The sequence below is a fragment of the Zunongwangia endophytica genome (assembly GCF_030409505.1).
In the GTDB taxonomy this organism is placed as follows: Bacteria; Bacteroidota; Bacteroidia; order Flavobacteriales; family Flavobacteriaceae; genus Zunongwangia; species Zunongwangia endophytica.
This window is the reverse complement of the sequence record NZ_JAUFPZ010000002.1, coordinates 2,307,231-2,364,901: the sequence shown is the minus strand read 5'-3', so window position 1 is coordinate 2,364,901 and position 57,671 is coordinate 2,307,231. Positions and strand designations below refer to the sequence as shown.

Below are 57,671 nucleotides of genomic sequence, written 5' to 3'. Positions count from 1 at the left end.
AAGAAGAATTGGATGTTTTGGTTAAGGCAATTAAGAATTTTAAAGGATAAAATTCATTTCTCTGGAAAATTCTTTTCAAAGAAACTAATAATTAAGAATAGGCAATTCTAGACGAAAAAGTTTAGTAAATATGAGCAATCTCAGCACTAAATATCACCAAGATTTCTATTCTTTAATCTCTACCCCATTCCAAAATGCTACATAATTTTCAATAGGTTTTGCAGCGTGGCTGGCTTGTGGGTAATACCAGGCGGCATCTTCGTTTTTTTCGCCTTCCACTTCTATTGTGAGGTACGAAGCTAATCCTTTCCAGGGACAACGTGTTTGCTTATTGCTTTCTTTAAAGAAATCTTTTTTAAGACTTTCCATTGGGAAATAGTAATTGTTTTCTACCGTTTTAGTTTCGTCGCTTTCTGCTATAACCGTATTCTTCCAAATAGCTTTCATAATGGTAATTCTTTAAAATTTATCTGGTTTCTTGATTTATAGGAAGTGTTGCATCTCCTTCAGATTTAAACAAATAGTAACTTCTAAAGTTATTTTCCGTCTCTTGCTCGCTGTAGGTTTTAACTAGCTCCCATCCTAAACTATCCATATAATTCAGCGCATGTACAATCGAATTGAATGTTCTTTTATTCCCGTCTTCATCCCTGATATAAGAATTTTTAAATATTGCCTGCTCCTGGCCATAGTCAATCTGGATGTCGATATATTTCGATAAAAATTTCCCAGACGGAATAATCAAACAGTACTTTACGGGAATATCTGTACTATCTTGATAAGTACGATCCATGGTTTCTGTAGGATCGCTTTGGGAAGTAGCTACCTGTGTAAAGAAGAATAATAAAAGGAAAATAGTTGAAAATTTCATGTTTTTATTTTAGTTCATTTTCGATAAATACCTGAGGTGTTTTATTAGGAAGATCCATTAAAATTCCGAAGCGATTATTATCCAATTTCGCTAAAACAACTTTAGATTTTCCGTTAGTATAAGCAAAACCGGTCCAAGCGCTATTAAAGGCATTTTCTGAATGATCTATAGTTATTTTGGTTGAAAAAGAATAGACTTCTTCGCCTAGTAAAATACTGTTTTCTTCAGAATTTAGGTTGAAGTTAGGTATAGCGGCTTCGCTAGATCGAAATTCGATAGTTTTAGCGGTTTTTTTAATGTCGTAAGACAAATTGCCTTTCAGCTTAACAAGTTTAAAATATTCATTTTGGTTAAAAGCGGCATTACTTTTTATTCTTGTCTTTTCTGTTAAGTATTTCAGCATTAAACTATTGCTATCAACAAATGTGAGTTCTTTTTCTGAATCAATATTTATAGCAGATTTTTTAACCGATTCAATCTCAGAAAAATTGACTTTTCCCTGCGGAATGAAATTCTGTAACCCAATATCATCTGAAGTTTCAGCATTGTGCTGCACCGGAATAAAGGCGAAACTTAAAAGAATTGCCGAGAAAAGTAAAAGCAACTTTTTCATAAGAAATAGATTTGATTATCCATAATTTATAATAATTCGTTGTTTTCGTCATTCCGGACTTGATCCGGAATCTCATACTATAATGAAAACTACCTATCGTGATTAGACCCTGAATCGAGTTCAGGGTGACCACCTTTCTTTATGATTTAATGCGAACATTCATAAATAGATTGTCTCGTTACAGGTCTAAAGATCTTTCTTTCTAAAGATATAATTTTTATAGCATTTTTCCGAATCACTAAATTCGTCGGTCACCTCTAATCCCGCTTCTTTTGCCAGCCAGTTTACAATATCATCATCGTATTTTTGTGAAATTTCTGTATGGATAGTTTCCCAAGCAGCAAAATTGATATCTAATCCCAGTTTATCGATTTTTACCTGCTGTTCTTTTTTACTCACAAGGTAACTGCTTGCGGTTCCTGTTTCAGGATTGTACGTTTCCCAATGCTTAAAATCTTCCGTATTAAAATCGGCTTCCAGTTCTTTATTCATTCGAGTTAGAAGGTTCTTGTTAAAGGCTTCAGTAATACCGTTAGGATCATTGTAAGCGTCTAGTATTATTTGCGGATCTTTCTTTTGATCGAATCCCATAAAAAGCATGTCTTCTTCGCTCATGGCATTGCAAATATTTTTGAGGAAATCGATCGCTTTAGCGTGCATTAGATTTCCTATGTTAGAACCTAAAACTAGTATTACTTTTTTCCGCGAATTGTAATCGGCAAGTTTTTCTAAAGTTTTAAAATAAGTTCCTTGCTGTGTTTTGATATTTACACCGGGAATTTCAGTCTTTAAAGAATTTTCCAATTCATCTAAAACATGCTGACTAATATCGACCGGTAGATAATTGAAATCGTAGTTTTTATCGACTAAATGTTTCAGTAAAACCTTTGTTTTTTTACCGTCTCCGGCGCCAAGTTCAATTAGATCAAATCCTTTTTTGCTGTTAAAGGAATCGGCAATGCTAGCAGTATGCTGCTGAATAATCCCAAGTTCACAGTTAGTTAAATAATACTCAGGCATTGCCATTATTTGCTGAAAAAGTTTGTCCCCTTTTTCATCGTAGATGTACTTTGAAAGTAGATACTTCGGAAAGCTGGTTAGGCCTTTAGCGACATCTTCTTCAAAAGCAGTTTCATATTTAGCGGTAGTTGGTGTGGCTTTCATAATAGTAGTTAATCGTTATTTGGCAAGACGAATTCCGGTGAATTGCCAACGTAAAGGTGCGTGAAAAAAGTTGCGATAGGTTGCTCTGGTGTGATTGTCTGAGGTTGCTACAGAGCCGCCTCGAAGCACTTTTTGGTTTACCATAAATTTGCCATTGTATTCTCCCAGGGCGCCCGGAGCCTTAGTATAACTAGGATAAGGTGAATAGGCACTTTCTGTCCATTCCCAGCGAGAACCCCAATCAAATTTGGTATTTGCAATTTCCCATTCTTGCTCGGTAGGTAGTCGTAAGCCTTTCCATTGCGCGTAAGCAAACGCTTCGTAATAAGAAATATGGCTTAATGGAGCATCCTCAACTAACTTCTGCAATCCCTGTAAGGTGAATTGGTGCCAATCGCCGTCGATTTGATGCCAATATGATGGCGATGTAATTTTATTGGTATTTATCCAATCCCAGGCTTCTGCATGCCATAATAAGACATCTTCATATCCGCCGGCTTCTATAAACTCTATAAATTCTTTATTAGTAACCAGCTTGTTTGAAATTTGATAATCGCCCAGGTAAACAGTATGTCTGCCAAGTTCATTATCATAACAAAAATCTGCGCTATTATAGCCAATCTCGTAATTCCCCTTTTCTACTGAAATCCATTCCTGCGGAAAATCCTGAATCGGATTTTCTACAAATTGATTATTGTATTTCGGGAAAAGTGGATTGTTTCCCAGAATGTATTTTATATCGGTATAAAGTAGTTCCTGATGTTGTTTTTCGTGATGACAACCGATCTCGATTACTTCAAGAACGTCGCTTTTGAGATCTTCAGTTTCTATAAATTCCTGTAAAGCTTTAGAAACGTAGTTTCGATATTTATAAACCCAGGCTACTGTAGGACGCGAAAGATTACCGCGGTCGGTACGTATCACTTTTTCACCTACACTTTCGTAATAACTATTAAAGACATAAGCTGAATGAATATCAAAAAGCTCATAGTCGTCTTTATGCGGTTTAAGAACAAATTCTTCAAAAAACCATGTGGTGTGTCCAAGATGCCATTTAGGTGGAGAAACATCTACTATGGGTTGTACTACGTAATCTTCAGTTTCTAAAAAGGAACAAATAAGTTCAGATTGTGCTCTGGTGTTTTTAAAAAGTTCTAATAAGTTAGACTGTGTAAGCATAAAAGAGAAATACGGTTAGTGCGTATCTCTCAAATTTACAATTTTTTAGAAGCTAGCGCTTTTCACCAGCGTTAATCCAAAGTTAAAAAAGGAAAAGTGCTAGAAAGCCGATGTATTGTGTTAATTAGAATATAACCTATAATTGCAGCGGAATGGTATATTTTATAGAAACAGGCTTTCCTGCTTTTTTACCCGGAGTCATTTTAGGCAATTCAGCGAGCATTATTTGTACAGCAGATTTAATTTTAGGCTCTTCGGTTTCGATCTTGTCGATCTTAGCAACACCGTCTTCATCTATATGCATCTTTATGGTCGCTTTACCACGAATAAAATCTCCAGAATCTTTACGCGGATATTTATAAGTGGTTTTTACATGATCTAAGAATTTGCTATTAAAGCAATTGTCTTTGTTTTCTTCATTCTCACAACCAGGCCATACTGGTGCAACCTCTGTCACGGTAACAGTATTACCTTCGGTTTTTACATTTTCTTGTGCGTAGCTCATTAAGCTTACTAACAAACAACCAATAAATAGTATTTTTTTCATAAAAACTGAAGGTAATAAGTTAAAATATAGTTCTTTTAGAATTTATAAGAGACCGTAAATTCTCTTGCATCTACCTCGCCCTGTAACTTTCCAGGTTCCATTTTAGGCATTTTTTTAATCATTTTTTTCGCTGCTTCGTTTACTAAAGGTTCATTCCCTTCGATATTCAAAACATTTACTTTGCCTTTTTCATCAACTTCAAATTTGATGGTTACTTTTCCTCGAACATACTCTCCGGCATCGTTTTGTGGATATTCGTAATTTTCTTTTACGTGCTGACTAAGCTTCTGATTAAAACAAGCCTTTACATCTTCACTATCTTCACAACCCGGCCAAACCGGAGAGGTTTGTTGAGCAGCGACTGTTCCTAAAGTTCCGAATACAAAACTTGCGATAAGCAATAACCTTTTCATGATATTAAAAATTTTAAATTAGAATTAGTTTACACCGCAACTTTACCTTTTATCGGTGGATGCGGATCGTAACCCTCTAATTTAAAATCTTCAAACTTAAAATCAAAAATATCTTTAATTTCTGGATTGATCTTCATTTTAGGTAAATCTCTTGACGCTCTACTTAATTGCAAATTCACCTGATCCATGTGATTGCTGTAAATGTGAACGTCTCCAAAAGTATGAATAAAATCTCCAGCCTCGTAACCACAAACCTGAGCCATCATCATCGTAAATAACGCATAGGAAGCAATATTAAACGGAACGCCTAAAAATACATCGGCACTACGTTGGTAAAGTTGACAACTCAATTTTCCATCTGCGACGTAAAACTGAAAAAATGCATGGCAGGGTGGAAGCGCTGCTTTGCCATTGGCTACATTTTCTGAAAAGGAAACCGAAGTATCTGGCATTACTGAAGGATTCCATGCAGAAACCAACATTCTACGGCTATTAGGATTAGTCTTTAAAGTTTCAATAATTTCTGAAATTTGATCGATTTCTTCACCGTTCCAATTTCTCCATTGGTGGCCGTAAATCGGTCCCAAATCGCCATTTTCATCTGCCCATTCGTTCCAAATACGTACTCCATTTTCTTTTAGATATTCAATATTTGTGTCTCCTTTTAGAAACCAAAGCAGCTCGTAAATTATCGATTTTAGATGTACTTTTTTTGTGGTTACCATTGGGAAACCTTCACTAAGGTCAAAACGCATTTGGTAACCAAAAACACTTTTTGTGCCGGTCCCGGTGCGATCACCTTTTTCTGCACCGTTATCTAGAATGTGTTGTAGTAAGTCTTGATATTGCTTCATAATATGGGATCCTCTCTTCAGAAAAATTTTATGCTAAAATAAAGAATTTGGATTACAGTGCTGCTTGTTTAGTTTTCTTCTTTTAATCTTCTTCAAATTAGAAGAGGAAAATTAGATAATTTATTTCAACTAAAATATTAGTTTATTATATTGCTGAACAAATCATCAATCATGTCTTATCAAAAAATCTCTTTATTAGTTTTCATCTTAACGCTACTCTTAAGCTGCAATGCTTATCATCCTTTGGCTAAGTATAATTATGTTAATGGGGCTAAGCTTATAAATAAAGAAGCAGAAATTTCCGTTCAATATTTTGGTGATACACACATACGATCTCCATACGAAATTGATAGAAAGTCGCTTGCCGAACTTATAAGGAAATATCCGATTCTACATAAGAAAAATCTTCTTGCTTTCTCAAAGACAACTGTCAATCCAGAGTATAAGGGCTATTTATTTCTTACTAAAAAATATGCGGAATTAGAGCATTTGGATCTTCCTGTAATAGATACGCTGTCCCAATCTGTGTTGTTTGGAACTAAGAATAATAAGAGAGGAATTTATTTACTCTTAACCGCTGTCAATAAAAATACTAGTATTCAGGGTATTATTAAGGATGGTGAAAAGATTGTAGAAAGTGTTCAATTTAAAATAGACAGTAGTAATGCCTTAACCTATTCTAAAGTATTTGAAAACGTAAGAAATGATATTAATTATTTGAAATCAAGTAAAAAAATAATTGAAGCGCCTGTGGCTGATAGTCTGGAAGGAGAATGGATGCAATATCAATACTTAACAACAATTAATTCGTTCATGCAGAACAACGAAAAGTATGATAGTCTTATAGATCAATTTGAAAGCAAGAGAATGTCAAATCAAGTAAATACGCTAAAAGCAATTCACAAGTCTAAGATAGATCACGATAAAGAAGCTCTGGACAAAATTTCAAAAGAGGCAGAGAAGACTAGAGTGGTGATGGTTAATGAGAATCACTGGTATCCAAAACATCGAATATTTACAATCAGCTTACTCCAGCGATTAAAAAATCAGGGGTACAATTATCTCGCTCTCGAATCTTTAAGCAGTGCATTTCAGGCGTCGAAGATTAATCAGTCACGGCCTTATCCCACCTTGAGTTCTGGGTATTATATTCAGGAAGCTTACTTTGCTCATCTTATCCGTAAAGCTGTGAGCTTGGGTTATAAAATTATTTCTTATGAAAATACCGATAACGCTATAAATAGAGAGGTAGGGCAGGCACAAAATCTTTTCAATTACATAAAACAAGATTCTAAGGCTAAGATTTTAGTGCATGCTGGTATCGATCATATTCTGGAAGAACCCACTAAGAATGGCAAGTGGATGGCTACTGTTTTTAAAGAAATTTCAGGCATTGATCCATTAACCATAAATCAGGTTGAAATGATTGAAGAAGCATCGGATGAAATTATTTTGATGCCTTTTGACCAACTGGTAAAAGATACACAGAAAGTAACCGATTATTATGTAGTCAATAATCTAAAAACGAATTTAAAGAATATTTATAGCGAGAGTGATTTTAAAATCTTTACTCTTAACCTAAATGCATACCGTCATTTAAATCTTCCTTTACTTATCAAAATTTACAATAAGAATGAGTTCGATATTTATAAAAAGAATGCTGTACCCGTACTTAATTTAAAGATGGGAAACTATGAAAAGTTAGAAATAGAACTCCCAGTGAATAACTATAGTGTCCTAATTATGGACAAAAATGGAGAAACTTCGGAGTTGATGAATCTTTAAACCTTATAAAATTGAAATAGAAAGATTTACAAGCTTTTTGAAAATCAATAAAACTTATTTTAAATCTCACTTCTACCCAATAATCATTCCTGCTATTGTTGCTGAAAGTAATGAAGCCAGAGTTCCACCGATAACCGCTTTGATTCCAAATTCAGACAGGTTTTTACGTTGTCCCGGTGCTAATGAGCCAATTCCGCCAAGCTGAATACCAATCGAAGCAAAGTTTGCAAATCCGCATAGCATATAAGTCGCCATGATGATTGATTTTTGATAAGTAAAACTTAAACCTGAAGCTGCATTTTTTAGTTCAGCCAATTGAATATATCCTACAAATTCACTTGCCGCCAATTTGATTCCCAAAAGTTGTCCCATTAACATCATGTCTTCCTTCGCAACACCAATAAGCCACATCAAAGGAGCGAATATGGTTCCCAATACGGCTTCAATAGAAAAGGTTTGATATGGCGTGTTTTCAGCTAAAAAGCCATTTAGGTGTGTAAGTTCGCCAACTTTAGCAAAACCATAGTTGATCATTGCAATTAAGCCTACAAAAACTAATAGCATTGCACCAACGTTAGCAGCTAGTTTTAAACCTTCGGTAGTTCCAATAGCAATCGCATCCAATACATTAGAGCCTATTTTTTCTGAAGAAACTTCGACATCTGTATTTACTTCTTCCTGCTGTGGATAAAGAACCTTCGATATCACAATCGCTCCTGGAGCTGCCATTACTGAAGCTGCTAGTAAATGCTTTGCAAATTCTAGTCTCGCAACGGGATCGTCACCACCAAGGAAGCCAATGTATGCGGCAAGAACACCACCTGCAACAGTAGCCATACCACCAATCATAACAAGTAAGATTTCAGATCGCGTCATACGTTCTAAATAGGCCTTAATCATTAATGGTGCTTCTGTTTGCCCTAGGAAAATATTTCCTGCTACATTTAAACTTTCTGCTCCCGAAATGCCCAGAAGCTTGGTGAGCACCATTGCAAAACCTCTAACAACAATTTGTATTATTCCGTAGTAAAAAAGAATAGAAGTTAATGCCGAGAAGAAAATAATGGTGGGTAATACTTGGAATAAAAAGATGTAACCAAAGCTAGAAGTATCCATAAGTCCGCCTAACAGAAATTCACTCCCTGCAGCGGTAAATTCTAGAATTTTCACGAAAATTTTACCTACAAATTCAAAAGTTGATTGTACCCAACCAATCTTTAAAACACCATAAGCTAATAGCAATTGCATTGCCATGCCAATACCAACGGTTTTCCAGTTTATGGCTCTTCGATTGCTACTGAATAAGAACGCCAGTAAAATCAGCGAAAATATACCTAAAACTCCGCGTAAAATTCCTGTTGTTGTGATTCCCTGGTTAGCGATAATTTCTTTTGAAGTTTCCGCAGGAATTATATCATCGATTTCTTGCTGATATTCTACAAGATTTATCGATTTTTTTCCACTTTTAAGAGTCATGGAAGAGTCTGATAATTTACCAACTCTATAATTCACCATGTTCTTTTTGGGTTTGGTGTAGAAGAATACCAAAATATCATTTTGGTACATATAATCACCTCGAGAAATAGTATCTTCTTCTTTGGTGAAATTGAATCTTCCGTTATTTATGGTGAGAATGCTGCCCTTTTGAAAAATGTCGTTAGAAAGGCTATCTACGTTCGTTTCGATCTTCCAGCTTTTCGTAATACTTTGAGCCTGCAGTGCCGGTAAACTCAAAATCGTTAAAAAAAGAAGGCATAATAATCTCTTCATATTTAAAGTGGGGTGTTATTGTCTCTTTGAGATTTCGTCTCTTAAGCTGGCGGCTTTCTCGTAATCTTCGTTTTGTACAGCCTGCGATAATAAACTTTCCAATTCGCTTAAAGATAACTTTTTATAATTATTATCTTCTTTTGAAATTTCTATGTCGTCTGATAATAATTCTTCGGAAATGATCTCTTCGCGATCTTCCTCTTGTTCTCTTTGATGTTGTTGCTCTTCACCCTGAAGAAAAATACCAGCTTTTTCCAGAATGTTCTTATAAGTAAAAATAGGAGCATCAAATCTTAAAGCCAACGCAATGGCATCGCTTGTACGAGCGTCGATAATCTCTTCGATCTTATCGCGCTCACAAATTAAGCTTGAATAAAAAACACCATCCACCAGTTTGTGAATAATGACCTGTTTTACGTTAATGTCGAAACGATCAGAAAAGTTTTTAAAGAGATCGTGGGTTAAAGGTCGTGGAGGTCTAATTTCTTTTTCCAGAGCGATAGCTATCGACTGGGCTTCGAACGCTCCAATTACTATAGGTAATTTTCTATCCCCACCAACTTCATTTAATATAAGAGCATACGCTCCATTCTGGGTTTGACTGTATGATATTCCTTTGATATTCAGACGCACTAAACTCATATTCCATAAATTAAAAAAGGCTGTCTAAATAGGGCATTTTACCGGATTTAGACAGCCCTTTAAAGGGGCACAAGTTATAAAATTTATGCGTTTTTCGCTTTAAATTCTTTCAATTTTTCATTTAGCTTAGGAACTATTTCAAAAGCATCCCCAACAACTCCATAATCTGCAGCTTTAAAGAAAGGTGCTTCTGGATCGTTGTTAATCACAACTTTAGTTTTAGCAGCATTAATTCCCGCTAGATGTTGTATTGCTCCAGAAATTCCTACCGCGATGTAAAGATTGGAGGCTACAGGTTTTCCTGTTTGTCCCACGTGTTCACTATGTGGTCTCCATCCCATGTCGCTAACAGGTTTAGAGCAGGCAGTAGCTGCACCAAGAATGTCGGCCATTTCTTCGATCATTCCCCAATTCTCAGGACCTTTAAGTCCGCGACCACCAGAAACCACTACTTCAGCATCAGCGATAGTAACTTTATCTTTTGCTTTATCAACCGACTCAACTGTTACTTTAAAATCTTCTTCTGAAAGTTGAGGTTCGAAAGCTTCGCTAGAAGCTGATGCTTCATTTTCCTTAAGTCCGAATGCATTTTTGGATAAGCCTAAGACTTTTACATCGGTAGTAATTTCAGTAAACTTAAATGCTTTGTTTGTAAAAGCTGTTCTTTTTACTTGAAATGGTGACGTACTTTCTGGTAACGCTGTAACATTAGAAACGTATCCAGCTTCTAAATTAACTGCCACTAGAGGAGCAATATATTTTCCATTAGCAGATTGGCTAAATACCACGACTTTAGATTCTTCTTTTTGCGCCGCTTGCTTTATAGCATCGGCATAGGCGTTTGCATTAAAGTTATTTAATTGATCGTTGCTAACACTCAATACTTTATCTACACCAAATTTGCCTAATTCGCTGGTGTCTTCTGTATTAAAAGAGATTGCAGTTAAGCTGGTACCCATAGCATCGGCAATACCTTTTGCGTAGGAAGCAACTTCTAGCGCTCCTTTCTTAAATTTTCCGTCTTCTGATTCTGTATATACTAAAACTGACATTTTTCTAATTTTGAAATGATTAAAAATCTCCTTGAAAATCGGTTAAATTGAAGTCTAAATAACTTTAGCTTCGTTATGTAGAAGATCAATTAATTCGTCTAGATTTTCGGCATCTATCATTTTAACCGATCCTTTTGGAGCAGGCTTTTCAAACTTTACTGCTTTAGTTGCTGTTTCAGCTCCGGCTGGCTCCATAACATTTAGAGGTTTTTTACGCGCTTGCATGATTCCTCTCATATTAGGGATTTTCAGGTCACTTTCTTCAACAAGACCTTTTTGTCCACCAATCACTAGTGGTAAACTTGCAGTTAGCGTTTCTTTACCACCGTCTATTTCACGAGTTGCTGTGGCTTTATCGCCTTCAACTTCAAGCGCAATACAAGTATTTACAAAGTTAGCTTTAAGTATGCCGGCTAACATTCCAGGTACCATTCCGCCATTATAATCTATAGATTCTCTTCCGCAGATAATAAGATCGTAATTTCCTTCACCTGCAACTTTAGCTAATTCTTTAGCTACCTGAAATCCATCAGTCGGCGTGGTATCAATTCTAATAGCTGTATCTGCTCCAATAGCCAATGCTTTACGCAGTGTAGGTTCGGTTTCTGCACCGCCAACATTTATAACATCTACACTCGCACCTTGTTTTTCTTTAAACCACATGGCGCGCGTTAGACCAAACTCATCATTAGGATTTATAACAAACTGAACTCCGTTAGTGTCAAATTTACTGTCACCTTCGGTAAAGTTAATTTTTGAGGTTGTATCAGGTACATGACTAATACACACTAATATTTTCATATTTTTAGTTCTTTTTATTAAACGTATTGATTACGAAGTTACATAAATAAATTCAGGAATACTATGCATGCATAATAAAAATTTCCCAAAAATTAAGGTTGAATTTACGTAAAGCTCAAAATAACTTGTGTTAGTTGAGGTTTTACTAATAAATTATAGATTTTATTAGCGATAATAAGGATGATTGAAATTGACGAAAATTAACTTTATCGGAATTCTAAATTTTTAATGGTTTATGTGGTAAAAACTTTATTGAATTACTATTTTTGTTTTCGTAAAGTCATAAATATTAATATTAAGAAATATAATGAAGACAACTCAATTTAGGGAAGCCGTTCAACAGGCTATGAGCGAAGAAATGCGCAAAGATGAGTCCATTTATTTGATGGGTGAAGAAGTAGCCGAATATAACGGTGCATATAAGGCTTCTAAAGGGATGTTGGAAGAGTTTGGACCAGATCGAGTAATCGATACTCCAATTTCTGAACTTGGATTTTCTGGGATAGGTATTGGTAGTGCCATGAATGGTAACCGTCCTATTATAGAATTCATGACCTTTAACTTTTCCCTGGTTGGAATCGATCAAATTATAAATAACGCAGCTAAAATTCGCCAGATGAGTGGTGGGCAATTTAACTGTCCTATCGTATTTAGAGGGCCAACAGCTTCTGCTGGTCAGCTTGGTGCAACGCACTCTCAGGCTTTTGAAAGCTGGTATGCTAACTGTCCTGGTTTAAAAGTGATTGTTCCTTCCAATCCTTACGATGCAAAAGGTCTTTTAAAAGCAGCAATTAGAGATGACGATCCAGTTATCTTTATGGAAAGTGAGCAAATGTACGGTGATAAAGGTGAAGTGCCAGAAGAAGAGTATGTAATCGAGATTGGAAAAGCTGATATTAAGCGTGAAGGATCTGATGTAACGATCGTTTCTTTTGGGAAAATTATCAAAGAAGCTTACAAAGCAGCAGACGAATTAGAGAAAGAAGGTATCTCTGCGGAAGTGATCGATCTTAGAACTATTCGTCCTATGGATCATGCTACCATTATCGAATCTGTAAAGAAAACAAACAGACTTGTAATTCTTGAAGAAGCTTGGCCATTTGGAAATATTTCTACTGAAATTACATACCAGGTACAAGAACAAGCTTTCGATTTTCTTGATGCACCAATCATTAAAATAAACACAGCCGATACACCGGCACCATATTCTCCAGTTCTTCTTAAGGAATGGTTGCCAAATAGTGAAGATGTTGTTAAAGCTGTAAAAAAGGTAATGTACAAGTAATTCATATAAACTATCTTTGACCCCTCATCCCTCATAGATGAGGGGTTTTTTGTTTTTATATATGAAGTACTTTCTTTTATCTACCCTATTTATTTTTAGTTGTTTACAGGTCTTTTCTCAAACAGAGATTAGTGGTGTTGTTAAAGACGAAGATGGGGCGGGAATACCTTTTGCCAACGTAATATTCACAGGCTCCAGCGAGGGTACTACTACAGATGAAGATGGTAATTTCTCCTTATCATCTCAAAAAACATATACTTCAGTAAGCTTTTCTTTTTTGGGATATCAGTCCAAAGACGTTAGTCTTCAAAATAAATCTAATAAAGATCTAAAAGTAACTTTATACGCTTCTTCAGAATCACTTTCCGAAGTTAAAATTTATAAAGGAGAAACTTCTAAAAAGAATAATCCTGCTATAGATATTTTGCGGAAAATTTGGGCAAATCGTAGAGGAAACGGAGTCAAGAAATTTGATCAATATGCTTATCGTAGATACGAAAAACTCGAATTCGATTTAAATACTATTGATAGTTCGCTTATAGAAAGCCGAATCTTCAATGGGATGGAATTTATTTTCGAAGATCTTGATACCAATAGAATTACCGGGAAAACCTATTTGCCAATATTTTTAAATGAATCGGTAAGTAGAGTATATGGCGATAATGAAACCGGGCAAGAATTAACCGAATTAAAAGGAAATAAAAACTCAGGATTTAGCGATAACCAAATGCTAATTTCTACCGTTCGTGATATTTACGATGAGATCGATGTTTACGACAACTACTTAAAATTCTTCGATAAGAATTTTGTGAGTCCGCTTTCTAAGACAGGAATTAATGTTTACAACTATGTGCTTGCAGATACGGCTTATGTAGATGGAAAGTACTGCTATAATATTGTTTATTACCCTAGACGGGAGAATGAACTTACTTTTAGTGGAGATTTTTGGGTTAACGATACCACTTGGGCTATCAAGGATATTAATCTTGACATGTCTAAAGGAGCGAATCTAAACTGGGTAAAAGGCGTTTATATAGAGCAGGAATTTGAAGTTTTAAGTGATTCCGTTTTTCTATTGAAAAGAGATTTCTTTCAGGCCGATTTTGCGCTTAGGGAGAAAAAAGAATCACGAGGAATTTACGGAAAGCGAACCGTACTTTATGATGAATACGAATTCGATAACGAACGGCCGTCTTCATTCTACAATAAACAGGTCAACCGCTTTCGGGAAGAAGTGTATAATCGTGATAACGACTTTTGGGAAACCAATAGGTTGGAAGATTTAAATGGTGATGAGCGCGGAGTGTACGATATGCTGGATACATTAAGAACGGTGAAGCAATTTAAACGACTATATAATGTATCTACAGCTTTAGCTACGGGTTATATAGATTTTGAAGGTTGGGATTATGGCCCGGTATTTTCTACCGTAGGATTTAATGATGTTGAAGGTGTTCGAGTGCGAGGTGGAGGCAGAACCTATTTTTCTCAGCATGATAAATGGCGATTGGAAGGTTATGGAGCTTACGGATTTAAAGATGATAAATTCAAATACGGTATACAGGGGAAAGTTTTATTAGATCCAGAAAATCGTTTAATTATCACAGCCGGAAATCGCCGAGATGTAGAGCAATTAGGAGTTAATTTAACCAATACTACAGACGTTTTAGGGCGTAGTCTTGCTTCTTCAGCTTTAATTAGTACAAGTGCAAATAATAGTTTGAGTTCTATTAATCTTAGCGTTTTTTCAGTAGAAATTGAACCTTGGGAGAATTTAAGTTTTAGAGTTAGCGGTTCCTATCGAGAGGTAGAAGCAGCTTCAGAAGGTTTTAGTTTAGATTATTATACTGATGAATCTAGGACAAATTTATCTTCAGAATTAAAGCAGACAGAAATTTCTAACCTTATCATGTATACTCCGGGACGCACAACTTCTGGATATGGTGTAGAACGAGAAGTAGTTGAAGATGATCATCCTACGCTTTTTCTAAATTATACATTGGGAATTAAAAACCTTTTTGATAGTGATTTTGATTATAAAAAATTACAGCTGTTTTATAATCAGCCGATAATGGTTGGAGGATTTGGTAGAGCAAACGCCAGTATAGAGGCCGGTAAGACATTTGGAGAAGTGCCTTTAGCATTATTAAGTGTGGTGCCGGGTAACCAAACCTATTTTCAGCTTTACAACACATTTTCGTTGTTGGACTATTATGAATTTGTAACCGATACTTATGTTGCTGCTCATTTTGAACATAATTTTAACGGTCGATTCTTTTCAAGAATACCTTTGTTAAGAGATTTGAACCTGAGAGAAATTGTAGGAATTAGAGGAGTTTGGGGACAAATTTCTGAAGATAATAAACAATTAAATGCATCTGGTATTCCTTTAGTAGCGCCTAATGGTGAGCCTTATTGGGAATATAGTGCCGGTGTAGGAAACATTTTTAAAATTATTAGAATAGATGCCCATTTCCGTGGGAATTATTTTGATAATCCCGATGCGCGTTCGTTTGGTGTAACCGTGAATTTTGGTTTTCACTTCTAAATCAGCGTATTTAGTTACATATTTCATTATATTTGATAATCTATTAAAGTTCAACAAAAACAAAAAAAATGTCAGAGACTTTTGATGTACTAATTGAAATCCCGAAAGGAAGTAGAAATAAATACGAGTACGATTTTCAGTTAAAAAAAGTACGTTACGACAGGATGATCTTTTCTTCAATGATGTATCCTGCAGATTATGGTTTTATTCCAGATACTTTAGCTTTAGATGACGATCCTCTAGATGTATTGGTTCTTGTAAGTGAGCCTACATTCCCAGGAATTGTGATGGAAGTAAAGCCTATCGGTGTTTTCCATATGGCAGACGAGAAAGGACCAGATGAAAAAATTATCTGTGTACCAGTATCAGATCCTATTTGGAATCGCTTAAATGACCTTAAAGAATTAAATGGTCACTTAATTAAAGAAATTGAGCATTTCTTTAAAGTTTACAAAGACCTTGAGAAGAAAAAGGTTGATGTTGGTGGATGGGGTGATGCTGAAGAAGCTAGAAAAATCATCGAAGAATGTGTTAAACGATATGAGAATTATGATGGCGATCAAAACCGTCTAAGATTGTAATTCTAGTTTATATTTAAGATTACAGGTAAAAGCAATAACTAAATGTTATTGCTTTTTTGTTTTCTATACATTCCTTTTTTAACTTCTTTACAACGTATCTCAGCGATTATTTATACTAACTTTCCTTTAAATGATAATATATGAGATCGATATGGAATGGTTCAATTAGCTTTGGACTGGTGTCAATACCAATTAAATTATATTCAGGTTCAGAAGATCGAAAGTTAGATCTTGATATGCTGGATCGTCGTGATAATAATAGAATTCGATATAAAAGAGTTAACGAAGATACCGGCAAAGAAGTAGAATGGAAGGATATTGTTAAAGGCTATAAAAAGGACGATGGCTACGTGGTGCTCGAAAAAGAAGACTTCGAAAATGCCAATATGAAGAAAAGTAAAACCATCGATATCGAGGAGTTTATCGATGAAAAAGAGGTAGCCGATGTGCTTTTTAAAAAGCCTTATTTCTTAGAACCACAAAAAGAAGGCGGGAAATCTTACAATCTTTTAAGGGATGCTTTAAAGAAAACCAAGAAGTTGGGTGTGGCTACTTTCGTAATGCGCCAAAAAGAACACTTAAGTTTAGTAGGAGTATACAATGATGCATTGGTGCTTCATGTGATTCGTTTTTCAGATGAAATTCGTGATCCTTCAGATTTAAAATTGCCTAAAACTAAAGTTCAGAAAAAAGAGGTCGATATGGCAATTTCATTGATCGATCAATATACTACAGATTTCAGTTTCGATAAATTTAAAGATGTTTATAATGAGCAGTTGATGAAGATTATTAAATCTAAATCTTCAGGAAAAACCACTAAGCCAGAAGAATTTGACAGCAAACCTACGCCTGCAAAAGATCTTATGGCACAATTAAAAGCTAGTTTAGATAAAAAGAAAAAGAATAAAGCTTCCTGATTTTGAGTCTAGACGAGTACAAAAAGAAAAGAAATTTTGAAAATACTCCCGAACCTGATGATGAAGGAACTAGTGATAATCTAAATCGTTTTGTAATACAGCGACACAAAGCTACTCGTTTGCATTACGATTTAAGATTAGAAATTGGTGGCACGCTAAAAAGCTGGGCCGTTCCCAAAGGACCGTCTATGAATCCTATAGATAAAAGACTAGCCGTTCATACCGAAGATCATCCAATTAAATATTTAAAATTTCAGGGGAAGATTCCGAAAGGAAATTACGGTGCCGGCCAAATGGATATTTGGGACACTGGGACATTTTCTAGCAAGCTTGATTCTAAATCGGTTTTAGAACAATATGAAGATGGAGATTTAAAAATCACATTTTCAGGCGGGAAAGTGAAAGGAGATTTCGCTTTGGTGCATACCAAACAAGGCAAAAATAATCATTGGTTATTGATTAAAAAGAAAGATCAATTTTCAACAGATTTGATTTATGATGCTGAAGTTTATGCTGAAAATCCTTCCGAAGAAAAAGAAGGTAAAGCAAAGCCGAAGGTAAGAACGCTAAAGCCTGAAGATACTGTAAAACCAATGTTGGCCAGTACAGCTAAAGAAATTTTTAATCACCCCGATTGGATTTACGAATTAAAGTGGGACGGTTATCGATTAATAGCCCATGTCGATGATGGTGATGTAAGGATTTATTCCAGGAACGGAATTAATTACAGCTCTAAATTTCCATTATTAGTGAACGATTTAAAACAATTAGACCATCAGGTGATTCTTGATGGAGAAGTTGTAATCGTAGATAAAAATGGGATTCCGAATTTTCAGGCGCTGCAAAATTACGATCAAAACACTCCGGGTACTTTAAGATTCTACGTTTTTGATATGCTTTTTCTTAATGGTCACAGCATGTTGGAACTTCCGCTTAAAGATCGGAAAAGTCTAATTCCGGAGATTTTAGAAGATTTAGATTACACGTTTTATTGCGATCATATAGAAGGTATGGGAACAGCTTTCTATAACAAAGCTGTAGATAGCGGAATGGAAGGCGTAATGGCTAAAAAAGCCGATTCTACTTATGCTCCTGGCTATAGAACCGAAAGTTGGCTCAAAATTAAAGCTATTGAAAGCGAGGAAGCTTTAATATGCGGATATACCAACTCTAAAGGCGCTGTTTTTGGATCGTTAATTTTGGGAATGTACCAGGATGGAGAGTTGAGGTATGTGGGAAACTGCGGAAGCGGATTTTCTAATGCAGAACAAAAAGAATTACTTCAGAAAATGGATAATCTGGCTTTGAAAGAATCGCCATTTTCATCTAAAATTAATTTGAAGGGAAGAACACCAAATTGGATAAAACCTGACCTGATTTGTGAAGTAAAATTTTCTGAATGGACAAAAGCAGGCTCCATGCGTCATCCTGTTTTTAAAGGACTTCGGGAAGATAAATCAACTACAGAAATTAAGCCTGAGGAAAAAACTGAAGCCCCGGAGGCAGAAAAAGTTAATGGAACTTCAGGAAATTTGGATATTGGCGGCATTTCAGTTCCTTTTACGAATCTTAATAAAATCTATTGGCCTAAAGACAACATCACCAAGTACGATCTTATAGAATATTACTTGCAGGTTTCAGAAGTTATGCTTCCATATTTAAAAGGCCGCCCTCAAAATTTACACCGACATCCAAACGGAATTCAGCAAAAAGGTTTTTATCAAAAAGACAACGAGAGTTTGCCAAATTGGATAAAAACAACCAATATTTATTCTGATTCTTCGGAAAAAAATATAGAATATATGCTTTGTCAAAATGAAGCTACCTTGCTTTATATGGCGAATTTGGGATGTATAGAAATTAATCCCTGGCATTCTAAAGTCGAAAATTTAGGTACGCCGAATTATGGTGTGATAGATTTAGATCCTTCAGCTAAAAATACATTTGAAGATGTAATTGAAACTGCTAAAGTTGTGAAAGAAGTTTTAGATTTAGCCAAAATAGATGGATATTGCAAAACTTCAGGATCAAAAGGGATACATATTTACGTTCCTTTTGGAGAGAATTATTCTTACGAAGAAGGTAGAGATTTTATAAAATTAATATGTTATCTGGTTCAGGAAAGATTGCCCGAGCTAACAAGTATGGAACGTGCAGTAAAGGCGAGAAAGGATAAAATTTATCTTGATTATTTACAAAATCGAAAAGGCCAGACTATTGCAGCGCCTTATTCGGTGCGACCAAAAGCAGGAGCAACAGTTTCAACACCCATAGGTTGGGATGAATTAAAAAACGGACTCAAAATTTCAGATTTTACTATTTTTAATGTTCCCGGGCGAATTTCAGAAAAAGGCGATCTTTTTGAAGGCATTCTTAAATCTAGTATAGACATGGAGAAGGCCTTAGCGAATTTGAGTGAACACTAAAAATTAATTCATTCCAAAAACAACTAAACAACTTTAATGTTTAAAAGAGTAAAAAAATTATTAGGCAGATATCGCAATTTGGATCAGGTATTAATTGTTCCTTATAGAAGTTATGGCACGTATTCCAGGCTTTTTGTGAAAGGCCGTGTGTTAGATAACGCCCCTTTAAAAATTCATCAGGATCAAAAGACCTGGAAAACCTTCGTTAATACGTACAAACAGTTTGATAGTTTTGAAATTCCTGATGCTAAAATCGAACTAGAACTTCCAGGGAAAATCAAGTTGGAAACTACTACCAATGATGAAGGATATTTTCTTTTCAATCAAACTTTAGAAAATAATATTTCTGAATTATCGAATGATGAAGGTTGGGTAGATTACCATTTATATTATCGTGAAGAGCTAGAACCAAAAACCGAACTTTTAGGAGATCCATTCGAAGGGCAGTTTTTAATACCTTCTGCAGATGCTGAATATGGAGTGATTAGTGATATTGATGATACTATTTTGCATACAGGTGTTACCTCTTTTCTAAAATGGCGACTGCTGAAAAATTCCTTATTGACCAATGCTTATAAACGCATGCCTTTAAAAGGAGCGCCAGATTTATATAAGTTGTTACATAAAGGAAAAGCCGAAGGAAATCGTAATCCTATGTTTTATCTAAGTAACAGCCCGTGGAATATGTACGAATATCTTAAGTTGTTTTTGGATTATAATGGATTCCCAAAAGGACCAATTTTACTACGAGATATAAGAACACCTTTCGATACGACGATAAAGCCCGAGAAGCCACACAAACAACGAGAGATTTTTAATATCCTGAATACTTATCCAGATCTAAAGTTTATTTTAATAGGGGATAGTGGGGAACATGATGCTACGATTTATACTGAAATTGCAGCACAACACTCCGATCGAATTCTAGCAATTTATCTAAGGAGCGTTTCGAACAAAAAAAGTATGAATCGTGTTAAGAGCATTATCGATAATTTTGATTCTACGCCTGTGCTTATGGTAAACACTTCTGCTGAAGCTGTAGCACATGCCCGCCAAAATGGATATATCAACTAAAAGTGAAAAGATCGTTTTATTAAAGAAACATAAAAATAAGGAAAATCAACAATTCTTTTCTTAAAAGGCGCATCGCTCTGGAAATATGATCTTCGACGGTTTTTTCAGAAATTTTTAAATAAGCTGCGATCTCTTTATTTCTTAGATTTTCTTTCTGCTTCAATAGAAAAACCTCCTTACATTTTTCAGGCAATTTTGTAATAGCTTTATGTAGAAGTTGCTTTTTATAAGCTGTTTTTTCATCTGATTCATTTTCAGATTCTAAAGCACTTTCAAGGTATAATTCATCGGTTAGCAAAACAATTTTCCGCTCTTTTCTATATTTATCTATAAACTTATTTCTACAAAGTGTAAACAAATAAGCATCGATCATAGTATCATCAGCTAAATCTTTTCTTTTCTCCCACAGTTTTATAAAACTTTGTTGTACGATATCTTCAGCTATTGCTTTGTCTCTAGTGTACCCAATAGTAAAAGCTAAAAGTTTTTCATAGAAGGTTTCAAAAATATGCCCAAAAGTATTCTCATCGCTTTTCTTTAGCGAAATAAGAAACTCTTCATTTTTAGAATATTGAGAGGTAGACACTTTATTTCTGATTTCCGGGAATGTCTTCAAAAGTAAACAACTCTATGAAATTCTTCTTCCACAGCTCTAATTTTTGTTTGAAAATGTAATGAGTTGAAAGAAATGCGAACAAATCGGTTGAAGATTTATTATTTAAAGCACTTTTATGTTTACTTAAATTAATCATTTTTTAATATAACACTTCTATTAACTATAATTTAATATTAATTTGAATAATGTGAAAAAAATCAAAATTTGAGCAGGGGATTTGCCGATCTAAAACGTTTTTAAGTAAAACAGTGCATAGTTGAAGCTGAAATGAAAGAATTAGAATATTTAATTGAAAGATATATTGACGGTGAAATTACTTCCAAAGAGCTGGAAGAACTAAATCGTCTTTTGAAATTCGATCAAAACAAAGTCCATTTTAAGAAAATGGTAGGCTTTAATTATGAGCTGAGTTTAGAACGAATACAAAAAAGCAGCAATAATAAAGCGAAGGTATTAAATAATATCAAACAAGCTACAACACCGGTAAGATCGATAAACTATAGAAGCTACTTAAGTATTGCAGCTGTATTGGTTGTTGCTCTGGGAGCTACTTTGTTTTTCTTTTTTCAGAAGAACACTGTTAGTGAGGAAGAGCAATACGTAACTATAGAAATGGCAGATGGCGCTAAAGAAGTGCTAAAAAATACAGATTTTCAGATAAAAACTGAAGCTGACGAAGTCTTAGTGCAGCAAAAAGGAGATACCATAAAATATTCAGCGCTTGCGAATACTATGGCTATTAGTCAAAATACCTTGAAGGTTCCTAAAGGAAAGAAAATGGTAGTGGAACTTGCAGACGGAAGTATAGTTCATCTTAATTCTGCCAGTAAATTATATTATCCAACAGGTTTTAAACCAAATGAAAATAGAGAAGTACGAATAGAAGGAGAGGCTTATTTTGAGGTTTTTCATGATGAAACACGACCATTTATTGTGCATGGAGATCAATTGGATATAGAGGTGTTGGGTACAAGCTTCAATTTTAGTGCTTATAAAAATAACTCGTACACTACTGCGGTGTTGATAGATGGTAAAGTTGCTGTTGAAAGGCCGAATGAAGCTACGGTTTATTTAAATCCAGGGATGATGGCAAATTATTCGAAGTCTTCCAAAACGCTTAGAACGTCTGAAGTTGATACCGATGTTTATACGGCGTGGATGGACGGAAGGTTGGTTTTTGAAGAACGCTCTTTTGAGGATATAGCAAATACACTGGAGCGTAAATTTGATATGCACGTAAAATTTGAAAACGAGAATTTAAAACAAGAACGTTTTACAGCAAAATTTGAAAATGAAAGTATCAATAAAATTTTAGAATCATTTAAACAGAGTTATAATTTCCAATATTCTATTAGTAAAAATGAAGTGATCATACGTTAAAAAAACAGGATATGCTGGCACATATCCTGTTGGAATAGCGTGATTTATTAAACCACAATTATCTACAATTTAAAAGTATGAAAAAAAATTCTATTGCAGAAGGGCTTAGGATGTTATGGCCCAAATTTAACTACACCTTAAAGTTAAGTCTGATTACGTTGTTGTTTTCAGTTTTAAGTATTCAAGCTAGTGCATCCTCACAATCGGTAAAAGTTTCTATAGATGAGCAACAAATTAGCTTAAAAAGACTTTTTAATAAGATTGAAAAAATTACTGAATATTCTTTTCTATATCATGTAGGCGATATTGATCTATCGCAGAAAGTGAATGTTGAAGCAAAAGATGAACCTTTAGAAGATATTTTAACTGAAGTTTTTTCAACGACAGGTATTGATTTTTCTCTAAATGATACGCAAATTATTCTTAAGCCTAGCAAGCCATCTTTAGAATCTACAACTACGAATCCTAGAGAGACCAAGAATGTACAAAGTCTTGTTAACGGAAGAATAACTAACGTTGACGGGGAACCTTTGATGGGAGTTACTGTAAGAATAAAGGATAAAAACCGAGGCGTAATAACAGATGAGAATGGTAAGTATACCATAACGGCTGCAATTGGGGAGACACTTGAGTATAGTTATATCGGTTATGAAAAGGTATCTGTTAAAATAAGTGACGAAGAACCTTTAGATATCGTAATGAAGGAATCTGTTAGCGGTTTAGATGCGGTGCAGGTTACTGCTTACGGTAAAACTTCAAAGAGGCTTACCACAGGTAATATTGTAACTATAACGGGAGAGGAAATTCAAAAAAGCCCGGTTACAAATGTTTTAGAAGCCGTTCAGGGTAAAGTGCCAGGTGTTTTTATTCAACAAACAAATGGTCAACCCGGATCTCCAGTTAGTATACAGATGAGAGGTCAAAATTCTATTAGCGCTGTTTCAAATAGAGATCCTCTTGTAGTTATTGATGGTGTAAGATATCCTTATGGTTCTTTACCCACAGCTTCCGAAACTGGTACTTTGAGTGGAGGGAATGCTTTAAATTTTATAGATCCAAATAATATAGAAAATATCAACTTCCTAAAGGATGCTGATGCTACCGCAATTTATGGATCGCAAGGTTCTAATGGAGTGATCGTAATTACTACTAAAAAAGGACGTGTAGGGAAAGCGCAAATTTCGTTCTCTTCTAGAAACGGAGTTTCTTTTAGAGGGAAAAGTCCAGAGCTTTTGAATACTGAGGATTATTTGAATTTTAGACGAGAAGCTATAGAGAATGCGGGGTTAACTCCTGGAGTAGGTGACTGGGATGTAAATGGGAGATGGGATCCAAATAATCAAACCGATTGGACCGATAACCTTTTGGATGGTGCTGCATTTACTACTGTTAATAATGTGAGTTACTCAGGAGGGAGCGAAAACGTTTCTTATGTTATCCGCGCTAATTACAATTCTCAAGAAAATATACAAAATGCCAATGGTGATAATGAAACTGGTGGTCTTCACTTTAATCTTAACTTAAATAGTAATGACCGTAAATTTAATTTAGGATTAACAGGAACTTATAATACAACTAAAAATACAATAATACCATTTAATAATTCTTATTTGCTTTATGCACCAAATGGACCTGATGTATATAATGAAGATGGTAGCTTAAATTGGACTGATTATGATGATACTAATGTAGCTCGAAACCCTGCTTCTATCTATGAATTAATTCATGAGAATAAAACAGATAATTTAATTTCAAATCTGGATTTGAAGTATATACCAGTAAAAGGTCTTGAGATTAGTACTTTGGTTGGGATCAATATTTTATCTTCTAATGAGGTATTTGCGAAACCGGATACTTATTATCATCCAAATAGCTGGCAAACTAGTTCTAGTGAGTTGAGTATCTCTAAAATGAGAACATTAACGATAGAGCCGAATATTAGTTATAATACCAGCTTAGGAGATTTTGGTGAAATAACAGCTAAGGTAGGTGCAACTATTATGGATAAGTTGACTGAAAAAAGTGATATCTATGGTACTGAACTTCTGAATGAAGCAGTGATCAAGAATCCTACAATGGCAGATCCCGAAAATATAAATAGTAAATATAGGAGCTTAACGAATCGCTATATCGGAGCATTTGGAATATTAAATTATAATCTAGCTAATAGATACCTTTTAAATTTCAATATAAGAAGAGACGGTTCTACCAAATTCGGATCGGGTAATCGTTTTGGAACCTTCTGGTCTATTGGTGCTGGATGGATTTTAAGTGAGGAAAACTGGTTTGCAGAATCTATTGACTTTATAAGTTTTGCAAAACTTCGAGGAAGTTATGGAACCAGTGGTATTGATGGAATTAATAATTATCAATATAAAACAATTTATAATTCTGGATTTTCCTACAATGGCAATAGGGGATTCTTAGCAAGCGGACCTGCAAACCCTAATTTACATTGGGAGAAAACTAAAAAATCGGAAATTGCCGTAAATTTAGAACTTTTTGAAGGTAGGGTTGCGGTAACTGAAAGTTATTATGATAATACCTCTAACGATCAATTAGTAGCTTTCCCTCTGTCCATTGTGACTGGCGTTAATACGGTTACGATGAATTCTCCTGCCGAGGTAAGAAACTGGGGACACGAAATAACCTTAAACACTAAAAACATTGTATCAGACAATTTTAATTGGTCTACCAGTTTTAATATTACGGTAGCAAAAAACAAATTGGTTTCTTACCCAAATGGCGAAGCAGCGTTACCGTCGCTAGATTATAAAATTGGTGAATCCGTAAACGGGAAGAGACTATATAATTACCAGGGGGTTAATCCTGAAACAGGTAATTATAATTTTTGGAAGGATTTGAATGGTGATGGGCAAATCACAGATAATGAAATTGGTGAATGGGAATCAGGTACTGTATTAAATAATAATATTGATAGAACTGAATTTGTCGACCTAAACCCGAAATTTTTTGGAGGATTCCAAAACAGTTTTAACTACAAAAACTTTAACCTAAGTGTTTTATTCACTTTTACAAAAAGGAAGGCGCTTAACTTTGTTGGTTCGCAATCTGATCAGCCAGGTACAATGAATATGAACATAGCAAAGGAAATTTACGATGCTCGCTGGCAACAACCGGGAGATATAACAAATGTAGCGAAACCAAGAGCTGGCTATTTAGGATATACCAATTTTGCTAATTTTAAAGCTAGTACAGGAGCTTATTCAGATGCAACTTATGCTCGATTGCAGAATGTGAATTTAAGTTATGATTTTCCTTCAGAGATTACAGATAAAATCAACTTCAATAGTATACGTGTCTATTTGCAAGGGCAAAATCTTTTAACCATTTCAAATTATGATGGCTACGATCCCGAAACGCTTGCTGCAGGTGCGGCACCTTTACGCACAGTAGTTTTCGGTCTTAATTTCACTTTGTAGTCTTCAATATAAAATTCAGAAAATATGAAAATCAACATATATAACATAAAATTAATTGCGTTTTTAGGAGTCGCCTTATCTCTATCCAGTTGCGAGGATTATTTAGATATTCCAGCACCGTCTAATGCATTTTATGAAGAAAATACCTTTGTAAACGACGCTACCACAGCGACTACTATTAATGGGGTTTTAGCGCAGTTATCCGTAAATTATTATTTATCGAACCTATCTTTATATACAGGGCTTTATACAGATGAGTTTACTTTGAATCTTAATAATGCGGCATTTTATCAACGTTTTTATAATAACGATTTAAATAGTAATCAAGCTCCTAGCGTTTGGTCAGATTTTTATCCTCTAGTATATCGTGTAAATGCGATCATAGAGGGAATAAATGATACAAGTGCTACGCTTTCTAATAAAGATCAATACTTAGGAGAAGCTTATTTTTTAAGAGCGTTTAGTTTCTATTACTTAACAAATATATATGGCGACATAGCTTTACCTACAACCTCAGACTACGAGGTTAATAATACATTATCAAGACAGCCTCAGGAAGAAGCATTTCAGCAGATAATCGCTGATTTAGAGATGGCTGAATCTTTACTTTCTGAAAGTTATGTAACCAGCGATGGTTTAGAAACTTCATCTCAGGCAAGACCTAATAAAACTGCTGCACAAGCATTGTTGTCGAGAGTTCTTTTGCAAACCGAGAATTGGGAAGAGGCAGCGGAAATTTCATCAGCTATATTAGATCAATCAGGACAATCCTTAGTTGATACAGAGAATGTTTTTAAAACTGATAGTGGCGCTATGATTTGGGAGTTAATGCCAAATAATAATCCTGATTCTTACATGAAATACGTTCCAGACTACAATATTTATTTTGGATGGAATTACGGTTTTAGTCCTGTTGAAGTTGAATTCGGAAATGCACCCGTATATTTAAGCGAAAGTCAATTAGATGTTTTTGAAGAAGGAGACCTTCGTTTTCAAAATTGGGTGTATCCAGTAGAATTACCAGATACTACTTATTATTTACCTTATAAATATCAAACACAAACCGCAGGAGAAGAAGCAAGTGCGATATTACGTATTGCAGAACAGTATTTAATAAATGCTGAAGCAAATGCTGAAATGGGAGATTTAGGAGCTGCAGTTACAAGTATCAATGCTGTGCGTAATCGCGCAGGATTACCTGATATTACAGCAAATTCTAGTGAAGAAGTCTTAGCAGCGATTGCGAAAGAGCGCAGAACTGAGTTTTTTGCTGAAGGCGGTTATCGATTTTTTGATCTAAAAAGAACAAATACGATCGATGAGGTAATGAATGATGTTGTTACAGACAAGACTAAGTTTGGCGAGGTAACATGGGATAGCTATAAACAATTTTGGCCTATATCATATAGCGAAATAAATGCGAATCCTAACTTAGAACAAACCGAAGGATACTAAGCTTCCATGATAAAAAAAACTTTATATATAGCCGTAACTTCAGCTTTGCTGGGGTTTACGGCTTGTAAAAAAGATTCAAATTCTATAGCTTTTTCTGATCAAAAAGAAGAAGATATTAGAGTTGTTTTAGACTCATTATTAACCTCAGAGCGAGAATCGTCTCAAGAACTTCTTCTAAAAAAGTTGGAAGAATTAAGTAAAAGCGAGGATGAGTCGAAAATTAAGCTAACCTACGATTATTACTACGGTCTTAATAAACCTGATAAAGTAGATTCGCTAACTAAAATAGCGGTAGCCAAATTTCCGAAAGGAACACAGGCTAGATTTTCAGCATATCAAAATATATTTTCCAAAGATAGTCTAAACGATCAGTTAGCTACTTACGATGCTTGGGTGAAGCAATTTCCACCTGCGAGCTATTCTTTTTTAGATCAGGATATATATAATATCGCTCTTTTTTATCTTTTAGAGAAAAGTGTTGTTCAAAATAAAGCTGAGGTTACCGATGCTTTAAAATCTCGTTTTTTAGATCACCCTTCAAAAGCTACCGCGCTATATAATTTAGCTGGCGTACTCTATAATAATGGTAAAATAGAAGAAACAAAGGCTTGTTTAGAGATCATAATTCGTATAGCTAAGAAATGGGAAAATAAGACAGATATACCCGAGCAAGCTAAGATATCGGTTGTAAACAGGCATAATGATGCAATTAGACTTTATGCTATTTTGCTAGAAGAAACTAATCAGTGTGAAGAAGCAATCGTTTACTTCGAAAAATACCAGAATCGCATAGATTTTTCAGATGCTGAAATAAATCTAAAATATGCCGATTGTCTGGAAGCATTAGGCGAGGACCAAAAAGCATTTCAGCAACTAACAGAAGTGGTGAAAATGCATAATGAAGTTGCAGAAGCTAACTATCCCAGATTTAAACGATTGTTTTTAGAAACGCAGGGTAACAAACAAGATTTTGCAGATTTAGAGACGAAGATGGAAAATGAGATGGACGCTGCTTTAGTCGAAGAAGTAAAGAAAAATATGATTTCTGAAAAAGCGCCGGCATTCAGTTTACAGAAGCTAAATGGAACTGAAGTTTCTTCGTCAGACTTAAAAGGTAAAATTCTAATTGTAGATTTTTGGGCGACCTGGTGTGCTCCCTGCAAAGCTTCTTTTCCGGCAATGCAACAAGTAAAAGATCACTATAAGGATGATCCGAATATCAAGTTCCTTTTCGTCAATACGATGGAATCTGGATCGCCATCTGATGTAAAGCCTGAAATTGAAAAGCTGCTGAATTCAAATTCGTATGATTTTGAAATGTTTTTAGATACCAAGGATAATAGCGATGCTTTTAAAATGGCTAAAGCTTATCAGGTTAAGGCTATTCCGTATAAATTTATAATCGACGGAGAAGGTAATATTAGATATAAGATCAAAGGTTACGAAGGAAATCTTGAAGTGGAAAGAAAAAAACTTATTGCTATGATCGATGCTGTAAAGAATAAAAATTCATAATGAATCAATTTCGAGTAACTACGTTCGTATAGTCTTCAGTTGAGTTTAAATTATATAGTTTCAGCTTCAATTTTTGAAGAACATATTACTTCAGATTTTGATCATAGCAGAGTAATCTTCAGAATACAAATCACATAAATTTTAAAGAATGATTAGAAAGAAAATATGCTTTTTACTGGCCCTTTTCACACTGGCACTTAGTGCACAGGAAAATCAGCTAGAAAAAGCAACTATTATTCATGATAGCTTAAGCAATGGCCTTGAGTATTTTATTATGCAAAATAGCGAACCTGAAAATCGAGCTTCGTTTTATTTTGCTCAAAATGTAGGTTCAATTTTAGAGAATGATAGTCAGCAAGGATTGGCTCATTTTCTGGAACATATGGCGTTTAACGGAACCGAGAATTTTAAGGATAAAGAAATGCTTACCTATTTAGAGCAAAATGGCTTAAAATTCGGAACTGAAATTAATGCCTACACCAGCTTCGATCAAACTGTTTACAATATTAATCAGGTCCCTGTAACTAATGAGAAATTATTGGATTCTGTATTATTGATATTGCACGATTGGTCGGGATATTTATCGTTAACAGATGAAGAGATTGATAACGAAAGAGGAGTAGTAAACGAGGAGTGGAGAAGTTCTAATACTGCAAATTATAGAGCATCTACAAAAGTCTGGCTAGACGGTTATCTTAAAGATTCGAAGTATAGCAAGCGTATGCCGATAGGTAAAATGGATATTGTTAATAATTTCGAATATGATAAATTAAGAGATTATTACGAGCGTTGGTATAGACCAGATCAGCAAGCAGTAATTGTAGTAGGAGATATCGATCCTAAGTTGTTGGAACAAAAAGTAAAAGATATTTTTTCTGAAATACCACTTAAGGAAGACCTGCCTGCAAGAGAATCATTTGATGTTACTTTAAACAAAGAACCACTTTTTATCGTGGCTACCGATAAGGAATTGGGGAATCCTACTGTAGAATATTTTATTAAGCATAAAAAAGAAGATCTTTCGGTACTCGAAAAAGAGAAAAGATCCTTAGTGGGAAGCTTAGCAAATTATATTCTAAATAATAGATTATCTGAATTATCTGTGGAGGATGATAGTCCTGTTTTAGGTGTTGGTTTCGGTATACAGGATTTCGTGAGACCTTTAGAAGTGTTAAGTATCAATATTAGTCCAAAAAAAGATAGTCTATTAGCAGGACTAGATTTTGCACTTTCAGAATACAAACGTTTTGCAGAATACGGAGCTACATCTGCAGAGCTTAAAAGGGCTAAAGCTGCTTTTAAAACTAGCTACACTTCTGCAATTAAAAATGTAGACAAACGAAGTAACGATTCTTATGCTTCAGCAATTATAGATGCTTATTTAGAAAATGAACCGGTATTCGATTACAAATCGAGTTTAGTGTACGGCGAAAATTTAATCGAGAAAATTAATAATAACGATATTCTTGATTATTTGTCTGATTTTGAAGGTGACTATGGTCGCGGAGTTGGAATTACGGGAACCACTGATTATGATTATCCTGAAAAAAATGAGATTGAAGTTGTTTTAGAAAATGTAAAGAACAATTCGTTAGAACCTTACGAGGAAAACCTTCAGGAGAAAGCTTTAATTAATGAAGAGCTTCAGAAGGTTGAAGTAACCGGAGAAACTAAACTTAAAGGAATTGACGCCAAGGAATATACCTTAGCAAACGGATTAAAAATAGTGACTTTTCCTACAGATTTCGAAAAAGAACAAGTTTATATGAGTGCCTTTAGCCCGGGTGGCCAATCTCTAATCGCTACCGAAGATTTACCAAATGTAAATGTGGCTTCTTATGTGGTTTCACAATCTGGTTTAGGAGATTTGGATAAAATCGAATTGCAAAAAAAGCTTGCCGGGAAAGAAGTTTCTTTGGGAGTTTCAATAAATAATTATTCTGAAAATATAACCGGAGGTGCTAGTACCAAGGATTTAGAAATCCTTTTTAAAGAGGTGTATTTGAATTTTACGGCGCCTCGTTTTGATGCTAACGCCTTGGATATTCTAAAGCAAAACTTTGAAAATAGTTTAGAAGCAAAGAAGAATAATATTAATAGTGCTTTTCAGGATTCATTAACGCTGGCAACTTCTGGCCATAGCAATCGATCTTTAATTTTTAATCGTGAGCTTATAGATAATATCAGCTTAGAAGGAGTAGAGAATGTATTCAAGAATAGAATTGCAAATGGCGATGATTTTACGTTTGTTTTTGTAGGAGATTTTGACGAAGATCGCTTGGTTGAACTGGCTCAAAAATATCTTGGCAATATCCCAAAAGGGAAAAAAGAAACTATCGAAAATCACCATATGTCTCCTAAAAAAGGACTTAGTGAAGTTCATGTTTCAGAAGTTATGGAAACGCCACAAACAACCATTAGCATTTTTATAAATGGTGAGATGAAATACACCAGAAAAGCGAATATGGAAGTTTACATCCTTGCGGAATTGCTGAATAAAAAGTATATGCAGCGTATTAGAGAAGAAGAAGGCGGAAGCTACGGTGTTAGTGTTGGTGGTAATGTTGTGAGTAAACCAGTAGGTAATTTTAATCTAAATATTAGCTTCAACTGTAATCCAGATAAAGCTGAAGATCTTTTAGAGATTGTATATGAGGAATTGGAGACTGTTTCTAAAACAATAGATGCTTCTAATTTTTCAGAAATTAAAAATAATATCAAGAAGAATCATAGAGAGATGCAAAAAGAAAATGGATTTTGGTTAAATACCATTGTGTCTAGCTTGCAGAATAATCTTGCTATTGATTCTCAGGAAGAGTTTGAAGCTTTAGTAGATCAAATAACTATTAGCGACATAAAGAAAACAGCTAATCGCCTGAATAAAAATCCAGCGATTGTTGAAGGTGTTTTAAGCCCGAAAGCGCAGGAAGATTCAAGTGCAGCTGTAGATTAATTTTGATTATTGAATTTAGCCTAAAAAGGTTCAGAATTTTTCTGAACCTTTTTTATTTTATGAAATAAAGTTATTGTTGAAATTAATGAGCGTGCGCCGGTCCTTTGTGTTGATCGTCAATACTTTTACCTACGGCTGTTCTTTCGCTTGAAGGACTTTTTCTAGGCATAGTTCTAAAAATATGATCCCAAAATGGCGAAGAAACGCCAAAGGCACGATCTGGCTCACGATAATGATGTATGCTGTGATGATGCCATAAAATCTTCAAAAAGTTATTAGGGACTTTAAAAGCATGTACCGAATAGTGTACCGCTAAATATGCTGCGTAACCTACCAGAAAACCAGATAAAAATCCAAAAACATAATCACCTAAAATCGCACGATAAACAATAAAAAGAATCGTAGCTACAATTAAACTTAATACCGGTGGCATAGCTAATCTTGTTTTATCTTTAGGATAATCGTGGTGCACACCGTGCATGGTATACGATATTTTTTGCCTACGTGGTGTACTTGCCGGGATGTGATAAAGATAGCGATGCGCAATATATTCAATTAGAGTAAAGAATGCTAAACCGCCTAAAAACCATGCTAAAATTTGTGGAGCCTGGAATCCTTTCTGAAAGATCCCGTAATAGATTAGCGCTGCAGCTGTAGTAAAAAATATAATTAAAGGCGCTGCAATATGAGTATGCGTTAATTTTTCTAATATCGGGTTTTCAAATAGTTTAGGTGACCCTTTGTGCTTAGGTCTTTTAAGTTTAGTAGATTCCATAATCTAAATTTTAAAATAATCCATTTATCTCTCCGTCAATCCTATTAATGATATTTCCTAAATCTTCCGGTTCATCAACAAAATTGATATTGTCTACATCAATCACAAGTAAATTACCTTTATCATAGCCATGTATCCAGGCTTCGTACCTTTCATTTAGTCTGCTTAAATAATCGATAGAAATAGAATTTTCATATTCTCTTCCTCTTTTTTGAATTTGAGCCACTAAATTTGGAATACTGCTTCTAAGATAGATTAGCAAATCGGGACCTTCAACTACACTTTCCATAAGCTCAAACAAAGATTTATAGTTTTCAAAATCTCTATTAGTTAATAATCCCATGGCGTGCAAATTGGGCGCAAAAATATGAGCATCTTCGTAAATAGTACGATCCTGAATAATCTTCTTGCCGCTTTCCCTAATTTGTAAAATTTGTCTAAATCTACTGTTCAGAAAATAAATTTGAAGATTAAAAGACCAACGTTCCATCTTGTTGTAGAAGTCTTCAAGGTAAGGGTTTTCCAAAACGTCTTCGTAATGGGCTTCCCAATTATAATGTTTAGCAAGTAATCTTGTGAGCGTTGTTTTACCAGCGCCTATATTTCCTGCAATCGCTACGTGCATGTATCGAAATGTTATAAGTTAGAACTATTTTCTTGTTTAAGATCGTAAATATAAAGCATTTCAATCACAGCATTTTTTGTAATTCTTCTAAATCTACTTTTGAAATTGATATCCGTTTTTTTACAATTTTGAATCTAAAATATGCATTCTGCAGTATGAATTCCTAATTGTATTAGGAATTTAATATTTTTTTAGAACTTTGGCGAATTTTTATGAAATTTCTACTCCTGAGAAAACTTGTGATTATTTTTGTGGCAGCCGTCTGTAATCTTTTATTGTTGATCTATAACTAATTTACTTTTTATTGATTTTCTGTTTGTGCTAGCCATGCTTTGCTGAATATTCCTAATTCAATTAGATGCTTTTTATAGGAATGTGTTTAATTTCTATTTACTGAAAGGATCTTGCTTATTTCTTATTTGAATGAACTATTGACATTTGAAACTAATTTGAAGTCTGTAGCTGAATTAGTTGTTTTAAAGCTGAATTATCATAGCATGTTCCGCACTTATAAAACGTAAAAAGGCAGTCTAGAAAATCGGTAAGCATATGAAAGCTAAGTCCTATAAAAATTAGTTTAAAAATACCCTTTCTTAAAAAAACGGCAGCAATAACATAGCAGGCAATGGCAAATTGAGAGTGTAGCGGATGGAAACCAATGCCACATCGATTAGGATCAAAAAGCGGACTCGCAAAAATATGATCTATATCCACCAGCATGGTTAACGCTAGAATAATCCAATTTTGTTTCCAATGATCTTTGTCAAAAAAATAGGCAATTATTCCAATAGCCAGAAAGTGCATCGAATAATGGAAAATACTTTGTATCAAGATTGATGTTTAAATTCAGGTGTTTTCAGAAGAATTATCTGGCTTTAATAATTTATTCAATTTTTTGTTGAGGTGGATATACCTCATAATACCAATAGACAAAAATATAATACTTACAGAAAATGCACCATATCCTAACCAATGTAATTCGGGATATTCTTTTATTTGCAATAAAGCGAGTCCGCCGATTAGCAAATATAGCGAAGCTCTTATGTAGGCCAGTAGTGTACGTTCATTGGCCAATTTCGTTCGTTCTAAAGCGAGATGTTCTCTTATGAGTTTTTCATCAATAATTCTTGCTTTAAAAGGATTGCTAAGTTTTACTTTTCTCATCTTAGTTAACTTCAAAAGGGAAAAATACTGGAATTATAAATGATGCCGCAATCCAAATTATAAAATTTAAAGGAGTTCCAAACTTTAAAAAGTCATTAAATTTATAATTACCTGGACCGTATACCATTGTATTCGTTGGATAACTTACTGGTGTCATAAAGGTTAATGAGCACGCAAACATCACACCAATTAATAAAGGTTTTTCACTAATTCCTAATGCTGCAGATAGGCTAATCACGATTGGTGCCATTAGCGCTGCCGCAGCTTTACTACTTAAAACATTAGTAGAAAGAAAGGTAATAAGAAAAACTATACTTAAAATAATTCTGGGATCTAATCCGCCTATTTGATCAAAAATAAACTGCGAGATAACATCTGAGCCTCCGGTTTTTTCTAAAGCTTTTCCCATAGAAAGTACACCGGCCATCATAAAGATCACTTTCCATTCTATAGCATCATAAGCTTCTTTAGGTTTTAAAATTGATGTGGTTACAATAAGTAAGCTACCTATCATTGCACTTATTAGTATAGAAGTTAGATTTAATGCTGCCGATAAAATAACACCCAGAGTGATTAGTAATGCCGGAATTGCTTTTTTATAGTTTACTTTTTTAGTTTGATAATTAGAGAGGATCACAATCAATTTTCGTGATAATAGGGTCTGAATATTTTTTTCAGCAGCATACACCAAAAGCATGTCGCCTTCCTTTAATATTACATTAGATACATCCTGGGTAATAATCTCCTTTCGATGTCTTAAAGCCAAAACCGATGCATAATAGATATTCCTGAAGTTGAGCTGTCTAAGCGATCTTTCTGCAAGCGAAGAACCATAAGGAATCATTACCTCGTAAATTTTCTTTTCCTCCTTACCATCCTTAGATTTTTCATTTTCTAAAAGATTCGCTTTGTCGCCAATAAGTTCGTAGCCACCTTTCTCCATAAGCTCGGTAAGATGCTGCGGGTCGATAATAACCTTAATGGAATCTTCTGCTCTTAAAACAGTATCTCCGTTAATCTCGTACATCCTGTGATATTTCCGTTTAATTGATAATACCTGCGCTCCATACTGGCTTACCAGCTTAGATTTGGCGATGCTGTGATCTACATCTGTACTTGCTGTTTTAAGAAAAACTTCGGCTAAATAACTTTGTGCCTCTTTGGTTAAGCCACTTTCGTGGACTCCTGCTCGTTTTGGTAAAAGTAAAGGACCAACTACAATTAGATACGTTAAGCCAATAGCAAGAAGACATAGAGCTGGTAAAGTGAACTCGAACATATTAAAAGGCTCTAATCCGCTTTTCTTAGCTATACCGCTAATTAATATATTTGTTGAGGTTCCTATAAGCGTACAAGTACCACCAAATAATGCTGAAAAAGATATTGGAATTAATAACCGAGCGGGGCTAATACCCGTTTCCCGGCAAACCAGTAGTGCCATGGGAATTAAAATAGCCACAACAGCAGTATCATTGATGAATGCAGAAAATAATGCTGCAGAAAAGCAGAATATCATCAATGCAAAGACATAGTTGATTTTGGCGATACTTATAATTCGATCACTAAAACTTTCAATTATTCCACTCTTAAAAATAGCCGCACTTATTACAAACATGCATCCCAAAGTAATAGTTGCAGGATGATTAAATCCAGAAAAACCTTCTTCAGGACTTAAAACGCCACTCACTATAAATAATGCCATTATCAATATCGATGTGGTGTCGATCGTGAAATAATCTTTTATAAAAAGAAAAATCCCAACCAGAATGATGGCAGTTGTAATGTAAAGTTCCATAGTTTAAGAAGTCGGTCTTTTATTCGATTGATGCTTCAATCTTTTAAGCACGACTATAGCATGTGTATTTATTAATATCAGTTTGAAAAATCTCTTCGCTAGTTTTGATGCAGTTGAAATTCAAATTCTATTGTTAAAGATAATATTTCTTTTATCTGATAGTGTTATATTATAACATCACCTTAAGAGTTTTATATGGAGAATGAAAAATCGAGAGAGGTTTGGTTACGTGGACCTTTGCCAGAAATACCACTGCTTTTGCAGCCGGCGGCGCATGCTTTATTGCAATCTAAAGAAGAGGTGTTTAAATATACCGAAGGTTTTAACGAAGCATTACTTTGGGAAAAGCCTGCCGGGCGCGCTAATGTTGCTTTCCATTTGCAGCATATTACTGGAGTTTTAGATCGCATGTTGACTTATGCGGAATGTAAATCACTTGCTGAAATTCAATTTGAATATTTACGAAAAGAAGGTGTTGAAAATCGTGATGTGAAAATCGCTAATCTGAAAAAAGCTTTTGCTGAAAAAGTAGAAGAAGCATTACTAATTTTTAAAAATACATCTGAAGCTGCATTAACTGAAAAGCGAACCGTTGGTAGAAAGAAACTACCTTCTAGCGTGATCGGCTTATATTTTCATGCAGCAGAACATAGCCAAAGACATATTGGACAGATGTTAGTCACTATTAGCGTACTAGAAAATAAAAATTGGTAATAAAAAAAGGCTGGAAATAATTCCAGCCTTCAAATATCTTGTTGTAAAATTAATTATCTCATATCAGGATTATCTCTAAGCTCTTTAGCTCTAGAAGAAGGAATAAATACCTGAATACCAAAGTTTAAACCTAAAGAATTTTGGTATGTGGTGTTTCCTCCACCAACTAAACCATTATACTTAAGGTTAGTTTCTAAAGCTACGTTATCTGTAAGGAAGTAAGAATAACCTGGGCCTACACCAAAAGCAAAACCGTTGGTAGTATTACCACCAGCAACATTCACACCAGCGATACCTGCATTTGCTTCAACGAAGAAACGACCGTGGCTTAAAAGGTTATCAATTCCTTTTTCACCTGGGCTTAAGTAATATCTAGATAGAGCCTGAAATCCGTATACTGTAGTTTCGGTTGCTCCGCTACTTTCTGCAGATTTACTAAATCCGATATTAGCTACAGCTCCTAGCATGAAGTTGTCTCTTACAAAATATCCCAATTTAGGACTTAAACCTAAATTATAACCAGCACCATCGTTTAATCCAAAGTTTAAACCAAGAATGCTGCTATTTCCTGTGTTAATTAGACCGCTACCAAAATCACTCCCAACCATGAAGTTTCCTTCTTGGATTTGTGCGTTTGAAACACTAATGCTTCCTAATAATACAATTGCGCTTAAAATTAATAGTTTCTTCATGTCGAATTTTTATTTTAAGCAAAATTAGAGAAGAGTAGACTTGAGAAATTATTATTTAATGCAAGTTTAATAGTATTTTAAATAAGCTGTTAAATTATACTTCTTTAAAGCTGAATTTGGTTAAAATCGACATTTCCTCCTGAAATTAATAGTCCGATTTCTTGGTTTTTAAATTCTTTTTTCTTTTTCAGAATTGCGGCTAAAGCTACAGCACTAGATGGCTCGACGATAATTTTCATACGTTCCCAAATTAATTTCAGTGCAGTCTTTATTTCCTCTTCAGTAACTCGAATTATGCTATCGACATGTTTCTGGATAATCGGAAAGTTTTGATCACCTAATTGTGTTTTTAAACCATCAGCAATAGTGTTGGCGCTTTCATTTTTTTCAATTTTTCCTGAAATTAATGAGCGGTAAGCATCATCTACTTCAAAAGGTTCAGCTCCAATAGTTTTTGTTTTTTCAGTAAATACATTCACGACAAGAGCAGTGCCGGCAATAAGTCCGCCTCCGCCAACTGGAGTTACTACACAATCAAGATTAGGCTTTTTTTGAATCAATTCTAAAGCTGCGGTTCCCTGTCCTAAAATAACTTCGATGTCATTAGAAGGATGCACAAAAGTAGCTCCTTTGTCATCAACGATCTTTTGAGCAGTCTTTTCGCGATCTTGTAGCGTTGGTGGACATTCAGTAATAATTCCTTTATAAGTTTTAACCGCATCTTTTTTTACTTGTGGCGCACTAGAAGGCATCACAATGTAAGCAGGAACATTTAAACTTTTAGCAGCTATAGATAAGGCCTGAGCAAAATTTCCTGAAGAATGCGTCACTACTCCTTTTTGTTGATCTTCTTCACTAAGTTGTAAAATGGCATTGATAGCACCGCGCATTTTAAACGCACCCATTTTTTGGAAATTCTCGCATTTAAAAAAGATTGAACATTCAGCAATCTCATTAATCAAGCTTGAAGTTAAAATCGGTGTTTCATGAATGTAGGGTTTTATACGTTCGTGAACATTCAGTAAATCCTCGCGAGAAAAAGTTGCCATAAATATAAATGCTGAAATTAGTTGGAAAATTAACCAATTTCAGCATTAGGAAAAAACTTTGATACTCAATTATATATTCAAGGCATATACTTCTGGTGATTGACTTGAAATTTAAAATTCAGCATTATTTTTTCAAATTATAATTAATAACCACGGTCTTGTTCTACCACGTTTTTCAACTCTTCATCATCTTTAAATCTTTTGTAATTTTCCACGATTTGAGGAATTACAGATTCTGCTTCCGTTAAACTTGCGGTGTGCGGAGTTATACTGATTCTCTTTTGTTCCCAAAAAGCATGATCTTCTGGTAAAGGTTCTTCTTTAAAAACATCTAAAGATGCACCTGCAAGATGACCATTATCAATCATTTCGATTAGATCGTTCTCTTCTAAATGTTCTCCACGACCTACATTTATGATATACGCCCCTTTAGGAAGTTTCTCGAATAATTCTTTATTTAAAATTCCGTTAGTCTCATCGGTTAAAGGAAGTAGGCAAATAAGAACTTCAGAATTACTTAAAAAGTCGTCTAAACTGTTATCTCCAGAGTAAGATTTGATGTCCTGGCAGTCTTTTTCTGTACGCGACCATCCTGAAACCTGAAAGTTATTTTTTGCTAACAGTTTCGCAGTGGCGGTACCAATCACGCCCATTCCCATAACTCCAATTTTCATATCGCTGTTACGGCAATACTTCATCACATTCCAGTTGTGATCTTTTTCCTGGTGTTTATATGCTGAAAGGTGACGTGTGTGATTCATAACCAAAGCAAGAACAAACTCACTTAAATCGCTGGTTAATTGCTCATCGACAACTCGTGTTATTTTAACGCCTTCAGGAAATTCTGGATCAGAGGTAATATGATCTACACCGGCCCCCATAGAAGCAACTACTTTTAAATTAGGATAATTTTTGAAGAGTCCACGAGGATGCTTCCAAGAAATTGCAAATTCTACTTCTTCGGTATCATGATCTTCCGGATAGGTATATACATTCATTCCCGGATGCTGACCTTTTAAATTTTCTACCCATTTAGATACATCTCTTCCTGGGGCTACAACTAATACTGACATTTAATTCTAATTTTTCCCCTCTTGTGAGGGTTTTGATTTTTAATTTATTTCTGAGTTTTTTTTAGCTAACAAAAGCACTGTAACCGGTAATTGCTCTACCAACAATTAAAGAATTGATCTCTTTTGTGCCCTCGTAACTGTAAATAGCTTCGGCATCGGCTACAAAACGAGCCACATCATGTTCAAGTAAAATCCCGTTACCGCCCATCACTTCACGAGCACGACTTACTACATCGCGCATACGCATACTACAATAGACTTTAGCTAAAGAAGCATGCTCATCGGTAAGCATATCTGCGTCCTGCATTTCTGAAAGTCTAAAACATAAGGTTTGCATGGCAGTAAGGTTAGAAACCATTTCTACCAGATGATTTTGTATTAACTGATACGAAGCAATAGGACGACCAAATTGTTCTCTCTTTCTAGTGTACTTTAAAGCACTTTCATAAGCACCACGAGCACAACCAACCGCTTGCCAGGCAACACCGGCACGCGTCATTCTTAAGACGTTAGCAGTGTCTTTAAACGAATTTGCATTTTGTAATCGATCACTTTCTGCAATCTTACAATCGGTAAGCGTGATAAGGGCATTTTGTACAATACGCAATGCCATTTTATCTTCCATCTTTTCAGCTTTAAAGCCGGGATTGTCTTTTTCTACTAGAAATCCTTTTACCTGATTGCTTTCTTCATCTCGTGCCCAAATGATAATTACATCGGCAAATGTGGCATTACCAATCCATTTTTTTTGTCCGTTTAAAATCCAATGTTCTCCATCGAATTTACAAGTGGTTTCTAAACCTCCGGCAACGCCAGATCCTACATTGGGCTCTGTTAATCCAAAGGCGCCAATTTTTTCTAGTTTTTGCATCTGCGGAAGCCATTTTTGCTTTTGCTCCTCACTTCCGCATAAATAGATAGATCCCATTGCTAACCCACTATGAACACCAAAAAAGGTTGAAGTAGAAACATCGACTCTTGCAATTTCCTGCGCGATAATTCCTTCCATTAAAAACGGAAGATTAGGGCAACCATAACCCTCGTATGGAATACCGGCAATATTTAGTTTCTTGAATTTTTCAATTATTTCAAAAGGAAACTTTGCACGATTCCAGTGGTCATTAATCAGCGGTCGAATTTCATCTTCCATTAGATTACGAACTTTCATTTGAAGTTCGCGCTGTTCTTTGGTAAGTTTATAATCCAGATTATAAAAATCGCCATCGATAGGAGGAAGGTCACTCTGTGATTTGTGACGCTTGGTTTTTAACATTTTCATGAGTCCGGCAAGCTGTCGTTCATCTAATGTACCTAAAGCTTTCATCGCTTCGGACAAATCGATTTGCTTATTAATTTTTGCCAGCTGATCCATATCAACCGACTTTAACAGGTTTACCGTGTTTCTTACTTTTTTAAAAAAGGACATGAGAATGCTTTTGTTATATTCTCAAGTTAGTGATTAAAAAGTCCTGCCGCTGTTAAAGATTTCCGAAGAAAAGGATAAAATCAGCTGGTGTTAGAAAAGTGATTTAAAACAACAAATCCCCTGAAGAATCAGAGGATATTTTGTTCTAAAAGGAATTTTTATTTTAATTAGCTATTCTTAAAAGAAAACTTGCACCTTTTCTTTCACGCAAATTATTATCGCTATGTTGAGTGTAATTGGCAATCTTTTCACCCAATCTTTCGTAGAAAGGGAACGAGAGCGGATGGCTGGAATTAACATAAATTCTTTTATACTGTAATTCTGAATAATATGGTATTATTACATCTTTTAACCAGTTTTTCCCATATCCATTACCCTTTTCGGTAATATGAAAGTATTTAATTTGAAGGGCCATCTTTTCCTCCGTAATCTTATATCGTTCTTCAAGATCTGCGATATTACCGCGCACAATAAATGCGCAACCAATCAAATTCCCATCTTTAAACAGCAAGTGTGAATCTACTATAACCTGATCATTTTTCTTTAAATTTTCGAAAAGGCGACAAGCATGAAAAAACTCATTATAATCATCCCAGTTTACTTCTAATTTATACTTTACAAAAGCTAAGATGGGCGAAAAATATAAAGGGTCAATATCATTTGATAAGTAATACTTTAAATTTTTATATGTACCGAGTAATTTCATGATAGTAAAATAAACTTATAAGATGAACTAAATTTACAACTCGAAGGCTTCTTTTACCTTGTCAACATAATCCAGTTTTTCCCAAGTAAATAATTCTACCTCTTTTTTAACTTCTCCGCTATACGGACTTTTGAAAATTTTTGTAACCGTTCTCGATTCTTTTCCCATATGACCGTAAGCTGCAGTTTCACGATAAATAGGATTTCTAAGATTTAAGCGCTCTTCTATCGCAAATGGGCGCATATCAAAAATCTCTCTTACTTTTTTAGCAATCTCACCATTACTCATTTCAACTTTAGAAGTACCATAAGTATCTACTGAAATCGAGGTAGGTTCTACCACACCAATGGCGTAAGAAACCTGAACCAAAACTTCATCTGCAACGCCGGCTGCAACTAAGTTTTTAGCAATATGTCTAGAGGCGTAAGCAGCAGAGCGGTCTACTTTACTAGGATCTTTTCCTGAGAAAGCACCACCACCGTGAGCACCTTTACCACCATAAGTATCTACAATAATTTTTCTTCCGGTAAGTCCGGCATCTCCATGCGGGCCGCCAATTACAAATTTCCCGGTTGGATTAATGTGATAAGTAATATCATCATTAAATAATTTCTGAACATACTCAGGTAATTGCTCGATAACACGAGGCATCAAAATTTCGATAATATCGTTTTTGATCTTATCCAACATTTCCTCATCATCTTCCATAAATTGGTCATGCTGAGTAGATAAAACGATAGCTACGATTCGTTGTGGAATATTATCATCACTATATTCAATGGTAACCTGACTTTTAGCATCAGGTCTTAAATAGGTGATATCTTTATTTTCACGTCTAAGCTTAGCGAGCTCGACCATCATTTTGTGAGAAATATCGAGCGCAAGTGGCATGTAGTTCTCAGTTTCTGTAGTAGCATAGCCAAACATCATTCCCTGGTCACCTGCACCTTGCTCTTCTTTAGTCTCACGATCTACACCCTGGCTGATATCTGGAGACTGCTCGTGGATTAAAGAAATGACTCCGCAAGAATCACCACTAAATTGATATTCACCTTTGGTGTAACCAATATCATTAATAACATCTCTAGCAATTTGCTGAACGTCTAAATAAGTATTCGAACGCACTTCACCTGCTAAAACTACTTGTCCTGTAGTAACTAGAGTTTCGCAGGCTACTTTAGATTCTTCATCAAAAGCCAGGAAATTATCTAATAAGGTATCGCTAATCTGATCTGCAATCTTATCTGGGTGTCCTTCAGAAACACTTTCTGAAGTAAATAAATAAGCCATAAATCTTTTTCCTTTATGTTATAAAAAGACGGGGTAAATTTGACGTAAAGGCAGGCTATAAAAAGTAGTACTGCTTTAGCATTTTTAACAATCTTAAATAAAATTGTTAGAGGGTTGCAATCAGTCAAATCTTTCCCTGTTATTATTTCTTCAGCAAATGTATAAAATACTTTTTTAGTATAACTTTCTTTAACGTCTTTTTAATCGTCATATTCATTTCTAGAAACTTTTTTTTGATTTTATAAGGTAAGATTTTAAAATATAGGAATAATGAATTCAATTGTATGTTATCTTTATAGTATCGTTAGGATATTAATAAAATCGTTTTCAAAAAAAAGAAGAAAATTCTTGGCTAAGAAATATTTCTGTAGTTATATTTGCAACTATAGATTTATAAGATAATGATTTTAAACAATATGATGCGCTTTATGAATATGATGTGGAAACCTTCCGCAGTGCGCTCTATTGTATAAACTCAAACATATAATATTAAAAAGCCGCTGCCAAAAACAGCGGCTTTTTTTATGGAATTAAAACAACAAATATGGATTTAGTACTTCAAACTTTTAGTGTTAGCATAACCAGTTTTATGTGTAGAAAAATGCACTGCTATTATCTAAATTGAATAAACTTCAATAAGATCTCCCAGGTAATAGCAACAAATAGGGGGTCGTTAACTTATTTAAAATAATATTATGAGTACTAATAAATTTTCTACAAACGCTTTACATGCCGGTCACGATGTAACTACTAACGGAGGGACAAGAGCAGTACCTATTTATCAAACTACGTCTTATGTCTTTAAAGATTCTGATGAGGCAGCCGGTAGATTTTCTTTGGCGCAACCGGGATATATTTATACACGTTTAAATAATCCGACCAACGATATTTTAGAACAAAGACTTGCCGCTTTAGAAGGTGGAATTGGCGCGGTAGTAACCGCATCGGGAACAGCTGCAATTAATACTACTTTACTAACATTATTAAAAGCTGGTGATCATATAGTGGCTTCCAGTAGTTTATATGGCGGAACCTATAATTTATTAAGTGTAACCTTACCAAGATTTGGTATTACCACAACTTTTGTAGATCCGTCAGATCCCGAGAATTTTGGGAAAGCCGTTAAAGAGAATACCAGGGTTGTTTTTGCGGAGTCGCTTGGGAACCCCAAATTAGATGTTTTAGACCTAAAAAATATTTCTAAGCAAGCTAAAGCACATAACATTCCATTTATTGTAGATAATACTGTAGCCACGCCTTATTTACTTAAGCCGATTGAGTTTGGCGCTAATATCGTAATAGAATCTCTAACTAAATATATAAGTGGTAATGGAACTTCTCTTGGAGGCGCTATAATCGATGCAGGTACTTTTGATTGGGCCAGTGGTAAGTTTCCTGAATTTACAGAGCCTTCAGCCGGTTATCATGGTTTAGTTTATCATGAAGCATTAGGAAACGCTGCCTTTATAGCAAAAGCTCGTGTAGAAGGCTTGCGAGATCACGGTGCAGCATTGAGTCCTTTTAATGCTTTTCAAATAATCCAGGGACTGGAAACCTTGAAAATTAGAATAAAGCAACATAGTGAAAATGCATTGGCGTTGGCAGAATGGTTACAAGAACAGGAAGCGGTAAGCTGGGTTAATTATCCTGGTTTATCAACTAGCCCATATTATGAGTTAGCAAAAGAATATTTGCCGGAAGGTCAAAGCGGGATTGTAACATTCGGCGTAAAAGGCGGTTACGAGTCTGCTAAAATAATAGCTAACGAAACAAAATTGTTCTCTTTATTGGCCAATATTGGAGATACAAAATCACTAATTATTCATCCTGCAAGCACAACTCATCAACAACTAGACGAAAAAGCTCAAAATGATGCCGGTGTTAAGCAGGATTTAATACGTCTATCTGTAGGTCTGGAAGATATAGCCGATTTAAAAGCCGATCTATTAAACGTATTTTCAACAATAAAATAACTAATTTTAATTCTGAGATTAGAATAGAAATAAAAAAATAGAAATATGTCAACCCCACATTTTGAAACCGAAGCGATACGAACTCAAATAGAACGTTCACAACATTTAGAACATTCAGCACCTTTATACTTAACCTCAAGTTATATTTTTGAAGATGCTGAAGATATGCGAGCTTCATTTTCTGAAGAAAAAGAGCGTAATATTTACAGCCGATTTTCAAACCCAAATACATCAGAGTTTGTAGAGAAAATTTGCAAGATGGAAGGGGCAGAAGGGGGGTATGCTTTTGCAACCGGAATGAGTGCGGTTTTTTCTTCCTTAGCAGCTTTGTTAAATGCCGGGGATCATATCATTTCTTCCAGATCGGTTTTTGGAAGTACACATTCGTTGTTCACAAAGTTTTTTCCGAAGTGGAACATTTCGCATAGCTACTTTAAAGTAAATGAAGTTGATAAAATTGAAAGCTTAATTGAGCCGGAGACCAAAATCATTTTTGCAGAAACGCCTACCAATCCCGGAGTCGATATTATAGATCTTGAAGTATTATCTGAAATTGCTAAAAAACATAACTTGATTTTAGTGATCGATAATTGCTTTGCGACGCCTTACATTCAAAATCCAATTAAATATGGCGCGCATTTGGTGATCCATTCGGCTACCAAAATGATGGATGGACAAGGTAGAGTATTAGGTGGCGTTACGGTGGGAAAAGCTGATTTGATTCGAGAGATATATTTATTTTCTAGAAACACCGGTCCGGCTTTGAGTCCGTTTAACGCGTGGGTGCTTTCTAAAAGTTTAGAAACCTTGGCGGTACGTTTAGAAAAACATTCTGAAAATGCTTTAAAATTAGCTGAATTTTTAGAGTCGGATCCTAATGTTAAATATGTAAAATATCCATTCTTAAAATCACATCCTCAATATGATATTGCTAAAAAACAAATGCGTTTAGGCGGAAATATCATTTCGTTTGAAATTAAAGGAGGAATAGATGCGGGAAGAAAGTTTATAAATTCGGTAAAAATGTGTTCCAGAAGCGCTAATCTTGGCGATACAAGAAGTATAGTAACGCATCCAGCTAGTACAACCCATAGTAAACTAAGTGAAGAAGATCGACTGGAAGTGGGAATTACAGATGGTTTGATTAGAGTTTCTGCAGGTTTAGAACATATCGATGATATTATCGCCGATATTAAACAGGCCTTAGTATAATATAGAAAGAAGTACGGCGAAGGGAAAGATTAAAATTATTTATCTTCGCCGTATGCTTTCAAAGAAAACGAAATACGGAATAAAGGCGCTTACCTTTATTGCAAGGCAGCCAGACAGGAATCCGGTGCAGACTTCAGAAATTGCGAAGAGTGAAAATATCTCTCAAAAGTTTCTGGAAAGTATTCTTTTGATACTTCGGAAATCTGGATTTTTGGGTTCTAAAAAAGGAAAAGGTGGAGGTTATTATCTAATCAAAGAACCCGAGGATATTAAAATGACCGCAGTTATTAGAGTCTTAGAAGGTCCCATTGCCATGGTTCCTTGCGTAAGTCTAAATTACTACGAAAAATGTGATGATTGCCCAGACGAGAAAACCTGTGCTGTACATAAACTTATGATTCAGGTTCGTGATAGTACACTTAATGTATTTGGTGAGAATACACTAGCCGATCTGGCGTTATAGTCATTATTTAAAACGTAAAATGTTAAAAATCAAAAATTAATCAACATTTTGTTGGTGTATATTAAAATGAAAGTTACTTTTGTTTTAATAACCTACTAAATCTATAGGTTATTAGATTGAAAAGATAAAAGTGGACTTCAGGAAAGACAAGATTATGAAAAGGTATACAGAGAAAGAACTAAAAATCCTTAATCAGCAACTAAAAGGTATAAGCCCTGAAGAAATTATCCAATGGGTAATTCTTAATAGCAAGCGCCCGGTAGTGACAACTAATTTTAGACCTTACGAGGTAGCGATATTGCATGCTGTTTCCAAAATTAAATCTGATGTTCAGGTGGTTTGGTGTGATACGGGTTATAACACGCCTCAAACATATAAACACGCTAAACAGGTAATTGATACTTTAGATCTTAATGTGAAGGTTTATATGCCAAAGCAAACTGCTGCTTATCGAGATGCAATGTTCAACGGTATACCACAAGTAGATAGTTCAGATCATGATGAATTTACTCGCCAGGTGAAATTAGAGCCTTTCCAAAGAGCTATGCGAGAACAGCAGCCAGATATTTGGTTTACAAATCTTAGAAAAGGACAAACTGCTTTTCGTAATAGTATAGATATTCTTAGCTATAGTAAAGATGGTCTTTTAAAGGTAAGTCCGTTTTATCACTGGAGCGACGAAAAACTAGATCTTTACTTAGAAGAACACGACTTACCGAATGAACATAAATATTTTGATCCTACAAAAGTGTTATCTAACAGAGAATGTGGGCTTCACGCTTAATTCTATATTTTAAAAGAAGACTAAAAAATGACAAATTTTAATACAAAAATGATCTGGTGTAAGTCGATGTGCATGCGCAGTTATTCCTGCACTTAAAAGTGTTTTTGTATTTAGTTATATGGGAAGTCCTTTTAAGTGTAAAAACACAAAAAAGGACTTTTTTATTTACATCTGTTTCTAAGCAGATGCCTCATTAAAATTATATTATCCATGCAAAGTTTTAGAACCGAAATTGAAAATCCTGTTGTCGAAAAAGACATCATCGATTTAGAAAAAAAGATTCGCCTGTTCCGTGAAGGAAAAGCAGACGAAGAGAAATTCCGAAGCCTGCGACTAGCACGTGGAGTTTACGGGCAAAGGCAGGCCGGTGTACAAATGGTTCGTATAAAACTGCCATTTGGAAAAGTAACTTCAGAACAATTACATCGTATTGCCGATGTGTCTGATGAGTATTCTACCGGAAGATTGCATATTACTACTCGACAGGATATTCAAATTCATTTTGTAAGCTTGGATCGTACGCCAGAACTTTGGGCGCAGTTAGAGAAAGACGATATCACGCTTCGTGAAGCCTGCGGGAATACAGTAAGAAATATAACAGCTTCGCCAACGGCCGGTATCGATGTCGATGAACCTTTTGATGTTTCACCGTACGCCGATGCTGCATTTCGATTTTTTCTACGGAATCCTATTTGCCAGGAGATGGGTCGTAAATTTAAAATCGCTTTTTCTGCAACAGATGAAGATACAGCTTTAAGCTACATTCATGATCTGGGTTTTATACCGAAATTGAAAGATGGAAAACGCGGCTTTAAAGTAATGTTGGGAGGCGGGCTAGGTTCGCAGCCAAGACATGCCGATAAATTATATGATTTTATTGAAGCTGAAAAAATTATTCCGCTTATTGAATCAGTACTTCGAGTATTCGACCGCCACGGGGAACGCGCCAAGCGATTAAAAGCGAGAATGAAGTTTTTAATTAAAGATATTGGTCTGGATGCTTTCTTAGAACTGGTCGATGAACAGAAAAAAGCACTTTCCACTAAACAACCTGAATTTCATATCGAAAAGTTTGAAGCAGCTCCAACACTTCAGGAAGTTGAAATTCCTTCTGTGGAGATCGAAGATCAAAAAGATTTTGACGTGTGGAGAAATACTAATGTTATTCCGCAGAAACAACAGGGATTATTTGCAATAGGAATTCGCGTTCCTTTAGGAGACTTTTATACCGGTGGAGCTAGAAAGTTAGCCGATCTTATTAAAAAATATGCCGGTAACGAAATTCGTTTAAGCTTACGACAGGATATTTTAATTCGCCATGTTCGTGAACCATTTTTAGCTTTTTTCTATACAGAATTAAAGAAGCTGGGATATGCAGAAACGGGATACAATAAAACAGTAGATATTACCGCATGCCCTGGTACCGATACTTGTAATTTAGGAATTGCTAGTAGTACAGGGATTGCTGATGTTTTAGAAGATGTTTTAAAAGAAGAGTATCCGCAATTCATCAACGGAAAAGATATTACGATAAAAATAAGTGGTTGTATGAATGCTTGTGGACAGCATAATATGGCTGAAATTGGCTTTCAGGGAATGTCGATTAAATCTGGTAAAGCAGTAGCACCGGCATTACAAGTCTTGCTTGGCGGTGGTGTTTTAGGAAACGGGGAAGGCCGATTTGCCGACAAAGTTGTAAAAGTGCCAAGCAAACGTGGCCCGGAAGCCTTGCGTGTTTTATTAAATGATTTCGATACTAATGCAGAAGCAGAAGAGAAATTTATAAACTATTACGATCGCCAGGGGAAAACGTATTTCTACGATCTTTTAAAAGAACTGGCAGATACTTCAAATCTTAGTGAAAATGATTTTATCGATTGGGGACATGAGAAACCCTACATTAAAGCAGTAGGAGTAGGAGAATGTGCTGGAGTGGTGATCGATTTAATTGCCACTTTATTATTTGAAAGTGAAGAGAAAATCTATAATGCACAAAGTGCTTTAGATCGTAAAGATTGGGCAGATGGGATTTATCATTCTTATACTTCCATTGTAAATTCAGCAAAAGCATTATTGTTAGCCGATGATGTTAAAACAAATACGCAAGCAGGAATTATCGCTCAGTTTGACGAATTGTTTGTAGAGACCGGAAAAATAGAATTATCCACTTCTTTTAAAGAATTTACTTACCAGTTAAATGAACACGAACCAACTGAAAAGTTTGCGAATAAATATATAGAAGACGCACGTTTATTCTTAAAAAGAGTAGACACTTATAGAACGAAGGAGGTACAAGATGTATAATTTACCTAAACTAAGTGTTGTAGGCGCAGGTCCTGGTGATCCTGAGTTAATTACGTTAAAAGCGTTAAATGCATTAAAATCTGCGAAAGTGGTGTTATACGATGCACTTATCAATAGAGAGTTGTTAGAATATGCACCTCAGGCGGAACATGTGTATGTGGGGAAACGTAAAAACAAACATCGCTATTCGCAAGATGAAATCAACGATTTAATTGTGGATTATGCCTTAGATCGTGGCCACGTGGTAAGATTAAAGGGAGGCGATCCTTTTATTTTTGGAAGAGGTTCTGAAGAGATTAATTATGCCAAAAGTAAAGGTTTAGATACGGCGGTAATTTCAGGAATAACATCTTCGATCTCAGTGCCGGCTAATGTAGGTATTCCATTAACTCAACGTGGAACTTCAGAAAGTTTTTGGGTAATTACGGGAACAACTTCGGCTAGAAAATTATCGAATGATGTCTATTTGGCTGCACAATCTACAGCAACGGTTGTGATCCTGATGGGAATGAGTAAGCTTGCTGAAATTGTAAAGATTTTTAGCGAATTTGGAAAAGAAGATACACCAGTTGGGATTATTCAAAACGGAACCACTATCAATGAGCAATCGGGTTTTGGAACCATTAAAACCATAGAAAAAGTAGTCGCTGAAAAAGAACTTACAGCGCCTTCAATAATTGTAATTGGTGAAGTTGTAAAGGAAAGTCATCAATTACCAAAAGAATTAAGTGCATCTAGCGGATTTTCTGCTTCAGCATATTCAAAATTCTTAAAAATTGGAGCAGCCTAATCGATTTCAAAATTTGATGATATGCTGATTTGAAAATTAATATTTAGATCGCTTCGCTGTTGAAAGTTAGAAATTAGACGAACAACACTAATCAATTTTGAATTTCGAACTTATTTAAATAGGTAGATTTTTAAAAACAAGAACCTATATCATATTATCTCAAATTTAAAATATTGAATTTTGAATTTATTTTGAAAGCTAATCGCTAAAAAATATGCAACCAAGAAACGAATTATATCCAGTATTTCTAAAAGTGAATAACCTGAACATTCTCGTTGTTGGCGGAGGAAATGTTGGGCATGAAAAGCTTCACTTTTTACTGAAATCAAGCCCTAATGCTAATGTTGAAGTAGTTGCCAAATGGTTCGCTCCTGAAACTGCAGCACTTGCTGAGAAACATGGGATTAAATTGATCAAAGGCAGATATCGAAAAAAATATTTAAAAAGACGTCATATCGTAGTGGCAGCAACTAATGATGCACGATTAAATAAAAGAGTGCATCGCCACGCCAAACGAAGATATCTACTAGCGAATATTGCGGATACGCCAGAACTTTGTGATTTTTATATGGGCGGAATTGTAAATAAAGGCAATGTGAAAATAGCTATTTCTACAAATGGAAAGTCGCCAACTACTGCCAAGCGTTTACGCCAGTTTTTTGAGGAAGTAATTCCGGAAGACGTAAACCGAATGGTTGAAAATCTTAATGAATATCGCAAAACTATTAAAGGTGATTTTGAAGCTAAAGTGGAACAACTAAACACCATAACCGAATCCTTAATTGTAAAGAAAGATAAAAATGATTAAAACAGATATCCTAATTATAGGAGCAGGCCCCACAGGATTATTTACCGTTTTTGAGGCGGGATTATTAAAATTGAAGACTCATTTAATCGATGCTTTACCGCAGCCGGGTGGGCAGTGTTCAGAGATTTATCCTAAAAAACCGATTTATGATATTCCGGCATTTCCAGAAATTAATGCTGGTGATCTGGTGAATAATTTGATGGAACAAATTAAACCTTTCGAACCCGGATTTACACTTGGAGAGCGCGCTGAAACTTTAGAAAAATTGGATGACGGAACTTTTATAGTGACCACTAATAAAGGTACTCAGCATCACGCGCCTGTAGTAGCTATTGCAGGAGGTTTAGGTTCTTTTGAGCCTCGTAAGCCGCCTATTCCAAATATTACTGATTTCGAAGATAAAGGTGTGGAGTATTTTATCAAAGATCCTGAAGTATATCGTGATAAGAAAGTAGTGATTGCCGGTGGTGGAGATTCTGCTTTAGATTGGGCAATTTATTTAGCTGATATTGCTGAAGAAGTAGCTTTGGTGCATAGAAGAAAAGAATTTAGAGGAGCTTTAGATTCAGTAGAAAAAGTATCAGAATTATCGAAACTCGGTAAAATTGAAATGATTACCAACGCTGAGGTTGTTGGCTTAAATGGAAAAAATGATTTAGAACAAGTTGTAATTCGTCATAAAGATGAAGCACGCGGCGAAGAGCTAAGAGACGTCGATCATTTTGTGCCGTTATTCGGGTTATCTCCAAAGCTAGGACCAATCGGAAGTTGGGGATTAGAAATAGAAAAAAATGCGATTAAAGTAGATAATTCTTACGATTATGCGACCAATATTCCAGGCGTTTATGCCATCGGTGATGTAAATACGTATAAAGGAAAATTAAAACTGATTTTATCTGGATTTCACGAAGCAGCGATTATGTGTCAGAGTGCGTATCAGAGAATATTTCCAGATAAAAAATATGTACTTAAATACACAACAGTTGGTGGAGTAGAAGGATTCGACGGATCTAAAAAAGAAGCCAAGAAAGAAGTGGTACAGAGTATAGGCTAGAAAATAGATATTAGATCGCTTCGCTGTTAGATATGCGATTTTAGAATTAAGATTGTTGAATTTGATAATTCTTTTTTTTTAGAATTAGATGTTATATTTATTAGCTAAGCTTTTATTTTTTTATCTATAATTATAGAAAATATATTATTGAAGATATACCTATAAAAATTCCAAGAGTATATATTTTCTGAATTTTTATTAGGTCTATCGAATACAAAAAGCCAAGATTGATAACAGAAAGAAGTATCATCCCTATCAGGATATATAGTTTATACTCTTCAGAAAGAAAACTGGAGTTTTTGATAGCACTAAAGTAAATTATGATTAAGATCAAGGGTGTGAATCTTAATTTTTTAAATTTTTTATTATTTATGTCCATTATGAAAGTATTTATGTTTATAAATATAAAATTTTTTTATTAATTATTAATTAGGTGTCTGTTTTCTAAACCATTAAAGGCGATAAGAGAATCCTTGAATGTTTTGTACATTTACATCAAAATTAAAATAGATGAAAATCTTTCTAAAAAGGCTTAACGATGCCTATCACTTTGAGACCAAAAATGAACGTGGAGATGTTGTTCATTTAGATAATAAATCTGAAGCAGATCCGCAAGGCGGAAGTCCGATGGATTTGATTCTTCGTGGTATTGCAGGTTGTAGTAGTATCGATGTGGTGATGATTCTAAAAAAGCAAAAAGTAGAATTGGAAGATTTGCAGGTAGAAGTTGAAGGCTTCAGAGAAGATGGCGCTGTACCGAATGTTTTCAAAAAAATTCACCTTAATTTTATATTGAAAGGCGAAGTGTCTTCAGCAAAAGCATTACGAGCAGTAGAACTTTCTATGGATAAATATTGTTCCGTAGCAAAAATGCTAGAAAAAGCAGCTGAGATTTCTTATGAAGTAAATGTAAACGGAGAAAAAGTTGAAGCTTAAGTGATATTACCCGTCTGTCAAGGCGGGTTTACTTTTTTTAAAATCTTATTTGACGATTAAGATTTTTATTGAATCTCTTGTAATTATAAGAGAACACCGTATATTAGCGGGCTAAGTTCATTAAAATAATAGCGTTATCAAGAAAGGTTGAGGGATTAGACCCGGTGAAACCTTAGCAACCCTCTTTGTCTCTCGTACAATGGAGAAGGTGCTACCTTCTACTACGATTTTTCGCAGATAGATAACATCAAGACTTCCTTTATCTTCTTTTTTGATAGCGTTTAGAACAGAATAACATGTCGAAATTAGAAGAAATATTAGCCGAAAAAATACTGATCCTCGATGGTGCTATGGGTACCATGCTTCAGGAATATAAATTCACTGAAGAAGATTTCCGTGGAGATCGTTTTAAGGATTGGCCGGTGTCATTGCAAGGGAATAACGACTTGCTTTCGATAACTCAACCAGAGGCTATAGCCACTATTCATAAAAAATATTTTCAGGCGGGTGCCGATATTGTAGAAACTAATACTTTTTCGGGAACTACTATTGCTATGGCCGATTATCAGATGGAGGAACTTGTGGATGAATTAAACTACGAGTCGGCCAGAATCGCCAAACAGGTAGCAACCGAATTAACCGAAGCGAATCCCGACCAACCAAAATTTGTGGCGGGTGCAATGGGACCTACTAATAAAACAGCTAGCATGTCTCCCGATGTAAACGATCCGGGATTCCGCGCAATTTTTTTTGATGAACTTCGACTTGCGTATAGACAACAGGCAAAAGCCTTGATAAAAGGTGGTGTAGATATTTTATTGGTAGAAACTGTTTTTGATACGCTTAATGCTAAAGCAGCACTTTTTGCGATTGATGAATTAAAGGAAGAACTTCAAGTAGATATTCCGGTAATGATTAGCGGAACAATTACAGATGCTTCAGGTAGAACGCTATCAGGGCAAACTGCGGAAGCTTTTCTAATTTCAGTTTCTCATATTCCATTGTTAAGTATCGGTTTCAATTGTGCTCTTGGTGCAAAACAGCTTACTCCGCATTTAGAAGTGTTGGCTTACAAAACACAATATGGAGTTTCAGCTTATCCTAATGCTGGTTTGCCAAATGCTTTTGGAGAGTACGATGAAAGTCCCGATGAAATGGCAATTCAAACCAAAGAGTATCTCGAGAAAAGTCTGGTAAATATACTGGGAGGATGTTGTGGGACAACTCCCGATCATATAAAAGCAATTGCAAATATTGCGAAAGATTACAAACCACGACCTATAAAAAGTCTTCAACATAAAAAAGCTTCAGCCTGATCATGGAAGGATTAGACAATAATTTAGCTAATAATACCTCAGGAAAAACCGATTATCGACCATTGCAATTGTCGGGTCTGGAACCTTTAATTATTACGCCCGATAGTAATTTTGTTAATGTTGGGGAGCGTACCAATGTAGCTGGTTCTAAAAGATTTCTAAGACTTATTAAAGAAGAAAAGTTCGATGAAGCTTTAGATGTTGCCAGAGATCAGGTAGATGGTGGTGCCCAGATTATCGATATTAATATGGACGACGGACTTATTGATGGCAAGGAAGCCATGGTAAAGTTCCTGAATCTAATTGTAGCAGAACCAGATATTGCTCGAGTACCGATTATGATCGATAGTTCGAAATGGGAAATTATCGAAGCCGGTTTGCAGGTGGTGCAGGGGAAATGTGTAGTAAATTCCATTTCCTTAAAAGAAGGTGAAGCGCAATTCATTGAACACGCCAAAAAAATAAAACGTTACGGTGCTGCAGTAATTGTAATGGCTTTTGATGAGGTTGGACAAGCCGATAATTACGATCGTAGAATCGAAATTGCAAAACGTTCTTACGATGTTTTAGTGGATAAAGTAAATTTTCCGCCAGAGGATATCATTTTCGATTTAAATATCTTTCCTGTAGGAACAGGTATGGACGAGCATCGTAGAAATGCTATAGATTTTATCGAAGCTACGGCATGGGTAAAAGAAAACTTACCGCATTGTAGTGTAAGTGGTGGGGTTAGTAATGTTTCTTTTTCTTTCCGAGGAAATAATCCTGTGCGTGAAGCTATGCACTCGGTATTTCTATATTATGCGATAAAAGCCGGAATGAATATGGGTATTGTAAACCCGGCATTACTAGAAGTTTACGATCAAATCCCAGAAGATTTATTAGAGCATGTAGAAGATGTGATTTTAGATCGTAGGGACGATGCTACAGAGCGATTGTTAGATTTTGCTGAAACCGTAAAAGGAACCGCGAAAACTAGTAAAGTCGATTTAAGCTGGCGAGAAGGGAGTACACAAGATCGAATTACTCATGCATTAGTAAAAGGAGTTGATGCTTATATTGTAGAAGATGTAGAAACTGCACGGCAAGAAGCAGAACGGCCTATCGATGTGATTGAAGGCTCGTTGATGATTGGGATGAATGTAGTTGGAGATCTCTTCGGAAGCGGAAAAATGTTTCTTCCGCAGGTCGTAAAATCGGCTCGTGTAATGAAAAAAGCTGTGGCTTATCTGCTGCCTTATATTGAAGATGATAAAACCACAAAACGCGAACCTGCCGGAAAAGTGCTGATGGCTACCGTAAAAGGTGATGTTCACGATATTGGTAAAAATATTGTGAGTGTTGTATTGGCTTGTAATAATTACGAAATTATCGATTTAGGCGTAATGGTGCCGCCAGAGAAAATTATCGATGCGGCAAAAGCGAATAATGTAGATGTTATAGGGTTAAGTGGTTTGATAACGCCGTCTTTAGACGAGATGGTTTTTTTAGCTAAAGAAATGCAGCGTCAGAACTTTAATGTGCCTTTGCTTATTGGCGGAGCAACTACGTCGAAGGCTCATACTGCTGTTAAAATAGATCCGCAATATATTCATGCAGTTGCTCACGTTAATGATGCGTCACGAGCAGTAACTGTTGTTGGTGATTTACTGAATAAAAGAACCCGAGAAGCGTATAAAGAAAATCTAAAATCTGAATATGAAATTTTCAGGAATAATTTTGGAAAGCGTAGCAAGGTCAAGAGCTTTCTATCTATTGAAGCAGCTCGGGAAAATAATTATAAAATAGATTGGAAAACCACCAATATCACTAAACCAAATCAACTCGGAATTCAGATTCTGGAAGATTTCGATTTAAATGAATTGGTTCCGTATATCGATTGGAGTCCGTTTTTTAGAAGTTGGGATTTACATGGTCGTTATCCTAATATTTTAGAAGATAAAGTAGTAGGAGAGCAGGCAACGTCACTTTTTGAAGATGCTAAAGTATTGCTGAAACAAATTTTGGACGAAAAATTATTAAAAGCGAAAGCGATTTACGGTTTATTTGAAGCGAATACAGTAAACCATGATGATATCGAGGTTTATTTCAATCAAGATTCCGAAGAAAAAACAGCAATTTTTAGAACCTTAAGGCAGCAATTAAAAAAGCATGCCGGAAAGCCCAATTTTGCCCTTTCAGATTATATCGCACCTAAAGAAAGCGGAGTAAAAGATTATATGGGGTGTTTTTGTGTATCAACCGGATTCGGAACACAAGAATTAGCAGCCGAATTTGAAAAGAATCACGACGATTATAATTCGATTATGATCAAAGCGCTCGCTGATCGATTCGCAGAAGCTTTTGCTGAATATTTGCACAAAAAAATAAGGAAAGAAGATTGGGGTTATGCTTCCGAAGAAACCTTAAGTAACGAAGAACTTATTAAAGAAAATTATAAAGGAATTCGTCCTGCACCTGGATATCCAGCATGTCCCGATCACCTAGAAAAATTAACAATTTGGGATATTTTAAGGGTAGAAGAAAATATAGGCGTAAAACTTACCGAGAGTTTAGCTATGTGGCCGGCAGCTAGTGTAAGTGGTTATTATTTTGCGAATCCTGAAGCACGATATTTTGGATTAGGTAAAATAAAAGAAGATCAGGTAAAAGACTTTGCCGAACGTAAAGGAATTGATTATAAAAAAGCCGAAAAATGGCTGAATCCTAATATTGCAGATTAAAAATAAGCTGACAGCTAAAAGCTATCAGCGATTAGCAGCTTTAAACAAATGAAAGTAACCGAACATATAGAAAACGCAAAAGGAAAGACATTGTTTTCTTTTGAAATTGTACCGC

The 57,671-nt window shown here is 35.2% G+C and carries 50 protein-coding genes and 1 riboswitch (2 of these 51 cut by a window edge); of the genes, 26 read left to right on the top strand and 24 right to left on the bottom strand.

The genetic code is table 11. From position 1 onward, the window contains the following. A protein-coding gene (locus tag QWY91_RS10230) for an aminotransferase class V-fold PLP-dependent enzyme (RefSeq protein ID WP_290234563.1) crosses the window boundary here: on the top strand, nt 1–50 show its 3' portion. 1,036 nt of this gene lie to the left of the window's left edge; only the last 50 of its 1,086 coding nucleotides appear in the window; its start codon lies beyond the left edge, outside the window; it ends in the stop codon at nt 48–50. Between the two features lie 115 nt (nt 51–165). On the opposite strand, the gene QWY91_RS10225 is transcribed toward QWY91_RS10230, so the two are convergent. From QWY91_RS10225 to QWY91_RS10190, 8 genes are all read right to left on the bottom strand, one after another. Beyond that, nucleotides 166–447, bottom strand: coding sequence for a DUF427 domain-containing protein (locus QWY91_RS10225; RefSeq protein ID WP_290234561.1), 282 nt, complete (start codon nt 445–447; stop codon nt 166–168). A gap of 19 nt (nt 448–466) precedes the next feature. After that, nucleotides 467–871, bottom strand: a complete 405-nt coding sequence (locus QWY91_RS10220) for a hypothetical protein (RefSeq protein WP_290234558.1) — start codon at nt 869–871, stop codon at nt 467–469. A gap of 4 nt (nt 872–875) precedes the next feature. Beyond that, nucleotides 876–1,484 (bottom strand): hypothetical protein, encoded by a 609-nt coding sequence (locus QWY91_RS10215; protein WP_290234555.1) that lies wholly within the window; start codon nt 1,482–1,484, stop codon nt 876–878. Between the two features lie 186 nt (nt 1,485–1,670). Next, on the bottom strand, nt 1,671–2,648 hold the full coding sequence (locus QWY91_RS10210) for an L-histidine N(alpha)-methyltransferase (RefSeq protein ID WP_290234551.1): 978 nt from the start codon (nt 2,646–2,648) through the stop codon (nt 1,671–1,673). A 15-nt stretch (nt 2,649–2,663) separates the two neighbouring features. Beyond that, nucleotides 2,664–3,827 carry an ergothioneine biosynthesis protein EgtB gene (gene egtB / locus QWY91_RS10205; RefSeq protein WP_290234548.1) on the bottom strand — a complete coding sequence of 388 codons (1,164 nt, stop codon included), beginning with the start codon at nt 3,825–3,827 and terminating at the stop codon, nt 2,664–2,666. Between the two features lie 136 nt (nt 3,828–3,963). Beyond that, complete coding sequence (locus tag QWY91_RS10200; RefSeq protein ID WP_290234546.1) at nt 3,964–4,374, bottom strand: energy transducer TonB; 411 nt, start codon at nt 4,372–4,374, stop codon at nt 3,964–3,966. Between the two features lie 35 nt (nt 4,375–4,409). After that, on the bottom strand, nt 4,410–4,787 hold the full coding sequence (locus QWY91_RS10195; protein ID WP_290234543.1) for an energy transducer TonB: 378 nt from the start codon (nt 4,785–4,787) through the stop codon (nt 4,410–4,412). Between the two features lie 29 nt (nt 4,788–4,816). Continuing rightward, nucleotides 4,817–5,641, bottom strand: a complete 825-nt coding sequence (locus tag QWY91_RS10190; protein ID WP_290234540.1) for a thymidylate synthase — start codon at nt 5,639–5,641, stop codon at nt 4,817–4,819. A 171-nt stretch (nt 5,642–5,812) separates the two neighbouring features. Here QWY91_RS10190 and QWY91_RS10185 point away from each other — a divergent pair, with 171 nt between their 5' ends. Beyond that, entirely contained in the window at nt 5,813–7,426 is a 1,614-nt protein-coding gene (locus tag QWY91_RS10185) for a hypothetical protein (RefSeq protein WP_290234537.1), read from the top strand. A gap of 72 nt (nt 7,427–7,498) precedes the next feature. Here the strand turns inward: QWY91_RS10185 and QWY91_RS10180 are convergent, their stop codons facing one another. The 4 genes from QWY91_RS10180 to QWY91_RS10165 all read right to left on the bottom strand — a co-directional run bounded on the left by QWY91_RS10180 (nt 7,499) and on the right by QWY91_RS10165 (nt 11,691). Next, nucleotides 7,499–9,196, bottom strand: a complete 1,698-nt coding sequence (locus QWY91_RS10180) for a NupC/NupG family nucleoside CNT transporter (protein WP_290234534.1) — start codon at nt 9,194–9,196, stop codon at nt 7,499–7,501. Nucleotides 9,197–9,211: 15 nt separating this feature from the next. Further along, nucleotides 9,212–9,838 carry a bifunctional nuclease family protein gene (locus tag QWY91_RS10175; RefSeq protein WP_290234532.1) on the bottom strand — a complete coding sequence of 209 codons (627 nt, stop codon included), beginning with the start codon at nt 9,836–9,838 and terminating at the stop codon, nt 9,212–9,214. Between the two features lie 83 nt (nt 9,839–9,921). Next, the gene (locus tag QWY91_RS10170) at nt 9,922–10,890 is read right to left on the bottom strand and encodes an electron transfer flavoprotein subunit alpha/FixB family protein (RefSeq protein WP_290234527.1); all 969 of its coding nucleotides are present in this window, start codon (nt 10,888–10,890) and stop codon (nt 9,922–9,924) included. Nucleotides 10,891–10,944: 54 nt separating this feature from the next. Then, nucleotides 10,945–11,691 (bottom strand): electron transfer flavoprotein subunit beta/FixA family protein, encoded by a 747-nt coding sequence (locus QWY91_RS10165; RefSeq protein ID WP_290234525.1) that lies wholly within the window; start codon nt 11,689–11,691, stop codon nt 10,945–10,947. 307 nt (nt 11,692–11,998) lie between these two features. Here QWY91_RS10165 and QWY91_RS10160 point away from each other — a divergent pair, with 307 nt between their 5' ends. The 6 genes from QWY91_RS10160 to QWY91_RS10135 all read left to right on the top strand — a co-directional run bounded on the left by QWY91_RS10160 (nt 11,999) and on the right by QWY91_RS10135 (nt 20,522). Beyond that, the gene (locus QWY91_RS10160; RefSeq protein ID WP_290234522.1) at nt 11,999–12,976 is read left to right on the top strand and encodes a pyruvate dehydrogenase complex E1 component subunit beta; all 978 of its coding nucleotides are present in this window, start codon (nt 11,999–12,001) and stop codon (nt 12,974–12,976) included. A 61-nt stretch (nt 12,977–13,037) separates the two neighbouring features. After that, a complete protein-coding gene (locus QWY91_RS10155; RefSeq protein WP_290234520.1) occupies nt 13,038–15,524 on the top strand; it encodes a DUF5686 and carboxypeptidase-like regulatory domain-containing protein in 2,487 nt (828 codons plus the stop codon). A 68-nt stretch (nt 15,525–15,592) separates the two neighbouring features. After that, a complete protein-coding gene (locus QWY91_RS10150; protein WP_290234518.1) occupies nt 15,593–16,105 on the top strand; it encodes an inorganic diphosphatase in 513 nt (170 codons plus the stop codon). A gap of 140 nt (nt 16,106–16,245) precedes the next feature. Continuing rightward, nucleotides 16,246–17,022, top strand: coding sequence for a non-homologous end joining protein Ku (gene ku, locus QWY91_RS10145; RefSeq protein ID WP_290234515.1), 777 nt, complete (start codon nt 16,246–16,248; stop codon nt 17,020–17,022). Between the two features lie 2 nt (nt 17,023–17,024). Next, the gene (gene ligD / locus QWY91_RS10140) at nt 17,025–19,448 is read left to right on the top strand and encodes a DNA ligase D (RefSeq protein ID WP_290234513.1); all 2,424 of its coding nucleotides are present in this window, start codon (nt 17,025–17,027) and stop codon (nt 19,446–19,448) included. A gap of 36 nt (nt 19,449–19,484) precedes the next feature. Continuing rightward, nucleotides 19,485–20,522 (top strand): App1 family protein phosphatidate phosphatase, encoded by a 1,038-nt coding sequence (locus QWY91_RS10135; protein ID WP_290234510.1) that lies wholly within the window; start codon nt 19,485–19,487, stop codon nt 20,520–20,522. Between the two features lie 19 nt (nt 20,523–20,541). Here QWY91_RS10135 and QWY91_RS10130 read toward each other — a convergent pair whose 3' ends face one another. Beyond that, nucleotides 20,542–21,108, bottom strand: coding sequence for an RNA polymerase sigma factor (locus tag QWY91_RS10130; protein ID WP_290234508.1), 567 nt, complete (start codon nt 21,106–21,108; stop codon nt 20,542–20,544). A 297-nt stretch (nt 21,109–21,405) separates the two neighbouring features. Between QWY91_RS10130 and QWY91_RS10125 the strand changes: the two genes are divergently transcribed. The 5 genes from QWY91_RS10125 to QWY91_RS10105 all read left to right on the top strand — a co-directional run bounded on the left by QWY91_RS10125 (nt 21,406) and on the right by QWY91_RS10105 (nt 31,884). Continuing rightward, nucleotides 21,406–22,518 carry a FecR family protein gene (locus tag QWY91_RS10125; RefSeq protein ID WP_290234506.1) on the top strand — a complete coding sequence of 371 codons (1,113 nt, stop codon included), beginning with the start codon at nt 21,406–21,408 and terminating at the stop codon, nt 22,516–22,518. Nucleotides 22,519–22,595: 77 nt separating this feature from the next. Beyond that, nucleotides 22,596–25,961, top strand: a complete 3,366-nt coding sequence (locus QWY91_RS10120; protein ID WP_290234500.1) for a SusC/RagA family TonB-linked outer membrane protein — start codon at nt 22,596–22,598, stop codon at nt 25,959–25,961. Nucleotides 25,962–25,985: 24 nt separating this feature from the next. Further along, nucleotides 25,986–27,416 carry a RagB/SusD family nutrient uptake outer membrane protein gene (locus QWY91_RS10115; protein WP_290234496.1) on the top strand — a complete coding sequence of 477 codons (1,431 nt, stop codon included), beginning with the start codon at nt 25,986–25,988 and terminating at the stop codon, nt 27,414–27,416. 6 nt (nt 27,417–27,422) lie between these two features. After that, entirely contained in the window at nt 27,423–28,931 is a 1,509-nt protein-coding gene (locus QWY91_RS10110; protein ID WP_290234494.1) for a redoxin domain-containing protein, read from the top strand. 148 nt (nt 28,932–29,079) lie between these two features. Further along, a complete protein-coding gene (locus QWY91_RS10105; RefSeq protein WP_290234492.1) occupies nt 29,080–31,884 on the top strand; it encodes a M16 family metallopeptidase in 2,805 nt (934 codons plus the stop codon). Between the two features lie 82 nt (nt 31,885–31,966). Here QWY91_RS10105 and QWY91_RS10100 read toward each other — a convergent pair whose 3' ends face one another. The 5 genes from QWY91_RS10100 to QWY91_RS10080 all read right to left on the bottom strand — a co-directional run bounded on the left by QWY91_RS10100 (nt 31,967) and on the right by QWY91_RS10080 (nt 36,243). After that, nucleotides 31,967–32,659 carry a sterol desaturase family protein gene (locus tag QWY91_RS10100; RefSeq protein ID WP_290234489.1) on the bottom strand — a complete coding sequence of 231 codons (693 nt, stop codon included), beginning with the start codon at nt 32,657–32,659 and terminating at the stop codon, nt 31,967–31,969. A 10-nt stretch (nt 32,660–32,669) separates the two neighbouring features. Continuing rightward, nucleotides 32,670–33,284 carry a deoxynucleoside kinase gene (locus tag QWY91_RS10095; protein WP_290234487.1) on the bottom strand — a complete coding sequence of 205 codons (615 nt, stop codon included), beginning with the start codon at nt 33,282–33,284 and terminating at the stop codon, nt 32,670–32,672. A gap of 444 nt (nt 33,285–33,728) precedes the next feature. Then, nucleotides 33,729–34,115: a DUF6122 family protein gene (locus tag QWY91_RS10090; RefSeq protein WP_290234484.1), complete on the bottom strand. Its 387-nt coding sequence runs from the start codon at nt 34,113–34,115 to the stop codon at nt 33,729–33,731. Between the two features lie 15 nt (nt 34,116–34,130). Continuing rightward, nucleotides 34,131–34,448, bottom strand: a complete 318-nt coding sequence (locus QWY91_RS10085; RefSeq protein ID WP_290234483.1) for a DUF202 domain-containing protein — start codon at nt 34,446–34,448, stop codon at nt 34,131–34,133. A gap of 1 nt (nt 34,449) precedes the next feature. Beyond that, a complete protein-coding gene (locus tag QWY91_RS10080; protein WP_290234480.1) occupies nt 34,450–36,243 on the bottom strand; it encodes an SLC13 family permease in 1,794 nt (597 codons plus the stop codon). Between the two features lie 195 nt (nt 36,244–36,438). Here QWY91_RS10080 and QWY91_RS10075 point away from each other — a divergent pair, with 195 nt between their 5' ends. After that, nucleotides 36,439–36,957: a DinB family protein gene (locus tag QWY91_RS10075; protein WP_290234477.1), complete on the top strand. Its 519-nt coding sequence runs from the start codon at nt 36,439–36,441 to the stop codon at nt 36,955–36,957. Nucleotides 36,958–37,010: 53 nt separating this feature from the next. On the opposite strand, the gene QWY91_RS10070 is transcribed toward QWY91_RS10075, so the two are convergent. The 6 genes from QWY91_RS10070 to metK all read right to left on the bottom strand — a co-directional run bounded on the left by QWY91_RS10070 (nt 37,011) and on the right by metK (nt 43,193). Then, a complete protein-coding gene (locus QWY91_RS10070; RefSeq protein ID WP_290234475.1) occupies nt 37,011–37,649 on the bottom strand; it encodes a hypothetical protein in 639 nt (212 codons plus the stop codon). A 104-nt stretch (nt 37,650–37,753) separates the two neighbouring features. Then, nucleotides 37,754–38,698, bottom strand: coding sequence for a pyridoxal-phosphate dependent enzyme (locus tag QWY91_RS10065; RefSeq protein ID WP_290234472.1), 945 nt, complete (start codon nt 38,696–38,698; stop codon nt 37,754–37,756). Between the two features lie 143 nt (nt 38,699–38,841). Beyond that, nucleotides 38,842–39,771, bottom strand: coding sequence for a 2-hydroxyacid dehydrogenase (locus tag QWY91_RS10060; protein ID WP_290234469.1), 930 nt, complete (start codon nt 39,769–39,771; stop codon nt 38,842–38,844). Between the two features lie 61 nt (nt 39,772–39,832). Then, nucleotides 39,833–41,197 carry an acyl-CoA dehydrogenase family protein gene (locus tag QWY91_RS10055; RefSeq protein ID WP_290234466.1) on the bottom strand — a complete coding sequence of 455 codons (1,365 nt, stop codon included), beginning with the start codon at nt 41,195–41,197 and terminating at the stop codon, nt 39,833–39,835. Between the two features lie 163 nt (nt 41,198–41,360). Then, nucleotides 41,361–41,903, bottom strand: coding sequence for a hypothetical protein (locus QWY91_RS10050; RefSeq protein WP_290234464.1), 543 nt, complete (start codon nt 41,901–41,903; stop codon nt 41,361–41,363). 33 nt (nt 41,904–41,936) lie between these two features. Beyond that, a complete protein-coding gene (gene metK, locus QWY91_RS10045) occupies nt 41,937–43,193 on the bottom strand; it encodes a methionine adenosyltransferase (RefSeq protein WP_290234461.1) in 1,257 nt (418 codons plus the stop codon). A 695-nt stretch (nt 43,194–43,888) separates the two neighbouring features. On the opposite strand from metK, the gene QWY91_RS10040 reads away from it, so the two are divergent. From QWY91_RS10040 to metF, 12 genes are all read left to right on the top strand, one after another. Beyond that, the gene (locus QWY91_RS10040) at nt 43,889–45,166 is read left to right on the top strand and encodes an O-acetylhomoserine aminocarboxypropyltransferase/cysteine synthase family protein (RefSeq protein WP_290234457.1); all 1,278 of its coding nucleotides are present in this window, start codon (nt 43,889–43,891) and stop codon (nt 45,164–45,166) included. 45 nt (nt 45,167–45,211) lie between these two features. After that, nucleotides 45,212–46,378: a trans-sulfuration enzyme family protein gene (locus QWY91_RS10035; RefSeq protein ID WP_290234454.1), complete on the top strand. Its 1,167-nt coding sequence runs from the start codon at nt 45,212–45,214 to the stop codon at nt 46,376–46,378. 52 nt (nt 46,379–46,430) lie between these two features. Beyond that, entirely contained in the window at nt 46,431–46,841 is a 411-nt protein-coding gene (locus QWY91_RS10030; protein ID WP_290234451.1) for an RrF2 family transcriptional regulator, read from the top strand. Between the two features lie 154 nt (nt 46,842–46,995). Then, nucleotides 46,996–47,625 (top strand): phosphoadenosine phosphosulfate reductase domain-containing protein, encoded by a 630-nt coding sequence (locus tag QWY91_RS10025; RefSeq protein WP_290234448.1) that lies wholly within the window; start codon nt 46,996–46,998, stop codon nt 47,623–47,625. Nucleotides 47,626–47,835: 210 nt separating this feature from the next. Beyond that, the gene (locus QWY91_RS10020) at nt 47,836–49,929 is read left to right on the top strand and encodes a ferredoxin-like domain-containing protein (RefSeq protein ID WP_290234444.1); all 2,094 of its coding nucleotides are present in this window, start codon (nt 47,836–47,838) and stop codon (nt 49,927–49,929) included. After that, a complete protein-coding gene (gene cobA, locus QWY91_RS10015; RefSeq protein ID WP_290234441.1) occupies nt 49,922–50,719 on the top strand; it encodes a uroporphyrinogen-III C-methyltransferase in 798 nt (265 codons plus the stop codon). The genes QWY91_RS10020 and cobA overlap by 8 nt, the downstream gene beginning before the upstream one ends. A gap of 214 nt (nt 50,720–50,933) precedes the next feature. Beyond that, nucleotides 50,934–51,527, top strand: a complete 594-nt coding sequence (locus tag QWY91_RS10010) for a precorrin-2 dehydrogenase/sirohydrochlorin ferrochelatase family protein (protein WP_290234438.1) — start codon at nt 50,934–50,936, stop codon at nt 51,525–51,527. Further along, nucleotides 51,520–52,581 carry an NAD(P)/FAD-dependent oxidoreductase gene (locus QWY91_RS10005; protein ID WP_290234436.1) on the top strand — a complete coding sequence of 354 codons (1,062 nt, stop codon included), beginning with the start codon at nt 51,520–51,522 and terminating at the stop codon, nt 52,579–52,581. The genes QWY91_RS10010 and QWY91_RS10005 overlap by 8 nt, the downstream gene beginning before the upstream one ends. A gap of 510 nt (nt 52,582–53,091) precedes the next feature. Then, nucleotides 53,092–53,517, top strand: coding sequence for an OsmC family protein (locus tag QWY91_RS10000; RefSeq protein ID WP_290234433.1), 426 nt, complete (start codon nt 53,092–53,094; stop codon nt 53,515–53,517). A 131-nt stretch (nt 53,518–53,648) separates the two neighbouring features. Further along, nucleotides 53,649–53,765, top strand: a riboswitch (SAM riboswitch). 48 nt (nt 53,766–53,813) lie between these two features. Further along, nucleotides 53,814–54,833 (top strand): homocysteine S-methyltransferase family protein, encoded by a 1,020-nt coding sequence (locus QWY91_RS09995; protein ID WP_290234430.1) that lies wholly within the window; start codon nt 53,814–53,816, stop codon nt 54,831–54,833. Between the two features lie 2 nt (nt 54,834–54,835). Beyond that, nucleotides 54,836–57,556 carry a methionine synthase gene (gene metH / locus QWY91_RS09990; protein ID WP_290234427.1) on the top strand — a complete coding sequence of 907 codons (2,721 nt, stop codon included), beginning with the start codon at nt 54,836–54,838 and terminating at the stop codon, nt 57,554–57,556. A 48-nt stretch (nt 57,557–57,604) separates the two neighbouring features. Further along, a protein-coding gene (metF, locus tag QWY91_RS09985; RefSeq protein ID WP_290234424.1) for a methylenetetrahydrofolate reductase [NAD(P)H] crosses the window boundary here: on the top strand, nt 57,605–57,671 show its beginning. Its footprint extends 890 nt past the window's final position; only the first 67 of its 957 coding nucleotides appear in the window; its start codon is at nt 57,605–57,607; its stop codon lies off the right edge, out of view.

Bases quoted from the DNA above. Each gene is read 5' to 3' on its own strand.
- QWY91_RS10225 (WP_290234561.1), bottom strand. From the start codon at position 447: ATGAAAGCTATTTGGAAGAATACGGTTATAGCAGAAAGCGACGAAACT.
- QWY91_RS10220 (WP_290234558.1), bottom strand. From the start codon at position 871: ATGAAATTTTCAACTATTTTCCTTTTATTATTCTTCTTTACACAGGTA.
- QWY91_RS10215 (WP_290234555.1), bottom strand. From the start codon at position 1,484: ATGAAAAAGTTGCTTTTACTTTTCTCGGCAATTCTTTTAAGTTTCGCC.
- QWY91_RS10210 (WP_290234551.1), bottom strand. From the start codon at position 2,648: ATGAAAGCCACACCAACTACCGCTAAATATGAAACTGCTTTTGAAGAA.
- egtB (WP_290234548.1), bottom strand. From the start codon at position 3,827: ATGCTTACACAGTCTAACTTATTAGAACTTTTTAAAAACACCAGAGCA.
- QWY91_RS10200 (WP_290234546.1), bottom strand. From the start codon at position 4,374: ATGAAAAAAATACTATTTATTGGTTGTTTGTTAGTAAGCTTAATGAGC.
- QWY91_RS10195 (WP_290234543.1), bottom strand. From the start codon at position 4,787: ATGAAAAGGTTATTGCTTATCGCAAGTTTTGTATTCGGAACTTTAGGA.
- QWY91_RS10190 (WP_290234540.1), bottom strand. From the start codon at position 5,641: ATGAAGCAATATCAAGACTTACTACAACACATTCTAGATAACGGTGCA.
- QWY91_RS10185 (WP_290234537.1), top strand. From the start codon at position 5,813: ATGTCTTATCAAAAAATCTCTTTATTAGTTTTCATCTTAACGCTACTC.
- QWY91_RS10180 (WP_290234534.1), bottom strand. From the start codon at position 9,196: ATGAAGAGATTATTATGCCTTCTTTTTTTAACGATTTTGAGTTTACCG.
- QWY91_RS10175 (WP_290234532.1), bottom strand. From the start codon at position 9,838: ATGAGTTTAGTGCGTCTGAATATCAAAGGAATATCATACAGTCAAACC.
- QWY91_RS10170 (WP_290234527.1), bottom strand. From the start codon at position 10,890: ATGTCAGTTTTAGTATATACAGAATCAGAAGACGGAAAATTTAAGAAA.
- QWY91_RS10165 (WP_290234525.1), bottom strand. From the start codon at position 11,691: ATGAAAATATTAGTGTGTATTAGTCATGTACCTGATACAACCTCAAAA.
- QWY91_RS10160 (WP_290234522.1), top strand. From the start codon at position 11,999: ATGAAGACAACTCAATTTAGGGAAGCCGTTCAACAGGCTATGAGCGAA.
- QWY91_RS10155 (WP_290234520.1), top strand. From the start codon at position 13,038: ATGAAGTACTTTCTTTTATCTACCCTATTTATTTTTAGTTGTTTACAG.
- QWY91_RS10150 (WP_290234518.1), top strand. From the start codon at position 15,593: ATGTCAGAGACTTTTGATGTACTAATTGAAATCCCGAAAGGAAGTAGA.
- ku (WP_290234515.1), top strand. From the start codon at position 16,246: ATGAGATCGATATGGAATGGTTCAATTAGCTTTGGACTGGTGTCAATA.
- QWY91_RS10135 (WP_290234510.1), top strand. From the start codon at position 19,485: ATGTTTAAAAGAGTAAAAAAATTATTAGGCAGATATCGCAATTTGGAT.
- QWY91_RS10125 (WP_290234506.1), top strand. From the start codon at position 21,406: ATGAAAGAATTAGAATATTTAATTGAAAGATATATTGACGGTGAAATT.
- QWY91_RS10120 (WP_290234500.1), top strand. From the start codon at position 22,596: ATGAAAAAAAATTCTATTGCAGAAGGGCTTAGGATGTTATGGCCCAAA.
- QWY91_RS10115 (WP_290234496.1), top strand. From the start codon at position 25,986: ATGAAAATCAACATATATAACATAAAATTAATTGCGTTTTTAGGAGTC.
- QWY91_RS10110 (WP_290234494.1), top strand. From the start codon at position 27,423: ATGATAAAAAAAACTTTATATATAGCCGTAACTTCAGCTTTGCTGGGG.
- QWY91_RS10105 (WP_290234492.1), top strand. From the start codon at position 29,080: ATGATTAGAAAGAAAATATGCTTTTTACTGGCCCTTTTCACACTGGCA.
- QWY91_RS10100 (WP_290234489.1), bottom strand. From the start codon at position 32,659: ATGGAATCTACTAAACTTAAAAGACCTAAGCACAAAGGGTCACCTAAA.
- QWY91_RS10095 (WP_290234487.1), bottom strand. From the start codon at position 33,284: ATGCACGTAGCGATTGCAGGAAATATAGGCGCTGGTAAAACAACGCTC.
- QWY91_RS10085 (WP_290234483.1), bottom strand. From the start codon at position 34,448: ATGAGAAAAGTAAAACTTAGCAATCCTTTTAAAGCAAGAATTATTGAT.
- QWY91_RS10080 (WP_290234480.1), bottom strand. From the start codon at position 36,243: ATGGAACTTTACATTACAACTGCCATCATTCTGGTTGGGATTTTTCTT.
- QWY91_RS10075 (WP_290234477.1), top strand. From the start codon at position 36,439: ATGGAGAATGAAAAATCGAGAGAGGTTTGGTTACGTGGACCTTTGCCA.
- QWY91_RS10070 (WP_290234475.1), bottom strand. From the start codon at position 37,649: ATGAAGAAACTATTAATTTTAAGCGCAATTGTATTATTAGGAAGCATT.
- QWY91_RS10065 (WP_290234472.1), bottom strand. From the start codon at position 38,698: ATGGCAACTTTTTCTCGCGAGGATTTACTGAATGTTCACGAACGTATA.
- QWY91_RS10060 (WP_290234469.1), bottom strand. From the start codon at position 39,771: ATGTCAGTATTAGTTGTAGCCCCAGGAAGAGATGTATCTAAATGGGTA.
- QWY91_RS10055 (WP_290234466.1), bottom strand. From the start codon at position 41,197: ATGTCCTTTTTTAAAAAAGTAAGAAACACGGTAAACCTGTTAAAGTCG.
- QWY91_RS10050 (WP_290234464.1), bottom strand. From the start codon at position 41,903: ATGAAATTACTCGGTACATATAAAAATTTAAAGTATTACTTATCAAAT.
- metK (WP_290234461.1), bottom strand. From the start codon at position 43,193: ATGGCTTATTTATTTACTTCAGAAAGTGTTTCTGAAGGACACCCAGAT.
- QWY91_RS10040 (WP_290234457.1), top strand. From the start codon at position 43,889: ATGAGTACTAATAAATTTTCTACAAACGCTTTACATGCCGGTCACGAT.
- QWY91_RS10035 (WP_290234454.1), top strand. From the start codon at position 45,212: ATGTCAACCCCACATTTTGAAACCGAAGCGATACGAACTCAAATAGAA.
- QWY91_RS10030 (WP_290234451.1), top strand. From the start codon at position 46,431: ATGCTTTCAAAGAAAACGAAATACGGAATAAAGGCGCTTACCTTTATT.
- QWY91_RS10025 (WP_290234448.1), top strand. From the start codon at position 46,996: ATGAAAAGGTATACAGAGAAAGAACTAAAAATCCTTAATCAGCAACTA.
- QWY91_RS10020 (WP_290234444.1), top strand. From the start codon at position 47,836: ATGCAAAGTTTTAGAACCGAAATTGAAAATCCTGTTGTCGAAAAAGAC.
- cobA (WP_290234441.1), top strand. From the start codon at position 49,922: ATGTATAATTTACCTAAACTAAGTGTTGTAGGCGCAGGTCCTGGTGAT.
- QWY91_RS10010 (WP_290234438.1), top strand. From the start codon at position 50,934: ATGCAACCAAGAAACGAATTATATCCAGTATTTCTAAAAGTGAATAAC.
- QWY91_RS10005 (WP_290234436.1), top strand. From the start codon at position 51,520: ATGATTAAAACAGATATCCTAATTATAGGAGCAGGCCCCACAGGATTA.
- QWY91_RS10000 (WP_290234433.1), top strand. From the start codon at position 53,092: ATGAAAATCTTTCTAAAAAGGCTTAACGATGCCTATCACTTTGAGACC.
- QWY91_RS09995 (WP_290234430.1), top strand. From the start codon at position 53,814: ATGTCGAAATTAGAAGAAATATTAGCCGAAAAAATACTGATCCTCGAT.
- metH (WP_290234427.1), top strand. From the start codon at position 54,836: ATGGAAGGATTAGACAATAATTTAGCTAATAATACCTCAGGAAAAACC.